Annotated in this window: 62 protein-coding genes, 1 tRNA gene, 1 rRNA gene and 1 pseudogene (2 of these 65 only partly in view); 13 read left to right on the forward strand and 52 right to left on the reverse strand. The window is 38.4% G+C overall.

Annotated features, from left to right (window positions below):
- The 9 genes from IGI71_RS11855 to dnaE all read right to left on the reverse strand — a co-directional run.
- A 16S ribosomal RNA gene (locus IGI71_RS11855) occupies nucleotides 1-863 on the reverse strand; it reaches 696 nt to the left of the window's first position.
- A gap of 616 nt (nucleotides 864-1,479) precedes the next feature.
- Nucleotides 1,480-2,985 (reverse strand): HAMP domain-containing sensor histidine kinase, encoded by a 1,506-nt coding sequence (locus IGI71_RS11860; RefSeq protein WP_034696083.1) that lies wholly within the window; start codon nucleotides 2,983-2,985, stop codon nucleotides 1,480-1,482.
- Between the two features lie 14 nt (nucleotides 2,986-2,999).
- Entirely contained in the window at nucleotides 3,000-3,686 is a 687-nt protein-coding gene (locus IGI71_RS11865) for a response regulator transcription factor (RefSeq protein ID WP_005229193.1), read from the reverse strand.
- Nucleotides 3,687-3,825: 139 nt separating this feature from the next.
- On the reverse strand, nucleotides 3,826-5,247 hold the full coding sequence (gene gndA / locus IGI71_RS11870; protein ID WP_005229192.1) for an NADP-dependent phosphogluconate dehydrogenase: 1,422 nt from the start codon (nucleotides 5,245-5,247) through the stop codon (nucleotides 3,826-3,828).
- 185 nt (nucleotides 5,248-5,432) lie between these two features.
- Nucleotides 5,433-5,612 (reverse strand): 50S ribosomal protein L32, encoded by a 180-nt coding sequence (gene rpmF / locus IGI71_RS11875; protein ID WP_005229191.1) that lies wholly within the window; start codon nucleotides 5,610-5,612, stop codon nucleotides 5,433-5,435.
- Nucleotides 5,613-5,668: 56 nt separating this feature from the next.
- Entirely contained in the window at nucleotides 5,669-6,229 is a 561-nt protein-coding gene (locus IGI71_RS11880; RefSeq protein ID WP_010749661.1) for a YceD family protein, read from the reverse strand.
- 195 nt (nucleotides 6,230-6,424) lie between these two features.
- Nucleotides 6,425-8,209: a pyruvate kinase gene (pyk, locus tag IGI71_RS11885; protein ID WP_005229179.1), complete on the reverse strand. Its 1,785-nt coding sequence runs from the start codon at nucleotides 8,207-8,209 to the stop codon at nucleotides 6,425-6,427.
- Between the two features lie 83 nt (nucleotides 8,210-8,292).
- On the reverse strand, nucleotides 8,293-9,255 hold the full coding sequence (gene pfkA, locus IGI71_RS11890; protein ID WP_005229169.1) for a 6-phosphofructokinase: 963 nt from the start codon (nucleotides 9,253-9,255) through the stop codon (nucleotides 8,293-8,295).
- Nucleotides 9,256-9,416: 161 nt separating this feature from the next.
- On the reverse strand, nucleotides 9,417-12,728 hold the full coding sequence (dnaE, locus tag IGI71_RS11895; RefSeq protein WP_231435415.1) for a DNA polymerase III subunit alpha: 3,312 nt from the start codon (nucleotides 12,726-12,728) through the stop codon (nucleotides 9,417-9,419).
- Between the two features lie 147 nt (nucleotides 12,729-12,875).
- Here dnaE and IGI71_RS11900 point away from each other — a divergent pair, with 147 nt between their 5' ends.
- Complete coding sequence (locus tag IGI71_RS11900; RefSeq protein ID WP_008377814.1) at nucleotides 12,876-13,058, forward strand: YjzD family protein; 183 nt, start codon at nucleotides 12,876-12,878, stop codon at nucleotides 13,056-13,058.
- 48 nt (nucleotides 13,059-13,106) lie between these two features.
- On the opposite strand, the gene IGI71_RS11905 is transcribed toward IGI71_RS11900, so the two are convergent.
- Complete coding sequence (locus IGI71_RS11905; RefSeq protein ID WP_005231893.1) at nucleotides 13,107-14,312, reverse strand: multidrug efflux MFS transporter; 1,206 nt, start codon at nucleotides 14,310-14,312, stop codon at nucleotides 13,107-13,109.
- A gap of 101 nt (nucleotides 14,313-14,413) precedes the next feature.
- A complete protein-coding gene (locus tag IGI71_RS11910; RefSeq protein WP_005237180.1) occupies nucleotides 14,414-15,853 on the reverse strand; it encodes an NCS2 family permease in 1,440 nt (479 codons plus the stop codon).
- Nucleotides 15,854-16,114: 261 nt separating this feature from the next.
- On the opposite strand from IGI71_RS11910, the gene IGI71_RS11915 reads away from it, so the two are divergent.
- A complete protein-coding gene (locus tag IGI71_RS11915) occupies nucleotides 16,115-16,918 on the forward strand; it encodes a Cof-type HAD-IIB family hydrolase (protein WP_005229159.1) in 804 nt (267 codons plus the stop codon).
- A gap of 54 nt (nucleotides 16,919-16,972) precedes the next feature.
- Here IGI71_RS11915 and asnB read toward each other — a convergent pair whose 3' ends face one another.
- A complete protein-coding gene (gene asnB, locus IGI71_RS11920) occupies nucleotides 16,973-18,868 on the reverse strand; it encodes an asparagine synthase (glutamine-hydrolyzing) (RefSeq protein WP_201689897.1) in 1,896 nt (631 codons plus the stop codon).
- Between the two features lie 466 nt (nucleotides 18,869-19,334).
- On the opposite strand from asnB, the gene IGI71_RS11925 reads away from it, so the two are divergent.
- A complete protein-coding gene (locus IGI71_RS11925) occupies nucleotides 19,335-19,484 on the forward strand; it encodes a hypothetical protein (RefSeq protein WP_005229155.1) in 150 nt (49 codons plus the stop codon).
- 59 nt (nucleotides 19,485-19,543) lie between these two features.
- On the opposite strand, the gene IGI71_RS11930 is transcribed toward IGI71_RS11925, so the two are convergent.
- Nucleotides 19,544-19,732: a hypothetical protein gene (locus IGI71_RS11930; protein ID WP_016608598.1), complete on the reverse strand. Its 189-nt coding sequence runs from the start codon at nucleotides 19,730-19,732 to the stop codon at nucleotides 19,544-19,546.
- A gap of 228 nt (nucleotides 19,733-19,960) precedes the next feature.
- On the opposite strand from IGI71_RS11930, the gene IGI71_RS11935 reads away from it, so the two are divergent.
- Nucleotides 19,961-20,620: an Ltp family lipoprotein gene (locus tag IGI71_RS11935; protein ID WP_231435413.1), complete on the forward strand. Its 660-nt coding sequence runs from the start codon at nucleotides 19,961-19,963 to the stop codon at nucleotides 20,618-20,620.
- A gap of 1,000 nt (nucleotides 20,621-21,620) precedes the next feature.
- Here IGI71_RS11935 and IGI71_RS11940 read toward each other — a convergent pair.
- Complete coding sequence (locus IGI71_RS11940; RefSeq protein ID WP_230209404.1) at nucleotides 21,621-23,714, reverse strand: YfhO family protein; 2,094 nt, start codon at nucleotides 23,712-23,714, stop codon at nucleotides 21,621-21,623.
- Nucleotides 23,715-24,135: 421 nt separating this feature from the next.
- Here IGI71_RS11940 and IGI71_RS11945 point away from each other — a divergent pair, with 421 nt between their 5' ends.
- Entirely contained in the window at nucleotides 24,136-25,131 is a 996-nt protein-coding gene (locus IGI71_RS11945; protein WP_154694537.1) for a glycosyltransferase family 2 protein, read from the forward strand.
- A gap of 171 nt (nucleotides 25,132-25,302) precedes the next feature.
- Here the strand turns inward: IGI71_RS11945 and IGI71_RS11950 are convergent, their stop codons facing one another.
- The 23 genes and pseudogenes from IGI71_RS11950 to IGI71_RS12060 form a co-directional block, all read right to left on the reverse strand.
- Nucleotides 25,303-25,980: a peptidoglycan recognition protein family protein gene (locus tag IGI71_RS11950; RefSeq protein WP_430615749.1), complete on the reverse strand. Its 678-nt coding sequence runs from the start codon at nucleotides 25,978-25,980 to the stop codon at nucleotides 25,303-25,305.
- A 167-nt stretch (nucleotides 25,981-26,147) separates the two neighbouring features.
- Nucleotides 26,148-26,516 (reverse strand): annotated as a pseudogene (locus IGI71_RS11955) (phage holin family protein); the annotation flags it as partial.
- Nucleotides 26,517-26,629: 113 nt separating this feature from the next.
- Nucleotides 26,630-26,833, reverse strand: coding sequence for a hypothetical protein (locus IGI71_RS11960; protein WP_154694540.1), 204 nt, complete (start codon nucleotides 26,831-26,833; stop codon nucleotides 26,630-26,632).
- A gap of 13 nt (nucleotides 26,834-26,846) precedes the next feature.
- Nucleotides 26,847-30,947 carry a phage tail protein gene (locus IGI71_RS11965; protein WP_430615750.1) on the reverse strand — a complete coding sequence of 1,367 codons (4,101 nt, stop codon included), beginning with the start codon at nucleotides 30,945-30,947 and terminating at the stop codon, nucleotides 26,847-26,849.
- Nucleotide 30,948: 1 nt separating this feature from the next.
- Entirely contained in the window at nucleotides 30,949-32,454 is a 1,506-nt protein-coding gene (locus tag IGI71_RS11970; protein WP_430615751.1) for a distal tail protein Dit, read from the reverse strand.
- A gap of 3 nt (nucleotides 32,455-32,457) precedes the next feature.
- Entirely contained in the window at nucleotides 32,458-34,827 is a 2,370-nt protein-coding gene (locus IGI71_RS11975; protein WP_413135681.1) for a phage tail protein, read from the reverse strand.
- Nucleotides 34,827-35,210 carry a DUF5361 domain-containing protein gene (locus IGI71_RS11980; RefSeq protein ID WP_118215262.1) on the reverse strand — a complete coding sequence of 128 codons (384 nt, stop codon included), beginning with the start codon at nucleotides 35,208-35,210 and terminating at the stop codon, nucleotides 34,827-34,829. Before IGI71_RS11980 ends, IGI71_RS11975 begins: the two co-directional genes overlap by 1 nt.
- 11 nt (nucleotides 35,211-35,221) lie before the next feature.
- Nucleotides 35,222-35,485, reverse strand: coding sequence for a hypothetical protein (locus IGI71_RS11985; protein ID WP_086295611.1), 264 nt, complete (start codon nucleotides 35,483-35,485; stop codon nucleotides 35,222-35,224).
- A complete protein-coding gene (locus IGI71_RS11990; protein ID WP_413135682.1) occupies nucleotides 35,482-36,063 on the reverse strand; it encodes a phage tail protein in 582 nt (193 codons plus the stop codon). Before IGI71_RS11990 ends, IGI71_RS11985 begins: the two co-directional genes overlap by 4 nt.
- An 11-nt stretch (nucleotides 36,064-36,074) precedes the next feature.
- Nucleotides 36,075-36,410, reverse strand: a complete 336-nt coding sequence (locus IGI71_RS11995; protein WP_118215264.1) for a hypothetical protein — start codon at nucleotides 36,408-36,410, stop codon at nucleotides 36,075-36,077.
- Nucleotides 36,411-36,647, reverse strand: a complete 237-nt coding sequence (locus IGI71_RS12000; protein ID WP_413135683.1) for a hypothetical protein — start codon at nucleotides 36,645-36,647, stop codon at nucleotides 36,411-36,413.
- Entirely contained in the window at nucleotides 36,640-36,978 is a 339-nt protein-coding gene (locus tag IGI71_RS12005; RefSeq protein WP_413135684.1) for a hypothetical protein, read from the reverse strand. The genes IGI71_RS12000 and IGI71_RS12005 overlap by 8 nt, the downstream gene beginning before the upstream one ends.
- On the reverse strand, nucleotides 36,920-37,363 hold the full coding sequence (locus IGI71_RS12010) for a phage Gp19/Gp15/Gp42 family protein (RefSeq protein WP_041120514.1): 444 nt from the start codon (nucleotides 37,361-37,363) through the stop codon (nucleotides 36,920-36,922). The genes IGI71_RS12005 and IGI71_RS12010 overlap by 59 nt, the downstream gene beginning before the upstream one ends.
- A gap of 4 nt (nucleotides 37,364-37,367) precedes the next feature.
- A complete protein-coding gene (locus IGI71_RS12015) occupies nucleotides 37,368-37,694 on the reverse strand; it encodes a hypothetical protein (RefSeq protein WP_413135685.1) in 327 nt (108 codons plus the stop codon).
- Nucleotides 37,694-38,596: a phage major capsid protein gene (locus IGI71_RS12020; protein WP_413135686.1), complete on the reverse strand. Its 903-nt coding sequence runs from the start codon at nucleotides 38,594-38,596 to the stop codon at nucleotides 37,694-37,696. The genes IGI71_RS12015 and IGI71_RS12020 overlap by 1 nt, the downstream gene beginning before the upstream one ends.
- A 4-nt stretch (nucleotides 38,597-38,600) precedes the next feature.
- Nucleotides 38,601-39,062 carry a capsid assembly scaffolding protein Gp46 family protein gene (locus tag IGI71_RS12025; RefSeq protein WP_142964707.1) on the reverse strand — a complete coding sequence of 154 codons (462 nt, stop codon included), beginning with the start codon at nucleotides 39,060-39,062 and terminating at the stop codon, nucleotides 38,601-38,603.
- A gap of 80 nt (nucleotides 39,063-39,142) precedes the next feature.
- On the reverse strand, nucleotides 39,143-40,552 hold the full coding sequence (locus IGI71_RS12030; protein ID WP_413135687.1) for a DEAD/DEAH box helicase family protein: 1,410 nt from the start codon (nucleotides 40,550-40,552) through the stop codon (nucleotides 39,143-39,145).
- A 59-nt stretch (nucleotides 40,553-40,611) separates the two neighbouring features.
- Complete coding sequence (locus IGI71_RS12035) at nucleotides 40,612-41,373, reverse strand: hypothetical protein (RefSeq protein WP_413135688.1); 762 nt, start codon at nucleotides 41,371-41,373, stop codon at nucleotides 40,612-40,614.
- The gene (locus IGI71_RS12040; protein ID WP_430615753.1) at nucleotides 41,366-42,607 is read right to left on the reverse strand and encodes a hypothetical protein; all 1,242 of its coding nucleotides are present in this window, start codon (nucleotides 42,605-42,607) and stop codon (nucleotides 41,366-41,368) included. The genes IGI71_RS12035 and IGI71_RS12040 overlap by 8 nt, the downstream gene beginning before the upstream one ends.
- Nucleotides 42,608-42,757: 150 nt before the next feature.
- Nucleotides 42,758-43,090, reverse strand: a complete 333-nt coding sequence (locus IGI71_RS12045) for an HNH endonuclease (RefSeq protein WP_413135690.1) — start codon at nucleotides 43,088-43,090, stop codon at nucleotides 42,758-42,760.
- A 33-nt stretch (nucleotides 43,091-43,123) separates the two neighbouring features.
- The gene (locus IGI71_RS12050) at nucleotides 43,124-43,471 is read right to left on the reverse strand and encodes a hypothetical protein (protein WP_142964702.1); all 348 of its coding nucleotides are present in this window, start codon (nucleotides 43,469-43,471) and stop codon (nucleotides 43,124-43,126) included.
- Between the two features lie 210 nt (nucleotides 43,472-43,681).
- Nucleotides 43,682-44,170, reverse strand: coding sequence for a hypothetical protein (locus IGI71_RS12055; protein ID WP_413135691.1), 489 nt, complete (start codon nucleotides 44,168-44,170; stop codon nucleotides 43,682-43,684).
- Between the two features lie 165 nt (nucleotides 44,171-44,335).
- Nucleotides 44,336-44,524: a hypothetical protein gene (locus IGI71_RS12060; RefSeq protein ID WP_413135721.1), complete on the reverse strand. Its 189-nt coding sequence runs from the start codon at nucleotides 44,522-44,524 to the stop codon at nucleotides 44,336-44,338.
- Between the two features lie 325 nt (nucleotides 44,525-44,849).
- On the opposite strand from IGI71_RS12060, the gene IGI71_RS12065 reads away from it, so the two are divergent.
- Entirely contained in the window at nucleotides 44,850-45,674 is an 825-nt protein-coding gene (locus IGI71_RS12065) for an Abi-alpha family protein (RefSeq protein WP_413135692.1), read from the forward strand.
- 366 nt (nucleotides 45,675-46,040) lie between these two features.
- On the opposite strand, the gene IGI71_RS12070 is transcribed toward IGI71_RS12065, so the two are convergent.
- From IGI71_RS12070 to IGI71_RS12130, 13 genes are all read right to left on the reverse strand, one after another.
- A complete protein-coding gene (locus tag IGI71_RS12070) occupies nucleotides 46,041-46,328 on the reverse strand; it encodes a hypothetical protein (protein ID WP_242691847.1) in 288 nt (95 codons plus the stop codon).
- A gap of 35 nt (nucleotides 46,329-46,363) precedes the next feature.
- Nucleotides 46,364-46,726: a hypothetical protein gene (locus IGI71_RS12075; protein ID WP_430615755.1), complete on the reverse strand. Its 363-nt coding sequence runs from the start codon at nucleotides 46,724-46,726 to the stop codon at nucleotides 46,364-46,366.
- A gap of 40 nt (nucleotides 46,727-46,766) precedes the next feature.
- A complete protein-coding gene (locus IGI71_RS12080) occupies nucleotides 46,767-47,069 on the reverse strand; it encodes a MazG-like family protein (RefSeq protein WP_413135694.1) in 303 nt (100 codons plus the stop codon).
- 23 nt (nucleotides 47,070-47,092) lie between these two features.
- Nucleotides 47,093-47,473, reverse strand: a complete 381-nt coding sequence (locus tag IGI71_RS12085) for a hypothetical protein (protein WP_413135695.1) — start codon at nucleotides 47,471-47,473, stop codon at nucleotides 47,093-47,095.
- Nucleotides 47,433-47,735 (reverse strand): hypothetical protein, encoded by a 303-nt coding sequence (locus IGI71_RS12090; RefSeq protein WP_413135696.1) that lies wholly within the window; start codon nucleotides 47,733-47,735, stop codon nucleotides 47,433-47,435. The genes IGI71_RS12085 and IGI71_RS12090 overlap by 41 nt, the downstream gene beginning before the upstream one ends.
- Nucleotides 47,736-47,739: 4 nt before the next feature.
- Nucleotides 47,740-48,240: a Holliday junction resolvase RecU gene (locus IGI71_RS12095; protein ID WP_413135697.1), complete on the reverse strand. Its 501-nt coding sequence runs from the start codon at nucleotides 48,238-48,240 to the stop codon at nucleotides 47,740-47,742.
- Nucleotides 48,215-48,622, reverse strand: coding sequence for a hypothetical protein (locus IGI71_RS12100; RefSeq protein ID WP_430615756.1), 408 nt, complete (start codon nucleotides 48,620-48,622; stop codon nucleotides 48,215-48,217). The genes IGI71_RS12095 and IGI71_RS12100 overlap by 26 nt, the downstream gene beginning before the upstream one ends.
- A gap of 14 nt (nucleotides 48,623-48,636) precedes the next feature.
- Nucleotides 48,637-49,461: a rolling circle replication-associated protein gene (locus IGI71_RS12105; RefSeq protein ID WP_228074165.1), complete on the reverse strand. Its 825-nt coding sequence runs from the start codon at nucleotides 49,459-49,461 to the stop codon at nucleotides 48,637-48,639.
- Between the two features lie 408 nt (nucleotides 49,462-49,869).
- Entirely contained in the window at nucleotides 49,870-50,163 is a 294-nt protein-coding gene (locus IGI71_RS12110; protein ID WP_413135700.1) for a hypothetical protein, read from the reverse strand.
- Nucleotides 50,156-50,410, reverse strand: coding sequence for a hypothetical protein (locus IGI71_RS12115; RefSeq protein ID WP_430615759.1), 255 nt, complete (start codon nucleotides 50,408-50,410; stop codon nucleotides 50,156-50,158). The genes IGI71_RS12110 and IGI71_RS12115 overlap by 8 nt, the downstream gene beginning before the upstream one ends.
- A 4-nt stretch (nucleotides 50,411-50,414) precedes the next feature.
- Complete coding sequence (locus tag IGI71_RS12120; RefSeq protein ID WP_179190645.1) at nucleotides 50,415-50,552, reverse strand: hypothetical protein; 138 nt, start codon at nucleotides 50,550-50,552, stop codon at nucleotides 50,415-50,417.
- 13 nt (nucleotides 50,553-50,565) lie between these two features.
- A complete protein-coding gene (locus IGI71_RS12125; protein WP_041120560.1) occupies nucleotides 50,566-50,892 on the reverse strand; it encodes a DUF771 domain-containing protein in 327 nt (108 codons plus the stop codon).
- A 15-nt stretch (nucleotides 50,893-50,907) separates the two neighbouring features.
- A complete protein-coding gene (locus IGI71_RS12130; RefSeq protein WP_142964690.1) occupies nucleotides 50,908-51,171 on the reverse strand; it encodes a helix-turn-helix transcriptional regulator in 264 nt (87 codons plus the stop codon).
- Nucleotides 51,172-51,320: 149 nt separating this feature from the next.
- Between IGI71_RS12130 and IGI71_RS12135 the strand changes: the two genes are divergently transcribed.
- The 4 genes from IGI71_RS12135 to IGI71_RS12150 all read left to right on the forward strand — a co-directional run bounded on the left by IGI71_RS12135 (nucleotide 51,321) and on the right by IGI71_RS12150 (nucleotide 54,290).
- Nucleotides 51,321-51,758, forward strand: coding sequence for a helix-turn-helix domain-containing protein (locus IGI71_RS12135; RefSeq protein WP_413135702.1), 438 nt, complete (start codon nucleotides 51,321-51,323; stop codon nucleotides 51,756-51,758).
- Between the two features lie 8 nt (nucleotides 51,759-51,766).
- Nucleotides 51,767-52,243 (forward strand): ImmA/IrrE family metallo-endopeptidase, encoded by a 477-nt coding sequence (locus IGI71_RS12140; RefSeq protein ID WP_413135703.1) that lies wholly within the window; start codon nucleotides 51,767-51,769, stop codon nucleotides 52,241-52,243.
- Nucleotides 52,244-52,336: 93 nt separating this feature from the next.
- Nucleotides 52,337-53,047 carry an Ltp family lipoprotein gene (locus IGI71_RS12145; RefSeq protein ID WP_154694573.1) on the forward strand — a complete coding sequence of 237 codons (711 nt, stop codon included), beginning with the start codon at nucleotides 52,337-52,339 and terminating at the stop codon, nucleotides 53,045-53,047.
- Nucleotides 53,048-53,156: 109 nt separating this feature from the next.
- Nucleotides 53,157-54,290 (forward strand): tyrosine-type recombinase/integrase, encoded by a 1,134-nt coding sequence (locus IGI71_RS12150; protein ID WP_154694574.1) that lies wholly within the window; start codon nucleotides 53,157-53,159, stop codon nucleotides 54,288-54,290.
- Between the two features lie 142 nt (nucleotides 54,291-54,432).
- On the opposite strand, the gene IGI71_RS12155 is transcribed toward IGI71_RS12150, so the two are convergent.
- Together IGI71_RS12155 and IGI71_RS12160 are read right to left on the reverse strand one after the other, a co-directional pair.
- A tRNA-Ser gene (locus tag IGI71_RS12155) sits at nucleotides 54,433-54,520 on the reverse strand.
- An 84-nt stretch (nucleotides 54,521-54,604) separates the two neighbouring features.
- The gene (locus tag IGI71_RS12160; protein WP_010749693.1) at nucleotides 54,605-55,171 is read right to left on the reverse strand and encodes a TetR/AcrR family transcriptional regulator; all 567 of its coding nucleotides are present in this window, start codon (nucleotides 55,169-55,171) and stop codon (nucleotides 54,605-54,607) included.
- A 278-nt stretch (nucleotides 55,172-55,449) separates the two neighbouring features.
- Here IGI71_RS12160 and IGI71_RS12165 point away from each other — a divergent pair, with 278 nt between their 5' ends.
- From IGI71_RS12165 to IGI71_RS12175, 3 genes are all read left to right on the forward strand, one after another.
- On the forward strand, nucleotides 55,450-56,208 hold the full coding sequence (locus tag IGI71_RS12165; protein ID WP_010749694.1) for a threonine/serine exporter family protein: 759 nt from the start codon (nucleotides 55,450-55,452) through the stop codon (nucleotides 56,206-56,208).
- On the forward strand, nucleotides 56,205-56,675 hold the full coding sequence (locus tag IGI71_RS12170) for a threonine/serine exporter family protein (RefSeq protein ID WP_016608602.1): 471 nt from the start codon (nucleotides 56,205-56,207) through the stop codon (nucleotides 56,673-56,675). The genes IGI71_RS12165 and IGI71_RS12170 overlap by 4 nt, the downstream gene beginning before the upstream one ends.
- A gap of 188 nt (nucleotides 56,676-56,863) precedes the next feature.
- On the forward strand, nucleotides 56,864-57,081 hold the 5' end (the start) of the coding sequence (locus tag IGI71_RS12175; RefSeq protein ID WP_005229140.1) for a TVP38/TMEM64 family protein. Its footprint extends 382 nt past the window's final position; 218 of the gene's 600 nt are visible here — the first part of the coding sequence; it begins with the start codon at nucleotides 56,864-56,866; its stop codon lies beyond the right edge, outside the window.

Consider the following 57,081-nt stretch of genomic DNA (forward strand, 5'->3'; position numbering starts at 1 on the left):
CGGAAACCCTCCAACACTTAGCACTCATCGTTTACGGCGTGGACTACCAGGGTATCTAATCCTGTTCGCTCCCCACGCTTTCGAGCCTCAGCGTCAGTTACAGACCAGAGAGCCGCCTTCGCCACTGGTGTTCCTCCATATATCTACGCATTTCACCGCTACACATGGAATTCCACTCTCCTCTTCTGCACTCAAGTCTCCCAGTTTCCAATGACCCTCCCCGGTTGAGCCGGGGGCTTTCACATCAGACTTAAGAAACCGCCTGCGCTCGCTTTACGCCCAATAAATCCGGACAACGCTTGCCACCTACGTATTACCGCGGCTGCTGGCACGTAGTTAGCCGTGGCTTTCTGGTTAGATACCGTCAAGGGATGAACATTTTACTCTCATCCTTGTTCTTCTCTAACAACAGAGTTTTACGATCCGAAAACCTTCTTCACTCACGCGGCGTTGCTCGGTCAGACTTTCGTCCATTGCCGAAGATTCCCTACTGCTGCCTCCCGTAGGAGTCTGGGCCGTGTCTCAGTCCCAGTGTGGCCGATCACCCTCTCAGGTCGGCTATGCATCGTTGCCTTGGTGAGCCGTTACCTCACCAACTAGCTAATGCACCGCGGGTCCATCCATCAGTGACGCAAAAGCGCCTTTCAACTTTCTTCCATGCGGAAAATAGTGTTATACGGTATTAGCACCTGTTTCCAAGTGTTATCCCCTTCTGATGGGCAGGTTACCCACGTGTTACTCACCCGTTCGCCACTCTTTTTCTTTCGGTGGAGCAAGCTCCGGTGAAAGAAAAAGCGTTCGACTTGCATGTATTAGGCACGCCGCCAGCGTTCGTCCTGAGCCAGGATCAAACTCTCATAATGATTTGTTTGAATGACCATACGGTCATTAAGCTCATAAAAATTAACTTTGCTAGCTATTGCTTGCATGTATTTGTTTCAATAAATTGAAACGTCCTACACATTGGTTCGTTTGCTTGCTTTGTTCAGTTTTCAAAGGTCTACCGTGCTGTGTTAGCAACTTTTATATCATATCAGAGCGACGTTTGTTTGTCAACTCTTTTTTTAAAAGTTTTTTTCAAGAAGTTGTTATTTAACTTCTTTCTTAACCTCAGCGACTTTTTTATCTTACCATCTCAACCGTTATATGTCAAACACTTTTTTGAAAAGTTTTTTTTGATTTATTAGGTTTTTCAGAGATGATATTTTTTCGACCTTGTTATAATAACACTTGTAAAATGTTTCGTCAACAACTAATTTCAAAAAAGATCAATCAGTGTTTGTTACAAATGCCTTAACAAGGACAAGTAATAATATAGCAATTCTTAAAGGAAAAATCAACTAAAAAAATAGGCTTTTTGGCAACTATTTTTATAAGCGAATTATTCATTGTCAAACGATTCGAACGTTCGTTTATAAGAAGTATTTTGCGGCTAAATCTATCATTAATGGATAAAAAAAGAGAACTTAAGCTTTTCGCCTAACGTTCTCTTTTCGTCCGATCTTCTGATTGAACGATCGGTATATAGATTCGAAAGATCGTTCCTTGACCGATGACACTCTCTGCTGAAATTTTTCCTTTATAGCTTTCCAATAACTGTTTCGCAATAGAGAGCCCTAGCCCGTTTCCGCCTTTGGTTCTAGCACGGGCTTTATCTACCCGATAGAAACGATTAAAGATCTTGTCGAGGTCTTCTTTGGAGATTCCCTCACCAAAGTCTTGAATGGCAATTTCAAAGGATTGCCGATCCAACGAAATGGATAGATGAACTTCTTTTCGATCAGTGGAATATTTCACTGCGTTATCCAAGACAATAATAATGATCTGTTCAAAATGATTGCGATAGATTTTCAGCTTCAACTCATGGTATAAGTCATCATCCAATGTAAAAACAAAATCCGGATACAGTATTTTAAAGTTATTGAAGACTTGATAGACAACTTCTTTTGCATTGGTTGTTTCATTTGCATAATGAACATCCACTTGTTCCGCTCTTGAGAGATCCAACATTTCCTGTACTAGCGTCTTCATCCGACTGATCTCTTGCATACTGGCTGCCAGAGACTCATCCAAAATCTCTGGATCGTCTTTTCCCCAACGCTGCAACAGATTCATATGTCCTTCAATGATCGCCACAGGCGTTCGCAACTCATGAGAAACGTCTTCGACGAATCGCTCTTGCTGTTCAATGTATAGGCGCATGCGATCCAGCATTTCGTTAAAGATATCTGCTAAATCAGACAGTTCATCGTTCGTATTTAATTCTGGCATATGCACCGTTGACTGTGGGTTTTTCCGAACGGTTTCCATCGTATCTCGCAAGACCTTTAACGGCTGAAGGAAATACGCTGATAAAAAGAACCCAAGCACACTACTAAGAATCAGAGAAACGACTTCTAAGATAATCAAAGTCAGCAGCAGTTTGCTGCGTATTTCGTAAAAAGAAGTCAATTCATAAAAGGTTTGTGCATAGCCAATCCGCTCTCTGGTGCCTTTTGAATAGATGGGTTGGATCGAGAGAAAGCCTGTGATACCATCCAGCGTTACGATGGTTGGGGCTTTGCGCTGCGTGTCGATCAGTGCTAAATCATTTTCATGGGTTTTAAACACAAGATCCTCATTCAAATTATAAACAAACAAGCTCAACGGCGCTTGGCCTAATTCCGAAATAAAGGAATCGATTTTCATTAAGTTGCCATCGATCGTTGAAGTGCGATCATAAATGCTCGTCGTCCCCGCATCATTTTTGGTTAAATTACGATATGTTCGAACCAATGTTAGTTCTTGATCCGAATTGGCTAAACGAGAAGCGACCTCTGACATCGTTCGCTCCACATTGTTTTCTTCTTTAGCGACGATCAAATTCACCGATGTTTTATAGGTGATCACAGCAAAGATCGTAAATACGACGAATATAAAGAAAGAACTTGCGAAGGCCCACTTTACAGTTAAAGAAGGCCCCTTCAGTTCTTTTAATTTTTTCATTCTTTTTTTAAGGTTCACGACCGCATCACATAACCTGTACCACGAACGGTTTGGATATAGCTTTCCTCCCCTGGTACATCAATTTTATTTCGTAAGTAGCGGATGTAAACATCGACAACGTTGGTTTCAACTTCTGTCTCATAGCCCCAGACTTTGTTTAATAAAACATCTCTGGCTAAAACGACATTGACGTTTTCCATTAAAGTCAACAATAGCTCATATTCGCGTTTTGTTAGTTCAATGACATCTGTTCCACGTCGAACGACACGGTTCTCTTTTTCAATCGTTAGATCGCGGTAAGTGATCGTGGTTTGTTTTGCGACGTTTTTGTCCCCTTCGATATCGATACGGCGAAGCAACGCACGTAAGCGTGCCAGCAATTCTTCAATTGCAAAAGGCTTCACAATATAATCATCAGCACCATGATCCAAACCTGATACTCGATCAATCACAGAATCTCTCGCGGTCATCATGATGATCGGGGTATTCTTCGATTGACGCACACGTCGGCAAACTTCTAACCCATTTAGCTCTGGAAGCATTAGATCCAATAAGATTGCATCCCATTCATTATTCAGCGCAGCATCCAGTCCCGTCCGTCCGTTGTAATGAACTTCGGTATTATACCCTTCATGCTTCAATTCTAATTCCACAAATCGAGCTAAGTTCTTTTCATCTTCAATGATTAGAATATTACTCATTATTGATAGCCCCTTTATTGATTATTCTGCCTTTAAAATAGACATTATCTGTCTTATTTTATCATGTATCTAAAAAATAAAAAAGAGATTGACCGAAAGTTCTCACTTTCGGCCTTTCTCTTTTGGATTCTCTTAAAGCTTACGCTTCGTCATACCATGAATAATGGAAAATTCCCTCTTTATCTGTCCGTTCATACGTATGCGCGCCGAAGTAATCCCGTTGTGCTTGGATCAAGTTCGCTGGCAAACGATCAGAACGATACGAATCAAAGTACGCGATCGCAGAGGAGAACGTCGGCACAGGGACACCCGCTTGGACAGCTAGCGCAACTACTTCACGTACAGAAGATTGATAGCGTTTCGTGATGTCTTTGAAGTAATCATCTAATAATAAGTTTTCGATGTCAGCATTCTTGTCATAAGCATCCGTGATTTTTTGTAAAAATTGCGCACGGATGATACAGCCTGCACGCCAAATTTTGGCAATCTCACCAAAAGGAAGATCCCAATCGTACTCTTTTGATGCTGTACGTAATTGCGCGAAACCTTGTGCATAGCTCATGATTTTACTGAAGTATAAGGCTTCACGGATCTTATTGATAAATTCTTCTTTGTTTCCTTCAAAAGCAACCGCTTCTGGTTTCGGTAATACTTTGCTGGCATTGACCCGTTCTTCTTTGTAAGCTGAGATATAGCGAGCAAAAACAGATTCAGTGATCAATGGCAATGGAACACCTAGGTCTAAGGCACTTTGGCTCGTCCATTTCCCAGTTCCTTTATTGCCTGCAGCATCTAAGATGACATCAACGATCGGTTTGCCTGTTCCTTGATCATCTTTACGTGTCAAGATATCCGCTGTGATCTCAATTAGGTAGCTATCCAATTCACCTTTGTTCCATTCGGCAAAGATATCAGCCATTTCATCAACAGATAGACCTAAAATGTTTTGCATCAAGTCATAAGACTCCGCAATCAGCTGCATGTCGCCATACTCGATCCCATTATGAACCATTTTTACGTAATGGCCTGCACCATTTGGTCCAATATAAGTTACACAAGGTGTACCATCTTCAGCTTTTGCTGAAATTTGTTCTAAGATCGGTGCAACCAATTCATATGCTTCTTTTTGTCCACCAGGCATGATCGAAGGACCTTTCAAGGCGCCTTCTTCCCCACCAGAAACACCCGTACCGATAAAGTTGATTCCTGAGTTTGCCAACTCTTCGTTACGACGAACGGTATCTTTAAAGAAGGTATTTCCGCCATCGATCAAAATATCGCCTTTGTCTAGATGAGGCAATAGTTCTTGGATCGTAGCATCCGTCGCAAATCCTGCTTTTACCATTAATAAAATACGACGTGGTTTTTCAATTGATTGGACAAATTCTTCTATCGTATAAGTTGCTTTAAAATTTTTATCTGGATGTTCTTTTACTACTTCTTCTGTCTTTGAACCAGTACGGTTAAATAAGGCAACTGAATAACCGCGGCTTTCGATGTTCAACGCTAAGTTTTTGCCCATAACAGCCATACCGACAACGCCGATTTGTTGTTTTGTCATCTTTCATCCTCCTAAGATTCAATTATCTTTTTCATTATAGCGCAAATGTACCTGCTTTTGAACTATTCTCTTTCGATGGACAAAAAATATTTCTGAAAAGTTCCGTCTTTTCCAAAAAAAACAAAAAAACCTCAGGCTCCATGGTTAGCCTAAGGTTTTAGAATCCTCTTTCTGAAAAAAAGGAATTATGCTTCTTTTGTTGCTACGTCTTTGCCATCGTAATGACCACAGTTAGAGCAGACATGGTGGCTTTTTTTCATTTCACCACAGTTTGCACATTCGTTCAAACCGTTGATTGTCAATTTGTAATGTGTACGACGTTTTGCTTTCTTCGCTTTCGAAGTTTTTCTAGCTGGTACTGCCATTTTGCTACACCTCCTTGTTAATGAACGCAACCTTGAGGCTGCAATTTATTCCAATCCTACGCGTTATCGTCATCTGATTCATTGAATAATTCGGATAATTTTGCAAGACGAGGATCAACTTGTTGAGCTTGCGCTTCTTTTTGATTTGCAAAGTCTTCTTCTGACAAAACAGCCCAATCGTTGCCAGATGGCATTGCTGAACCTTGTTTTTCTTCTTCTGTCAGGACTTGCAAAGGAATCGCAAGTAATAGGTTATCAGCGACCGATTCATCTAAGCTGATGGTTTGACCTTCAATGATCAAAACTTCTTCTTCGACGATCGTTTCATCGCGACGCTGAAATTGCTCTGGTGTCATGAATTGTTCATCCACTGAAAAATCAAAAGGAATCGCTACAGGTGTCAAAGAACGAGTAGATGGCAATGTCATCGTCGTTTCCACTTGATAGTGCAGCAAGTATCCTTGCTTATCAACACTCATCAGCCCTTTTACTTTTACAGGAGACAAATCAATGATCTGTCCATCGCGTTTTATCAGTTGACTTTTTAGGTCAAGTGTTTCTTCAAACATCAGCGGTGTCTCTTGGTATTTTTTTAATTCCAATAAAGACCATTTCATTTTTATCACCCCTAAGCAACAAAAGCAATTATACAGGGCTTCTGAGGCTTTGTCAATGAAATTTTCTTGACACCTTTTTCATTTTTGATCGTGTCATTTTAATGCCTTTTCTCAAGGGATTTCGACACTCTCAAAAAAACAACAGGAAGCGCACAACGTGCACTTGCCTGTTGCTTGATCAATCGTTAAAAATCATTAGATCGCTGTTGTTTCTCCACGATAAACGATACCGCGACGAGAATCAAGAGTAACCAATTCGCCATCTTTGATGGTTGTTGTTGCGTCTTTGGCACCAACGATCACTGGTAGATCTTTCGCGATTCCGACAACTGCTGCATGAGAAGTCAAGCCGCCATCTTCAACAACTAAAGCTGCTGCTTTTTCGATTGCTGGCATATATTCTTTATCTGTTGTTGGTACAACTAAAATCATGCCATCTTTTGCTTTCGCAATTGCTTCTTCGGCACTGTGAGCGATCACGGCATTGGCAACAACTGATTTTTCACCAATTCCTTGCGCTTCAAGCAATTTTGATCCGATCAATTGGATCTTCATTACGTTGGTTGTTCCGCGTTCACCAACAGGAACACCGGCTGTGATCAAGATTAGATCGCCTTCTTTAGCAAAGCCTAAATCAACTGCTTGTTTTGCTGCTAATTCAAACATTTCATCAGTTGTTGATGGTTTTTCAGCAACGGTTGGGTACACACCCCAGTTAAGCATCAAGCCGCGTTTTGTGCGTTCGTCAAATGTAACAGCTAAAATGTCAGCATCTGGACGATATTTAGAAATCATTTTCGCAGTGTAGCCAGATTCAGTGGCAGCAACGATTGTTTTAACCCCTAAGTTTTTCGCTGCACGCGCAACAGATAAACCGATTGTTTCCGTTACATCTGTTTTATCAAATTGGTTGATTTGGAAAGTGCTGTTTTCTGATAAAGCTTTTTCTGCTTCCACGTCGATACGTGCCATTGTTGCTACTGCTTCAACAGGGTAGTCACCGTTTGCTGACTCACCAGAAAGCATTGTTGCATCAGTACCGTCAAAGACAGCATTGGCAACGTCAGAAGCTTCTGCACGAGTTGGACGTGGGTTTTGTTGCATTGATTCTAACATTTGTGTTGCTGTGATAACTGATTTACCAGCAGCGTTACATTTTTTGATGATGCTCTTTTGAACCATTGGTACTTCTTCAGCAGGGATCTCAACACCCATGTCACCACGGGCAACCATGATACCATCAGAAACTTTGATGATTTCATCGATATTATCGATACCTTCTTGTGATTCGATTTTAGAGAAGATCTGCACATGAGTCATGTCTTTTTCTTCTAAAATTTCACGAATTTCTAAAACGTCTTGCGCTTTACGTACAAATGAAGCGGCAATGAAGTCGATATCGTTATCAAGACCAAAACGGATATCTTCTGCATCTTTTTCAGTAATACCAGGTAAGCTGATTGATACGCCAGGAGCATTGACCCCTTTACGTGATCCTAACATTCCAGCATTTTTAACGACAACCACTAATTCACGGGTTGCTTCGTCTTTTTCTTTGATTTCCATGTCGATCAAGCCATCATCAAACAAGATGTGTCCGCCCACATGAACATCTTCAAATAAACCAGGATAAGTTACAGCAATTTTTTCTTTTGTTCCTTTGTGTTCTGGATCCATTGAAATACGTGTTTCATCGCCAACGTTGAATTGGATGTATCCAGCACGACCAAAGTCTGCTTCTGTCGTATTTTGTACAGTTGTACGGATTTCAGCACCTTTTGTATCTAAAAGGATACCGACATCTTTACCAGTTTTCTTTACGGCTTCACGAACCATTGTCATACGCGCTAATTGTTCTTCATGATCTCCATGAGAGAAGTTAAAGCGGAAGACATTCGCACCGGCTTCAATCAGTTGAGAAATAATTTCCACACTGTTACTTGCTGGTCCTAATGTACTTACGATCTTTGTTTTTTTCATTACTAAACGCTCCTATTCATTTATTTAAAATAGCTAATAAGCTTTTTTTACAAAATTACTGTTGCGTTGCTTTAAAAATCTCTTTAGAATGAGATTTCTTTGTTCAAGTTATACAAGCTAAGATCTGGTTTGTGACGATTGTTTTCAAGGGTATCGATGATATCAGAAGCAATCATTTCATTGTTTTCGATACCGATACATAGACCGCCTTTGCCTTGTTGCAATAATTCAACGGCATATGAACCAAATTTACTTGCTAACACACGGTCACGAGCGCTTGGTGAACCACCACGGACAACATGTCCTAGAATGGATACACGGGTATGGAAATCGCCGTATTCAGAAAGTTTGTCAGCAAAATCATTTCCGCCCATCACACCTTCGGCTAAAACGATCAAGCAATGTTTTTTCCCGCGGTCACGTCCTTCACGGATACGATCAGCAACAACTTGCATGTCAAAATCATGTTCTGGGATGATGATTTCATCCGCACCACCGGCCACACCTGACCATAAAGCGATATCGCCAGCACCACGACCCATTACTTCGATCACGAATGTGCGGACATGTGATGTCGCTGTATCACGGATCCGGTCAATCGATTCCAAGACAGTATTGATCGCTGTATCAAAACCAATCGTGAAATCTGTTCCTGGAATGTCATTATCGATCGTTCCTGGAATCCCGATCGCTGGGAAACCGTGACGAGTAAGTGCCATCGCACCATGGTAAGATCCATCTCCACCAATCACGACTAGCCCTTCGATGCCAAATTTCTTTAATTGTTCGATTCCTTTTAATTGTCCTTCTTGTGTCGCAAATTCTGGATAACGTGCTGAATATAAGAATGTTCCACCACGTTGAATTTTGTCACCAACATCAGCAACATCTAAGCGACGAATGTCACCTGCGACTAGTCCGGCGTAGCCATAGTTGATTCCGTATACTTCAAGTCCGTCAAAAATACCCTTTCTGACAACTGCGCGAATCGCTGCGTTCATTCCTGGTGCATCGCCGCCACTGGTTAGAATTCCAATGCGTTTCATTATTCTTTCACCTCATCAAAAGATTTTGTTTAGGGAAGCCCCTGTTTGCTAGTTTTCAAGTAATAACCACGAGACATATTCTACCATTATTCCATGAAAATGTCTTGAAATAGTGGGAAAAAGTTGAAAAAAGTGTAAGTTGAATTACCGTTTTCGGAAAATTACTTGAAAATTACATTTCCATTTCCTAATAATGCGATCAGTTGTTTGACAAAGTTCGGCTCATCCGTCACCCAGTTTTCTTCTGCTAATAACACTTTTTTGCCACTGCTTTCATAGAACATCACCACTGGAATATTTCCGTGATGCTGCTTCATTTCCTTCGACAATGCTTGCAGGTGCGACGTTTCAGCTTCAGCAGAAATCTTTAAGTAACAAGTTTGTGACGCAATTTTATTTTGAACGTTTTCTGCTAAGTCTATTTTATCAGCAATGAGTTGGATTTCACCATTGTAACGACTTACCTCGACCTTTCCTTCGATGTAGAGAACAGCATTTTCTTCAATCAAGGAACGTACTTGTCGATAAATGATGGGAAAAATCGTTACTGACACTTCTTTGCTGGCATCTGTTCCTTCGACAAACGCCATTTGTTCGCCCTTTTTCGTTCGAATCTCTCGAATCTTGCGCACATATAAAAGGATACGCACCCGTTCATTCGGAACCAGATCGGCAATATCAGTGATTTGTTTTAATTGGTGCAATTTTTGAAACTGTTCCACGGGATGGCCAGACAAATAAACACCTAAGTATTCTTCTTCCAAAGCCAGTTTTTCTTCTAGTTTGTAATCGGCAACGGCTTCTTCTTTTAATGCCATAGTTTCTAAGAGATCCAAACTGCCGCCACTATAAGTAATGTTTTGGATCTTTCCTTCTAGCTGGATCAGTGCTTGTTTTCGATTGGGTGCGATCACATCGAATACGCCGATGCTCAAAAGCGGCAATAAATAATCCAATTTTAACCATTTGCTGTTCCGCTGATTCAAGCGAAGCAAAAATTGATCCATAGACGTGAAATTACCATGCTCTTTTCTTTCTGCCAAAATGTCTTGGATCATGTCGCGTCGGATTCCTTTGATACTGCTGAAACCAAAACGAATTTGTTTTTCATTTTGCAGTTGAAAACTAAACCCACTGGCATTGATCGAAGGCGGCAGTACTTCTACGCCATAACGTGCGGCTTCATTTAAATATTCTTTCATTTTGCTGGCGGTGTTGCGTACCGAGTGTAGGATCGAAGCAAAAAATGGTGCGGGATAGTGTACCTTCAGATAGGCCATTTGAAAGCCGATAAAGGAATAGGCAAACGCATGGGATCGATTAAACCCGTAATTGGCGAACCGCTCGATATAGTCATAGACCAAATTGGCGGTCTTTTCATCGTACTGATTGGCTAAGGCGCCTTGCACAAAATGACGACGTTCCTCATCCAAGACGTCTTTTTTCTTTTTACTGATTGCTCGACGCAAAATATCTGCTTGTCCTAAGCTGAAACCAGCCATTTTGGAAGCTACCTGCATGATCTGCTCTTGGTAGACAATGATTCCGTAAGTGTTTTGCAAAATCGGAATCAAGCTGTCATCTGGATAAGAGACACGCTCTTGTCCTTTTTTCCGCTTAATAAAGGTATCGATATTTTGCATCGGTCCTGGACGATACAAGGCATTGACTGCGGCAATATCCTCGATGCTTTCTGGTCCTAACTTACGCAGCACATTGCGTATCCCCGCTGATTCAAATTGGAAGATCCCTGCGGTCTCGCCTTTTTGAAACAAGCGCAATGTTGCTGGATCATCAAGAGGAATCTCCTTTTGGGTAACGATTTGTTGGCTGATTCGTTTAATGCCTTTCAAGGTATTATCAATGATCGATAAGTTTCTCAAGCCTAAAAAGTCCATCTTCAATAGGCCGATGGCTTCTACGTCATTCATGGTGAATTGGGTCAGCCAGATCCCATCGCTGCCTTCTTGTAAGGGAACCAGATCAAGCAAATTCTTGTCACTGATCACCACACCAGCGGCATGAGTCGATACGTGACGTGGCAAGCCTTCTAAAATTTTGGCGACTTGAAACATTACTTGGTTTCGCTCATTAAACGACACCAATTCTCGCAGCTGATTGGATTGTTCATAAGCAAGATCTAAGGTCATTTTCAAGGCATTGGGGATGGCTTTTGACCAGCGATTGGCTTCACTTTGCGAAAGACCAAAGACACGAGAAACATCTCGCAGAACCATTTTGGCCGCCATGGTGCCAAACGTCGCAATCTGTGCCATATATTCTTGCCCGTATTTTTGGCGCACATACTGTAAAATCTCGTCTCTGCGATTGTCAGGAATGTCTAAATCAATATCAGGCATCGTGTAACGTTCTGGATTCAAGAATCGTTCAAACAAAAGATCGTATTTGATTGGATCTACGTCGGTGATCGATAAAACATATGCCACCAGTGCGCCAGCAGCCGATCCCCGTCCAGCGCCGGTAACGATCTCTTGTTGGTGGGCAAAGTCCATGACGTCCCAAATAATCAAGAAATAGTCATCAAAGCCCATCTTATGGATGACGGACAACTCATAATCCAAACGCTGTTCGTACGCCGATGTAACGTGGGCAACACGCTGAGGCAGACGCTCAAAACAAATTTTCCGCAAATAGTCCGCAGCGCTTTCTTCGGCTGGTAGCGGGTAATGAGGCAACAGCCGCTGATGCAGCGGCAGCTCGACGGCGCATTCAGCTGCAATCCGCTGATTATTCATCAATGCCTGCGACCATTCTTCAAATGCCGCGGTCAGTTGGTCTGCTGGTTGTAGAAAAAGCTGCGCAGCCCCTTGCTCTTTAGCCTGACGAAAGTCTTCAATTTGCGAGCCCTCTTTGATATGCGTCATCACTTTGACTGCAAAGGCTTCTTCTTGTGCTAAAGCCGCGATTGGTTGATAGGCACATGGTGCAATGTTTTGCTCGTTAAACCAAGCGATCGTTTCTGGATCTAACCCTTTGCTAGTAATACCTAAAAACAAGCTCTCAGAATCAAATTTATGGCTGATTGCTCGCAGTGCTTCTTGATTGGCTTCTAGATCATCGTGCTGAGAAGGCAGAAATCCCTCGCCTTCAGGCAGCAAACCAAAGAGGTCCTGCAAAGAATCACAAGCAGCTAAATTCAACTGCTCGGTGATCATTTTTTCACTTGATAAACGCATCAAGGTTTGATAGCCCTTGAGGTTTTTTGCAAATACGTACAACGGAAAGGACATTGATCCCTCTCCGAAGGTACAGTCGAACAAAGCGCCAAAAATCGGCTTGATGCCCTGTGCTAGGCATTGCTGATAAAACTCGACCGCGCCATAGAGAACATTATGATCGGTCAGACCCAACGTCTGATAGCCCATCTTTTTGGCTTGCTCTATATAGTGAGGAATTTTGATCGTACTTTGCAGCAACGAATAGGCGCTTAAGGTGGTGAGCTGTGAATACATTGAAATCCCTCCAAAAATGAAAATTCTCTTTCTTTCTGCTAGTAATTAGATTTGAAAAACAAAATGAAAAAGTGAAAATCTTTACAATAAATATTTTTGTGATAAACTAAAGTCGAAATGGAAGATACGCAGAAAAGAGGTGTCGTCATGCGTTACTTAGTCACTTTATTTTGGACTTTTGTATTAGGTCAAGTCGTTGGCTATCTAGGCAGCTCACTTGCTGGAGCAACTTATGATTTTCAATTAACTTCAATCATCTCTTTGGTCACAGGTGTGGTGATCATTCTTGTTGGTATTATCGCACCAGCGCCTGAAAAGACAAGCCATTAAAAAAAAAACCAGTTACCTTTATTGTAACTGGTTTTTTTTTCTTTTCAACTATTCACTGATGTCCGTTTTACGCAAGCTTTTACGGAAATTAAATCCTGAGATAAAAATATTGATCAGTACAAACCCGCTAGTTACCCAAAAGACGGCGGGATAACCAAAGCCAGCTGCCACCGTTGAGCCGACCATCGGACCTAACACTTGTCCAAAGTTAGAGAACATTTGGTTGTAGCTGTAGATACGGCTGACCCCTTCCATCGGGGTGATCTTGCTGATCAGTGTGTTGATCGACGGCATCAACGCACCTGTCGAAAAACCAAGCAAGAAGCGCAGCACGCCCAACTGAAACGGTGTGGAGACAAAGCCCATCGGAATGAAACAGAAAAATGACAGCAATAAACCGCCTAACAATACCTTGTGATTGCCGTAACGATCACCGATTTTGCCTAAAAATGGCGAAGAGATGATTGCCGAAACACCAGCAACAGAGACGATCAATCCGCTGACAAACAAAATATTGCCACTGTTCCCGCTTAGATCACGAATATACAATGTAAGGATCGGGCTGATACTCGTTACACCTAGCTGTAAAATCAGTGACGTAATAAACAAACCGACAAGCAACTGCATATTTTTGATTTGACCAAAAATTTCTTTGATGGACAGCAAATCGCCCTTTTCAACCGGCTCAAAATCTTCTTGAACGAGAAAAATCGTAAGCAAGAGCGTAATTAGCAGCACAACACCAGTAATGATAAAAACATTTTTCATGCCGAACCATTGCGCCAACGCCCCACCCATCGATGGACCGATCAAATTCCCTGCGATGGCTCCTGTAGCCAATGTCCCAAGCGCCCAACCGCTTTTTTCTCGAGGCGCCTGCGAAGCAATCAATGCAGTCGCATTGGGAATATACCCCGATAAAATTCCGGTAAAGAAACGCATGATCAACAACCAATAGACATTCGGTACAAAAGCCAAAGACCCCATCGTCACTGTCATCCCCGCAGCCGCGCGAATCATCATTAAGCGACGACCTTTTTGATCTGCTAGATTTCCCCATACTGGAGCAATGATAGCCGCCGCAAACGCCGTTACTGAGATTGCTAATCCAGAAAACAACTCAATTTGACTCTCTGGAGCGCCTAACTCTTCTATATATAAGGGAATGAATGGCATGACAAGACTAAAACTGGCACCCGTAAAAAAACAACCTACCCATGAAATCAGTAGATTTCGTTTCCAATCAATCTTCATTTACAAACCTTCTTTCACAAATACTATACCGTATCGTGAGTAATAATCAAATAAAAAAATCTTTCTGCAGGTAACATACAGAAAGATTTTCTTCATTAAACTTAACTGATCAAAGCCAAAATGACAAAGTTTAGGATAAACAACGCATTGACGACCCAGATGATCGGAGACACTTCGTTGGCTTTTCCTTTCACTACTTTCACTAATGCGTAGAAAATGAAACCAACAGCGATCCCATTGGAAATACTGTAAGACAAGCCCATAAAAATAGACGCGAAGAAAGCGGGAACTGCTTCTTCTAGATCGGTCCACTTGATGTCTGCAAACGAAGCCATCATCATTACCCCAACTAAGATCAACGCTGGTGCTGTCGCTTGTGCGGGAACGATTGAGATCAGTGGAGAAAAGATACTGCTGATTGCAAAGAGTGCTGCCACTACAACAGAAGTCAAGCCCGTGCGTCCACCAGCACCGATACCAGCTGCTGATTCCACATAAGTCGTTGTATTTGAGGTCCCTACGATGGCACCTACAGAAGTGGCTACGGCATCTGCAAAAAGGGCTTTATCCATCTTCGTGTTCAATCCGTTACTGTTTTCAACCGCTTCTTCATCTTTTTTCGAAAAGATCCCTGTACGACGTCCAGTCCCGATAAAGGTACCGATCGTATCAAAGACATCTGATAAGCTAAACGCTAAAATCGTCATGATTACTTGAGGGATTTTGGCAGAATCACTGAATAGTGAGCCCATTCCTTCAGAGCCAAACGCAGCGCCAAATGTGATGCCTAGTTCGCTGATGGAACTTCCTAATGAATTCCCGTGCCAATCAATGGCACTTAAATCCACCACACCCATCAAAATACCGATGATCGTCGTTCCTAAAATACCAAAAATAATTGCCCCACGAACATTTTTCACCACTAATAAAGTAGTCACTACTAAACCAATCACTGCTAACAAAACAGGTGCATTATTGAAATTCGCCAAAGCTGGGACGATCCCCCCATTAAAATTGGCACTCACGATCGTCTCACCGTCGACAACTGAACCCGTCACTGCCGCAGTGTCTGCACTGAAGTTTAGCAAGTTGGCATTTTTGATCCCTACATAAGCCACAAAGATCCCGATCCCGCCGCCGATTGCATGCTGCATGCTTTCTGGAATCGCATGGATGATCATTTTTCTGATACGAGTGACCGTGATAAAAATGTTGATCAAGCCGCAGATGAAAACCATCGCTAATGCTTGCTGCCACGTATACCCCAAACCAAAAACGACGGTAAAGGTGAAGAATGCATTAAGGCCCATTCCAGGTGCTTGCGCGTAAGGCACATTTGCAAATAAGCCCATGATCAGGGTACCAATCACTGAAGCGATGATCGTTGCTAAGAAAACAGCTTGAAACGGCATGCCTGCAGCAGATAAAATCGTCGGATTCACAAACAAAATATAACTCATCGCGAAGAAGGTGGTGACCCCAGCCATCACTTCTGTGGAAACCGTCGTTTTATTCTCCTTTAATTTGAAAAACTTTTCCATGTTATGTTTCACTCCTGAACTTTAATCGTTTCTATGAAAAGAAAAAATGAATAATTGCGCTTTTCATCGAACAATTACAAATTATAAGGGAATAATTTTCGCTTTTCAAACCTTTTTCCGAATAAAACGAACCAAAAACGTTTAATGTTCGTGTTTTGCTTTGTAAATATTATGAAAACTTATCGAAAACTTACTTGTATTGTGAAATGACAGAAATATGTTACACTTAAGCCACTACCATAAGAGAATGGAGCGAGTCTTTTGAAACCAAAAATCATCGCCATTGATTTAGATGGCACAACCTTAAATACTGAATCCCAACTTTCCCCTCGCACACGTGAGGTACTGGTTCGCGCCACCAAAGCGGGACACTTTGTTACCATCGCTACAGGAAGACCTTTTCGTATGAGCGATCAATTCTATAAAGAATTGGCGCTCACAACACCAATGGTCAATTTTAACGGTGGGTTAGTCCATAAACCTCGACAAGTCTGGGCAAATGAAATGGAGCACTCGATCTCTCGAGAAATTGCGTTTGAGCTCATGGCGCAAAAAGAGCAGCTGGGGCTGACGTTTGTGGCAGCAGAAAATCGCGAAACCTTTTTCATCGATGACCTAAGCGGATTTGATCAGCACTTTTTCTTTTCGGGCAATGCTTCCGAAAAAAATCTATTAGCAAATTTAAAAACGGACCCCACTTCATTACTGGTGAAAACCGAAAATGAATTAGCAGAATCTGTTTCTTTACGTATCAAGGATCAATTTGACGATGCAGTCGATGTTCGAACCTGGGGTGGACCTCAAGCTATCTTAGAGATCGTACCAAAAGGGGTCCATAAAGCACTTGGTCTTTCGGTGATCGCGGATTCTTTGTCTTTGGATCGACAAGATATCATCGCTTTTGGTGATGAACACAACGATTTGGAGATGCTGGATTATGCGGGCTGGGGCGTTGCCATGGCGAATGGCACGCAACAATTAAAATCGATCGCCAATGATGTTACCGACAAAACCAATGCGGAAGATGGCATGGTCGATTACTTGGAAAAATATTTAGGTCTATAAAAAAAAGCCGATGCGGGATGTCCGCATCAGCTTTTTTTTGCTGCCATATTCAAATCAAAGTGTTTCATAAACGATTTCTTTGGCTTCTGGAATCGATTCATCAATAAAGAATACTTTATACCAGGTCAAGAACGTAAAGATCGTCCAGATTTTTCGCTGAAGATTCGGTTTTCCTTGGCGATGGTCTTCAAGCATTTGTAAAATTGCTGTTTGATCGAAGAAGGTTGCCGCAAAGTCTGACTCAAAAAGGCTCTTGACTGCTTCATACCCTGTTCCTTCTTTCAGCCATGCCTTGATAGGTACAGGAAAGCCGAGTTTTTCACGGTTTGCCCACTCTTTTGGCAAATGACGGTTTGACGCTTGTCGAAACACATCTTTGGTGTTGTTTTGATTGATCAAATATTTCGTCGGGATCGTTTGCGACAACTTCTGCATCTCGATATCCAATAAAGGAACACGTAATTCCAAGGAACTCGCCATGGACATTTTGTCTGCTTTTAACAAGATATCCTTCGGCATCCACTGATGAAGATCTAAATATTGCATCTTATTGACCTCGTCTTTGAGACCATTGACTTTCTCGTAATGAGGCGCAACGATTTCAGCAACAGAGGGTCCTTTTTGATACGTTGGTTTTAAAAGCTGCAGTGCTTCCTCTTCTTCAAAGACCAGTGCTTGCCCGATAAAGAAGTCTTGGGCAGGTGCCGTTGCTTCATAAAGATGGATTCGACCATGGAAGTTTTTCATTTTGCCGATTTGACGTCCCAAACGAAAGCGGATGTTTTGTGGCAATTTTTTCAACCCTTGGGCAAAAACGCGCACCGCTTTAGAGTTTGTGTGGAAGCCATAAGCAGCATAACCGGCAAATAATTCATCTGCCCCTTCCCCAGATTGAACGACTCGCACTTGCTGTGCTGCCAGATTGGCTAAAAAATACAAAGGGACACAGCTTGGGTTAGAATCTGGTTCGTCCAAGTGATACTGAATCAACGGGAATGCCTCAAAGGACATTTCACCATCGATGACCGCTGCTGTGTTGTTCAAACCAAGTTTTTCCGTCAATTTGCGGGCCTCGATCGCTTCGTTGTAGGTTTTGTCATCGAACCCGATTGAAAACGAGCGATCTGGTCGCAAGACAGAAGCTACGAAACTTGAATCGACACCACTGGATAAAAATGAGCCGACTTCAACATCACTGATTTGATGAGCGGCAATTGATTCTTGGACTGCTTGATCGATTTTGTCGACCCATTCTTCTCTTGAATGATTTTCTTTCACTGAAAAATCTGCATCCCAATACTGCTTGATCGTCAATCCCTGTTCATTAAACAAATAATAATGCCCTTCTTGCAAACGATGAACACCTTTAAAGAAGGTTTCTCCGTTCAAAGGCGAGTATTGGAAGGTCAAATAAGGTTTCAACGCCTCTTGGTTCAACTCTTTCTTGAAATCTGGATGAGGCAAAAAGCTCTTGATTTCAGAACCAAACATAAAACTGCCATTCATTTGCGCATAGTAATATGGTTTGATCCCAAAGTGATCCCGCGCGCCGAAAAGCTCTTGTTTTTCTGTGTCCCAGATGGCAAAAGCAAACATTCCTCGCAGGCGCTGCAAAACATCAATGCCCCACTCCTCATAGCCATGTAAGACTACTTCGGTATCCGCATGGGTAGAAAAAACATGACCCGCTTGGATCAATTCTTCCCGCAACACTTGAAAGTTATAGATTTCCCCATTAAAAATAATGACTTTTGTTCGATCCTCGTTAAAAATCGGTTGTGAGCCACCTTCTAAGTCGATGATCGATAAACGACGAAACCCTAACGCTACTTGGTCGTCGGTAAATTTTCCTGAACTGTTTGGTCCGCGATGAACGATCCGGTCCATCATGCGTTCAATAATGATTTCTTTTTGGTCTTTTGAATTGACAAAGCCGACAATTCCGCACATATTTTCACATCCGTTTTCATAATCCATTTTCATTTTTCTAAAGTAAATCATACCATAGAATTCAAGAGATACGATCTCTTTTTCAAAAAAATACAATCAATATATTTTTGCACAAAACATAATTTGGAGACAAACCTTATGATATCAAGGTTTCCAACCATCTCATACTCTCAATCTTACAAATTTGTTATCTAAGAAAATAGCTATCCTCAAAATTCTTAAGAAATTTTTTATGAATTCTATTTTTCTGAAAATATACAAAGATACTTTTCCCGAATTTACTGACTCCAGGAAACTTCTTTTGCTGCCATTCTCAGGCATTGATTTCTTGAAAAGGATCAGTCAGATTCGTTCGTTTGATAGTTTTATTGGACGAATGTGAAAAAAAGTGTTATTCTAACTATGGAATTTCGTTATCAACTAACCGTTGCCTTTCAATGACAAGTTTTAAGAAAGGAGAATGACTATGACATTCTATAACACAGATCTACAATATCGTGTAACTCTGGATACCAAATTGAATTTATTTATCGTTTTCGATAAAAAAGATGCGAATCATTTTGCGACTGGAATTACGATCGAGCAAGCTGTACAAGAATTGAAAAAAACTGCATAAGGAGTTTATCCAAATGAAGGATACCGATTCGTACTGAAAGCACCTCGCTAAGGAAAAAATTAGCTAGGTGCTTTCTTGTTTTTTGGCTCGCTTTTGTCTTTTGCAGTATCCGCTTCTTGCTTCTGTCCACTTTGCTGTTCATCCAGCTGTAAGATTTCATCAACAGATCCTTGCGTAATAAACTTGCTCAATCCCTGTGCCGCAATTTTTGTGTAACGCATGAAGTAATCTTTTTCTTGAAAATCCATCTTCTTCCCTCCTACTGATACAACTGTACTTTCATTTCGTTTACCAGCGATTTCACCAGTAATTCTTGAGCGTCACTTCTTTAATACATATGAATGATCCATTAATGGCATACACGTTACATTTGTCAAATCATTCTTTTCCTCTATTCATGAAAAGACAAATCTGTTTTCTGATTCCAGACATAGTACTATTAACTTTAGGAAACTGTTTTATTAGGAGGGATGCTTATGGCTACATTTTTCGCTGGTTTGTTTTTTATCGGTTTGATCGGTTTCATTTTTGGCATTATCTTATTTTATATTGGGTTGATAACTCAAAAAAACAAACGAGATCGAAATGTTTTTCTCATTGTCGCTTCCGCCTTTATTGTCTTGTTTTCGTATGGTGGCTTGTCCTTCTACCAAGATGTGACGTCTTTCGATAGCATCACTGCGCAATTAAGCCTTTCTTTACGTAACGAATCAGGGAAAAATGAGTCCTTTGGCGATGCCGCTGCTTCCATGGAACAACCACAAGGAGAACAAACAGCTGGCAACAACGAAGCAAGCAGCGCGCAACAAGAAGAACCCGCAAACAACGAGCAACATACACCTCAACTTTCTCGTGAAGAAAGAAATGCACTGAATCGTGCAGAAAGATACTTATCCAGCAATGCGTTTTCTCAGTCGAGCTTGAAACGCCAACTACTCTATGAAGATTTTTCTGAGAGCGCAGCAGACTTTGCCGTAGTCACTGTGGATGCCGATTGGAATGAGCAAGCATTGAAAAAAGCAATTCGCTACTCGCAAAATTTATCCTTATCAGATGAGCGTGTGGCGAGCCAACTTTCCTTTGAAGGCTTTACTTCTGAACAAATTGAATACGCCTTAGCGCGTTTGCCCGATTGATTCTTTTCGTTTGTTGCAGGACCACAAGCAAAAAAGGGTTCGACGAATTAGTGTACATTTCTGTTGATTTCCAGCTCGAGTCTAGGCTGAGGGTTTTTCAGATGGTCATCGAGCAAGCTCGGCAGTCAGTTAGCTTCTCTGCCCATTTTTCTGCCCACAACAAACAAAAAAGCCTATCTCAAAAGATAGGCTAAACGCTCCAAAGCGTTGATATAAGGAGAGTACAAGCCTAAAACCCCCATTATAAACATTGATTTAGAAGCCAATTTTCAGAGTTAATGCAAAATTGATGCAAAATAAATTTTCTTAGTGAGAACTGTTTTTTCACATTTTTATTTGTCACTCTTTCACGGCATATGAGAATATGCTGTGCTTTTTTTACAAAAAATAACCACTCTCGGGGAGGAGTGGCTCAATTAGATAAAAAAGTTTTTTTATATGGTAAACTAATTTTATGAGCAATCTAAAATTTATTCAAACCTTATGCTCAAAAATAACCCACCCTCAAGGAGAGTGGGACTGAAAAAAGATATAAAATGAAATAGCCCCGGTCAAGGCTATGATTCCATTCTACAAGAACATAGTTTTTATTTCAACAAAAAATCCACCCTAGTTATGATAGAGTGGATCTCGAAAGAGTAAACGAAAAATAAACATTTTGGGTATGAGTATAAGATACATCTTTTATTAATCAAACTCAACCAATTTATGACGGTTTTCTAATCAATAATATCTATTACATTGAAATAATGCTAAAATAAAAAAATCGAAGAGTACTAGGCACACTTCCCCAAGCATTACCGCCTAATACTCCTCGTAGAGTATTGCACGTACCTACTAATCTATAGGATAAACTTAGTTACTGCAAGTAAAATGAATAGGATTTATGCAAACGCCCGCGTAGCGGACTATTTTATTTTTCTTCATTATCTACTTTACGATTTATAGATGAATTAAACGTCTCTATTATTAATTTCATAGAAATTTATACGTTAGTTTTTTAGAAACTTCTTTTAAAATAAATATAAAATATAATACACATGATCAAAGCTATAATTGACGATATCAAACCTAATTTGATAAATGGGTTTGAATAAACAAATCGTACACTATTTTCTCCATTATCTAAGATCACATACATGTAATTCATAGGTCCAATTCTGGGATCAACTTTTTTACCATTTACATAAGCATTCCAGTTTTCATGATATGGAACTAGTAGCAAAAGTTTTTCTCCTAAAGAAGCAGATGCTTTTATTTCAAATGTGTTTCCACTATAAACTATATCTTCCACTTTTCCATCTGCGTCATTTCTTGATTTGATGAGTAATTCCCTGTCTTCTGGATTGTTTATTGCAAATCTTCCCTGTTCTCCCTCACTTAAAACAAACGCAATGCTCTGAAAGTTTACATTTTTATAAACAAACCAGTTCTGATTATTAAAAGAAACATTTTCGATAAGTTGGTATCCTGTAGGATCAACTAGAGGTTCTTTTGAAAAATAGTATTTGACGCCACTTAATGTATTCATCGTATTATGGCTGGCAAAACCATAGGAGCGCCACTTTAATGATGATTGACTATATTGATCAACAATTTCTTGCGAACGATTATTAATAACGCTAAACCAATAAGACAATCCATAATAATCGTTAATCATTGCTACATTTTCAGGTCGTCCATTTATACCCGTAAGAATATCATTTGATACTCTATACAACTCAGAATCTTTTTGTACTTTAGTTGAAAAGTTTACGGGTGAGTTGGTATAAACTTCAGAATTTTCATATGCAATAAATTCTTTTGTCCAGTCATAACCGTAGCTACTATAAACACCCCATAAATTGATAATAATATTCACAAATACCATCAATCCTGTTAGAGAAAAAATAATATTTATTTTTTTGCCCTTACTTTTATGTTGAGCAAACGCTTTCTCCAAAATCTTTCTGTATTCGGTCAATACATATGCTAAAATTCCGGACAATAAAAAATGAACAATAAATACCCACCTATCATTTGTCTGACCAAAACCATTAAATAGATACCCAGTAATTGGTAATGAATAAGCGACAAAAGTAATTACAAAGAAAATCAAACATTGTAATTTTCTTCTATTGTTAGGTAAAAACAACAATAATACAACTGCCAATAATTCCAGTATGATAATTCCGGACAAAAAATTTGGTGGTTCTACTGCTTGTAGACTAATTAATTTATCAAATTTTATTGAAACATTAGGAATATAATTATTTGAATTAAAAACTATATTTTGAATTGGCTCGCTTTTTCTTTCACTTAAAAAATAACTTTGAAGAGTTGGAAAGAAAAATGGTGCCGCTAAAAGTATACCAACAGTATAAGCAAAAATAGATTTTACTATTTCTAAAATCATTATTCTAAAACTCTTTTTCTGAAACAAAAGTCTTATAGGGAGGTAAAAAGCTAGAACAACTGAAATCATGAATAAAAAATAAAATCCGCATAGGGCAGCGTACATTACCGATACAATAAAAAGAGTAAACTTTTTATTATAAATAATCTTTTCAACACCTAACAAAATCATCGGAGAAAAAATTAATACGGACAACCACTCAACGTACCTTGTTCCACCCATTACGGAAAAGCCACAAAATACATAAGCCAAAGCACTTATATTAACAGCTACTTTATCAAGATTAAAGTTCGATAGATACTTTATAAGTGATAAACCTGACAACCACATCCTAAATACAATCATAAAAGAAAATAAATATGGGGCATTTCTATCATTTACTAAAATCGCAAATATGTTTAATGGATCACCAAAACCATAGTAGTTTAAGGAACCAATTATGTCTTCTCCCATACCAATTGCAAGATCAAAACTTGGAAACTTTAATTGTCCATTAAAAATCCCTAAAAATATTTCTTGGAGGTATTTTCCAGTATAGATGAAAGCTGGATAATACTGTCCTAAACCATCTATATTCCAAACCAAAGATAAGTTTTGACTCCACAGAGGATAGTAACCTATAAGAATTATCATAACAAACAAAATTGTATACACAATAATATCATGATACCTCATACGTGACTTGTTAATTTTTTTCAATAGTAGTACTCCTTTTATCATATTGGTACATGAATATTCCCTAACACATAATATCAGTAAAATTAACACAGTTCAATTCTATTATTAAACTAAAAATATAAAAAAACTCATACTGATTTAAAGTATGAGAGCATTTTTCAATTTCAGTAAGAATGTTAGTAGCATCTTCCACAATGCTTTTAATTCTTTAACAGTCCCATCAATCTACTCCTTATTTTTTATGATTCTATGTACAAGCCCGCCGAAGTGGGCTATTTTTGTAGATAAAAAAATCCACTCTTTGCATGAGCAATTCTAAAATCAATTAAATTACCTCACCTTTTACCTGATCGTTATGTGACAATTCTGTAAGTTGTATTTTTTTACCCTGAGTGCTATTTTTTATTAAAAGAAACTTATTTCAGAATAAAAGGTGAAAAAAATGTCGACCGTAACCGCACTCACAATTGTTGTCCCTATTTATAATGCTGCAGAACATTTGACTCGATGCATTGATTCAATTACTGCGAATACGTTTAAAAACTTTGAGTTACTATTGATTGATGATGGATCAACTGATAATAGCTTAGAGATCCTAAAAGAAAAAGAAAGAGAAGATTCAAGAATAAGAGTTATTACAAAAATCAATGAAGGTGTATCTAAAACTAGAAATCTTGGAATAAAAGAAGCGACCGGGAAATTCATAATGTTTATAGATAATGACGATTATATTGAGAAGGATTATATTCAGACGTTTATTGATAATTGTATCAAGAACGATGCTGATTTGGTAATCGGTGGTTATAAGCGTGTGAACAAAAGCAAAATCATGTTTTCTGATTTTCCACGGGATTGTGATTGGGGAAAGTATGTTATTCTTGCGCCGTGGGCAAAAATTTATAATCGCCAGATTTTGATAGACAACAATATCTTATTCTTAGATTATCCAATTGGTGAAGATGTTTACTTTAATTTAAAAGTATTCAGCAACACCAAAAAAATAGTGTCAATTGATTATGTCGGATATAATTGGTATTTTAATGGCCACAGTATCTCAAATACTTGTCAAAAAGGTTTTAATAAAGATATTGATATTCTTTTCTTATTAGATAAGTTAATTGAAGCTGCACATGGTCAATCAGATGCCTACTTAAAATACTTTATTAAGCGTTACTATGTTTGGTTCCTTCTATTCTCAGGAAGACAGGCTCATAGAAATGATTTTATAATTGAACATAAACGAATAAAGAAATGGATTTCTGACAGGAAATTTGATAGTACACTCAACCCTTTATCTAATGATCTAAAAGGTGAGGGGATAAAAAACAGGTTAATAATTTTCGCTTTCCGTTTACTCGAAAAATCGTATCTAATTCCTCTTTTTTCTAAGTTTTATTGTAAAGGAACTATCGACTACAAATCAAAACAAATAATTTAATTGAAAACTTTCTTTGTCCTATTAATAATAAAAAAATCGCCCACTCTTTTATTTTGAGTGGGCGATTTTTTATGCTTCTGTTGCTACTTTGCGGAGATACGCAACTTGAACTGGATCTGTGTGAATCCAAGTTTCATAGCCTGCTTTTTCCATCATCGCTTGGATTTTCTTCTAGTCGCCTTCTGTTTTCACATGAGTAAATTTGTTTCCTGTCAAAAAGTAAACTTTCGGATCATTTTGATTTCTAAATAGTAACATGGTTTCTCCTACTTTCTTTGGTTGAATTTGTGGTGTGTTTGCTTGTGTGTTGTTGCTTGTATTGCTGAAAACTGCGTTCTTGAATCGTTCGAACTCGCTTGGTTTTGCCACCCAAGGAGCTGGACAGTTTTTGCCTGTTACGTCAAAGTGGCGCCAAATCTTCTCTCTCGTAATATGAGGATAAATGGCGATCAATTCTTTAACGGCCTTCACAGCATTTTGGAATGTCTTTTCCGTAATGTTTCCATTCTTGTCTAGGCACATTTCAACACCGATCGTTGAATAGTTGGCGTTGCCTATCTTAGAATACAGCGGACGATAGCGTGAACCATCTGCATTGTATTTGCTAATTTCGTTGGCGTGATACGCAACTTCATTCAAGGGAATGATACAGAGTGCTTCAATATCATCTACAAACAGTTGAGCAGAAGCATAGATTCCTTTTAGATTATTAAAATAGTTCTTGTGATTGCGTGCGGTGCCACCATTGTTGGCGGTGTAGTGCATAACGATACCATCAATACCGTTATTCCTGATACCTGGTCTTGAGTACTCATTAATATTGATATACTCGTATTTGATGAAACTCATATCAATCATCCTCTCTAAAAAAAGAAGCAGCCTATCGGCTACTCCTTCTTTTCTGTAAATTCTTGGCCATCGCCATATTCTGGAACATTTTTACTATCCAGAGCTTGGGTTTCAGATTGACCATCACCATAATCGATTTTGATTTCTGTTACTTTAGATTTTGGATTTTCATTACTATCTTGTAATTTAGTTAGTCTTTCTTTTACCCAGTTTGGAATTGGAATCCCCAGTTGTCCAAGATTTTCAATAATTGAGATTCCATAAACTGCGATATAGAAAAAGACGAATGCGGTCGCAAACGTCTCGAGATTCATAATCTTTAGGTACGGATAAGCAATGATCACTAAGCACACAACTAGCATATGCTTAACAATGCCAAGTAATCCTTTTGTACTATTAGCGTCTTTGATAAATACCCCTTTGCAAAGTCCTGTCACGATATCTCCTATCACTACCCACAAGAACAACTGCACATATCCATTTGTCAGCAACCCCCGAAATTCATTCAGTAACACACCATTATCAATAATCACCATATATACCACCTTTTCTATTATTTAAACAAAGTCCGCGTTCCAAAAACTCTTTCATTCTGTTTTCCCCCAACTGAACATATGCCACCTACTTTCCAATAAATTAAAAGAGCAACCTATTCTGGTTGCTCTTTCGTAAATGTTTCTCCGATTTTTTCCTGAACTAGATTCAGAATGAAAGATAGATCCAATTCATCTTTACCAATATTCACTTGACCAGAAAAAGACTGTACATCTCCTGCCTTTCCGTCGACATAAACAGTATATCCCTTTACTTGTTTTTGCGCGTCATAATTAAATGTAATACTTGCAATATTCATCGTTTCACCTCCCCTATATACTAACAAATCTAATCCCTGATAGTGAGATATAAGTCACACCACTGTCTGCGGAAGCTACCATCAAATCACCATTTAATTCTACTTGTATACGACCAGATCGACCAGAATTTGCCCCACATAAAAAAAGTTCAAGCATTGAAGCAGCATAAGGAATCGACCCGATTCTTCGTCCGGTTAAATCGAAATTCCCACTGGACGGTCCCACACGACCTCTCAACTGGACTTCATAACTACCATCTATAAGTCTAATTCTCCGATATTGAGGAGTGGCCCCTTCTATTGTGACAAATCCACTTGCTAATGGAATATTTACCCAAGGTGCCGGATTTAAAGCGGCCGCTGGCAAGTAACCACCGACTCCACTTTCAACCATGTATAACTTCCCTTGTCCTAACTGTGTTGTTCTAGCCGGTGCAGAAGAACTAGCTTTGTAGGTATCAACAAATCCTTGGACACGATCCATTGTGGTCGTCCATGTTGACCCGTCCGAACCGGTTCGTGCAATAGTCACATTCCCATCTTTCATAGTAGTAGTTCCAGTATAAGTTACACCAGAATCTGTATAGGAAAATGTATTTACAATCTCTGCTCCTTCTAACCTTTTGAACACCCCATTCTCAGAAAGAATGTTGGTAGCAAGTAAGTTATCAATAGGCATCCCCCACATACTCCAAACAGTTCCGTTAAACACTTTAATGATTTGAGGAGTGACGCTGCTGTCTTGCCATAAAGTTCCTTTTGTTGGATCGGCAGGTGCTGTATCAGAGATAACAATCGCATCTTTCCCTTGTTGAGCGACAAGATAGAAATAAGCACTGTAGGTATTATCCGTATATTTGAACCTTGTTCTTGTCCACATATACCAGCCCGCTTTAGGTGTGGGTCTTGTCCCTGACCATCCAGACGTTGGCGGAGTTGTTCCATCTTGAGAAATAGCATAGCTGATTTCCTCTGCAGTAACCCCTTTGCCGGGGTTCCCTGTTGCCCCTTGTAAAGATAGAGCGTAAGAAAACTGCTTCGTAAATGTTTTGCCATCAGCTGTGATTGTGATTGGCACGGTACCGCTTTTTGATACTAATGCGGTTGTAGCTGTTAATGTGATTATTGATCCACTCACACTAGAGGAGAGTCCTGTCGGCTTAGTTCCTACAGTAATGCTAGTAGGCGTAATTTTATTGATGCCTTTATATACGATCACTTCTGTTGTTGTTGATCCAGCCAATGCTGCAGTTGTTGATCCCGCAAAGGTGTAGGATTCGTTCGTAAGAAACACAGTATAAGCATCTGATCCAGGAGGTCCTTCTCCACCGTCTTTGATTCTAGAAATGGTGAATACATCGCTCACAGTCGAATCAGCCGCCTTGATGGTGAATGTATCAAATGTCGCAGTAACTGGATTAATCGTAACCGTATTACCTGATCGAGTAACACCAGTCGGCACAGCTGAACCAAAATTCCCACCGTTTAGACTATACGTCCAATTTGAGATAGCGGTGTTCACTGCAGTTCCGGTCACAGCAAAACTAGAAGCTGGAGTGATCTTTCCATCTTTATCAACTGTGATCGCTTGTGTTGTTCCTGATAAAGAAATGAGTGGTGCAGGATCACCTTTATCACCTTTGGAACCTTTCGTCAATGACCACGTATAATCACTTGGCTTTTTACTATCTGCTTCCGTAAAATCAACATACTGCCCAATATAATCCCCACCGTCTTCTCCGCCATTTCCCGTAAAAGTCAATCCGCCATCATTCGAATATTTGATATGCAGATATGACGTCTTTCCGTCTGGTCCTGGTTCTCCGGGAATACCAATACCAGAATCGCCTTTCGTTTGTTGCCACTTATAAACGCTTGGACTAGTAGGTGCAACGTTCGTTTCCGTTGTAGCATAACCAGTATATTTAGCATTTGCTGGATCTGTAGTCATTCCTGATCCATCGGCATTCTGAGAGTATCTTATCCATAGATAAGCACTCTTCCCATTTTGACCGGGTTGTCCGTCAAAATAATCAACATTTTTTACCGGTGTATAACCGTCTTTTCCTTGTGGTCCCATGAATGGTTTCCATGGTTTGTAATCGTCAGGATTGTCTGAGCCTTCTACATTCGTATCTGAATAGAATCCTTCATATTTAGGATAGGCATTTTCGTAGTCTTCGGATGGAGATGGAAGCCAACCTGAATCAACATCGGATATCAAAAATCTGAAATTAGTGATTTTTAGAGTGCCTTTCAAATTATCAGCCCTAAAGCCAAGATTTACAGCTACTGCCGTACTCGCCAACCAAGAAGCTGCAACCGAGGTTATAAAAGATGAAGTTCCTTTTTTATTAGTATTCGTCACAGTAAAAGATTCTCTATTCGCGATAGAGTATGGTGTATTTCCAAATTGAGGAAGGAAGGTGCCTGCAACGTCATCTCCTAGAACTTCCCAATCATAAGCAATAACCACAGCATCTCCCAGTTTGGCAGGAATATTTTTAAGAGCACCGAAAGAAAAGCGATATGGATACATACCTTGATTAGCTGAGTTTGTTCCAACTAGCGATAAAGGTGATATACTACCAACTATTAAATTCTCATTCGGATAAATCTTGGTAAAGGTACCGTCTGCCATCAAATATCCACGATGTGGATAGTAGGTTTCACCGGGTTCCCCTTTTTTACCATCATCAATATTCGTGACTGTCACCTCAGCGCCACCACGCACGTTCCCCGAATCGTCTGCTACTTCAAAACGAAAGACTGCCTTTTCTTCGATATCTGCAGCATTGATCGTCACTGTCTTGGTATTTGAAAACAAAGTGCCATCTTTATACCATTTCAGACTAAAGGTATCTGTTACATCCTTGATACCATCTCTAACACGAGCAGTTAATGTGGTACTGCCGAATCCATTTTTGAAAGTAACTCCATCACTAGTGATGATTTCATTCGTAAAGACTTTATTTGCTTCTATCAATGCTTGAACACGAGTAAGCAGAGTAGTATCCACTTCTGATTGTAGAATCTGAGCATTAGTAAATTTTGTTTGGTTTCTATTCGGCTCATCAAAATAAATATCTTGTTCACTTACTCGAACAGATAAATTCAACGCCGGCTGATACTCTGTATTCAAAGCCCTGACTGTATCGCCGATTCCAAGATATTCATACGACTTTATTGTTACTGTAACTTCCACCTGTGATAGTTTTTTCAACTGTGCTAATGCTTGACCTGCTAAGGTGTTTTGGTTTTTAGTTTCATAGGACCAATTCTTTTTGATATACCCTTCGCCATTCATTTTTGCAATAAAAATATTTCTTGCTTGAACAGCATAAATTATCGCGGAAGCTTTAGGACTGTAAAAAAGTTGATTGCCATCCTTATCTCGTTCATCGATTTCAATACCCGCTATTGTTAAACCATCTGTTCCGATCGGCTTAATGGCAGTTTTTAGGTTATCAATGTTATCTTTCACTTCGATTGTTTCAACATTGTTCCCCCACTCAAGAAGAACATCCTGTCGATTATTTCCTACACCTTGGTTTTTATCATCATTCGCTTTGTACACATTCAAAACAATTTGAGATAGGCCCCAGTGCTGATTCAATTGCGTCACAAACTCAATCTCTGCATCAAACCTCGTTGCTAAACTAAACAAGCGAGCAAGAAGATCATCTTCGCTACTTTCCCATTCTAATTGCAGTTTTTTGTCCGCTACTTCATTGATCCCCATAACCAATGGATTGTCACCAGCAAACAAAAAGACCTTGAGATATTCCTCAAAGGTCATCGCTTTTGCGGCTTTATATTCAGAAGCATCTTCATTTCGCAATTCCAACGTCAGGCTGTCAGCTTGTACGGTAACATACTTCTCATTTTTGACCATATCCGTAATATCAAAATGATAGGCAGTGTTTTTATAAATAAAGGAGATCTTGTTTCCAACTTTAAAAAATGGCGATATAGCAGATTTTTGTAAGATGGAACATCGAAAGAATGCAGCAGTACCTAACAAATAGGTATGTAAATTCCCACCTTCATATTCATCAGTCACACAGAGCAATTGGTCTTTATTATCTAAGATTGCGATTAATGGACGTTCCATTCTAAACAAACCTCTTTTCATACGTCCCGGTTATTGTCGGCGGAACGGTAGTAAATGGAGAATAGGGGAATTCAATATGATTATTACCAGGTACAAGATACGGAAAATTACTACCAGTGATAAAATCTTCAAGTGTTTGGATTCCGTCTCGATAGATCATGTTCATGCCATTTTCTTTGGTGATAATCACATCCGATCCAGCTGAGAATCGATTAGGTAAATTCTCCCAATACTGTGATTTCAAATCTGCAACCAACACATCCCTAAGTCCCATATTAGGAACAGCTTGTTGCGGTGTACGATCTGCATATTGACCAGTATAGAACTGGACTCGTTTCACTTTTTTTCCTTTTAAGAAGGGAACATTGACAGAATGATAGCCGCCATTCCAGAAAAACGTGATCTTCTCGCCTTCTTTTCTCAGATCAAACATATTTCGATTATTATTTCTTGCTTGCGATCCATACGGGTTTGGAGGCAACCAATAAGAAGGAGTCAGTGGGATACTTTTATAAATCTTTGTGCCAGCTCCTTCATTAATCAGAAAATACACAGTAGCACTATTTCCGTTCTTGTCTCCTTTGGAAATTGCCATGCCTGCCACAAAGAGATTATTCTCGTCAACATAGGTTAATGTCCATTGACCAGTTTGCCCCATTTTTCCTGTTTCAAACCATGCCCTTCCCCACAAGTACGCACTTTCAATCGGATTCGGAAGAATCAATTCCTTGGCCGTTCCGTACCATTTTTTTGTACCTGATTTCTTGGCATCCGCTGGGATACCACCCATCCATCCGCCATACGCAGTCGTTACAGGCATCTTGGCAACAATCGCCTTCTCTTGGTTCTCATAGAATGTCGTCGCATCCGTCCAATTGCTAAATACGCCGCCATCCTTTCCGATAATGATCTGCGCTTTTTCTCGAATCTCGCCATCTGCTTCATCAACATAACCAAGTTGTGTTAGAAATGTATTTTCATCATCATGCATGCCAATAGCACCTAAAAATCCAGTTTCGGCATTATTATGGATTGTAAGTGTTAGCGGGGTTTTCTCTGTTCCTTTATAATCAATATCCATCGCAAGAATTCCATTGGAATCAACTTTCGCGACTACACTATCCAGTGAATTATTATGAGCAACTCCATCAGTAATTTGGAAAGTTATAGTTCCTGTTCCATAAGTTTTTTTATCATCAAAACTTTTATCACCTTGAGGTATAGCATAATAAAAGAGATTCGGTTCATCACCAAATACTAATTTCCGAGGTACTTTAGTATTCAAAACACCCGCTAATCCTCTTCTCTTCTCTATCACATTACTTTTTATAAAAAAGGACATCTTGATTAAGGCTTCCTCATTTGTACTGGAAACAAAAGCGTTACCAGCCTCACCAAAAGATTTTGATTCAATTGTGGTTGAAGGTCCAATCCCTCTGTCTAATGAGGTAATCTCGTCTATAAAAGAAGATAGGTCAACCTCACCAAAGAACACCGGTATTTTCATAACTTACCCCCTATTTCTATAAACTTTGTTTTCCATAATTTCTATACGATCATTTTCAATTTTTACCATTGGTGCTAAGATAGTTCCAGTCTTTTGACCATCTAATAACACTGTACCCTCTATAGTGATATACATAGGTTCATTTTTCTTTTGAGCGAGTGCGCCATCAGCAATAACTCTTTTAGCGGTATAGTTTCCATCAGATATAGTTTTAGATACATCCATTTGAAGTGTTTTATTAGAAAATGCATCTATTTCATCAGCAATAAAACTACTAGAAATACCTGCTGCCATACCTTTTACTGTTGCCTGTACATCTTTAAATTTATCTTTTAATGACTCGTTAAACCCTCCCATTATTGCTTTACCAGCTGGTACTAACAATTTTCGGTCATAAGAAATCGGTCCTTTGTGTTCTTTGATCCAATCTGCAATTCCTCCAACGAAGTTCTTTACTCCTTCCCAAGCAGCTTTTAAACCTCCTAGAAAGCCTTCCATTATCGCAGACCCTGCACCACTGATATCTATATTTTTCAGTCCGTTGATAACATTTTTTACATTATCAATAATGCCTGTTACTTTTGATCCAACGCTTGAAAATATGTTCCCCATAGCACTGAATCCAATACCAACTGTCGATAATACAGATTTAATGATATTTCCTGCAGCTGAAATGACTGATCGAATTGCGCCCCATATACTAGACATAACTCCACTTAATACACTCCCAGCACTTCCTAAGCCACTAAATACGACACGAATGCCGCTAATTGCACCTGATATCAAACTTCCTGCTATAGAGATAGCACTTTTTATATTTGACCATGCACTACTAAGAATAGAACTTAATGATCCCCCAGCACTGCCTAAATTTGTAAAGTACCCAATGACAGTTCCAACCCATTCGGCAACAGTTGTTAATGCCGGTACACAGGCTTTGAACGCTTCAACTAGCCACGTAATAACTGGCGTTAAAAATCCGATTGCACTTGTGATCATGTCGAATGTCGCAGAAACACCCATTAGAATTCCTTTGAAAACTCCTCCTAAAAATGCACCTACAACTTGTAAAACAGGCATCAGCGCACTAGCCAACACAGTGACGATAGGCTGAGCTGCATTCCACATTTTTACAAAAGAATTGACGACCATATCAATAGCAGGACTAACAATTGTCATCATTGTGCTGAAAGCATTCGTTATAGCAGGAATGATTGCAGAGATTACTGCTTGAAGCCCACTAAAATCAAGCTTAGTAAAGGCAGTAGCAATTGTGTTAATTATTGGCGTAAGTGTAGATACCACTGTTTGAAATAGCTGTGGAAGTTGACCAAAGGCTGTTTTAAATGCTTGAATTATTGGATCGATTGCGCTTCGAACGTTTCCTAACAACGTTGATAAACCTCCATCGATCCCAATTCCTAACTGTGACAACAATGCTTCCCCACCTTCGAGAAACCTTGGACCAGCTTCTTGAAATAGTGTAGAAAACACTACCGGCAGACCTTTCAATATATTACCGACCATTGGAATGAAGTTGTCGAATAAAAACGTTGAAGTGGTTTGTGCTAATGCTTGAAGAGAAGGAACTATATCACGTCCCAATGAAAGATTTCCAAGCACATTAGAAAACGCTGATTTCATTGAAGTAAAAGACCCGCTGAATGTTTCTGCAGCTTCTTTAGCTGTAGTTCCAGTAATTCCTAATTCTTCTTGAACAGCATGAATCGCAGTGTACACATCACTCAAATTGTTAATATCATATTTAACACCGGTTAATTTTGTAGCATCTGCTAAAAGTCTTTCCATTTCTGTTTTAGTTCCGCCGTAACCAAGTTTTAAGTTGTCAAGCATAGTATAGTTTTGTTTCGCAAATCCCTGATAGGCATTTTGAATATCCCCCATATTTGTGCCCATTTTATTAGCATTGTCGGACATATCAACCATTGCCATGTTCGCTTTATCGGCAGCCTTTTCAGTATCTCCGCCCATAGATTGCAACAAACTTGCACTGAAACTAGTAACATTCTCCATATAATCGTTCGCCGATAATCCAGCCGTTTTATATGCTTCATTGGCGTACTGCTTTACCTTATCAGCACTGCCCTTGAAAAGAGTCTCAATCCCTCCTAATGACTGTTGCAATGCGGCACCCTCTGACAAAGAAGCAGAAATGCCTTTAGTTATAAGTTCGCCAATTTTAGCCGCTGCAATAATTCCACCAATCGCCGTAACTAGCTTACCGCCAATTAAATTTCCAGCACTTGTTCCTGCTGCATCAGCTTCACCAGACAATTGTTTTGTTATGGATCCACTAATTCCCTTGGCAGAGGGCATGATTTGTACAAAAGCTTGTCCTAATTCTGTTGCCATTATTCTTCACCCCCATTCGTTGAATCTCCAATCAGTTGTTTTCTCATACGAGTAAAATCCTCACCAGAATCAAATACAACTTCCTCTCTTTCGTTCATGTTATTTCCGACTAATTTAGAAAGAATCGATTCAGGCTGGTTTTTTCCTTTTTGGCCATCTTTTGTTTTTGCCCAAACCAAAAGCCTTAAGTTATCGTTTATTCCCGCTAATAAAAGAGTATTCAGCGGAATTTTTTGCCCACTAAGCTTTTGCTTTATTCTAGATTCATCTCTAAGTCCACATGAAAAAACAGCTACCTTAGAAGCTGGCAGCTGTTTGTAGTCATATATTTTATAGGTTTCGGCTAGATCGCATATCAATGAACTCTCATCGATATTGATCATTCCGGCGAGGATTAGGAGTTTTTTGTTTGATCTTGATTTTGAAAAATATTTCCAAGTTCTTCAACCATTTTAGCAGCAGGAACAATTCCATCTTCATCTCGAACGTGTTCTTTCAAAGCTGCTGCCTGTTCTTTTCCTAAAAGAAGATTTAAAGCTTTCGGCGCAACCACAGGATTTTCATCTATTTCACCAATAACTTCTAAGAGTTCATAATTATCTAATCGTTTTTCTTCGATAGAATATTTGAATCCTGAATTTGTTTCCCCTTTAATCATTGTCCTGAACCTCCTGTGCTAGCTGCTGGTTTCTGAATATATTCGAAGTGAGTATTTCCTTCATCATCAGACGGAATAGCAGTAATAGTTGTTTCATAACCTACTGCATCAGCATCAGTGTAACTAATTTCTCCGATTTCCGTTACTTTTCCGTTTGGGATAACAATTCTTTTAAGAATCCCGCCTTTTAGAATCATGTCTGCAACTAAGACGTGTTCTTCAAGTTCTTTTGCGTTTGCTTTAATTTCAATTCCAGTATCAATTGTGCCCGTTACGTTTGTCGATCCATAGACTTCTTTCAAGACTTCTGGATTTAACGCTTCAATCAAAGTGTAAGTAAAGGTATCTTCTTTCTCTGTTTGAGGACTTGCAACAGTATCCCCACCCCAGGCTTTAATATTTTCAGAAGAAGGTGTGTTTGAGTTTGTCATACCATCTTCTGAAATATATCCCAAGCTTTTGAATGCAGCATTTAATTCAGTTGTTGCATTTTTTGGCAATGTAGTTCCCAATGGAGCCGAATAGATGGCTCCTCCCACTTTTGGTTTAGCAGTTGATACATTTTTTGCATCTGACATGTTATTACCTCCTAGTAATGAGTGATATCAAATACTGCTTGATATCTGTACTCTTTTGTTGTTGTGTCCGTGTAGTTATAATCACTATTCAGCTTAATCCTGCTGATCTCATCCAGTTTGATCAGATCTTTTAGAACTTCTTTCAACTCAGCATTTAACAATGCGGCTTCATACAATGTAGGTGCATAGCTTTGAAAAGCATATGTTGAAGACGAAATATGATTGTTTGCACCGCTACCAGTCTTTTCGAAAAGAACATAGCTTTCTGGCATTTTCCCTTGTTTTTCTAAAAAAGACGTTACAGATAAATGACTATCAAGAAAATTCTTAATCACAATTTCAATCATTTATCTCACCGCCTTTAAAAGGGTATTATTTTTCATATTGTCTTTTTTTGCTTGGTATGTATCCGCATATACCATTGCATTTGCTCTCGTTTTACCTACATAAATATCTTGTTTGTAACCTTCGCCAGCTCTATTTCTCACACCAGTTGCTTTCTCTTCTAATACATCTTGCATCTGATTAGACTTCATTAGAGATGCTACTCCACTTCGGTTTAACTTGAATTTCATCTTAGCCATAACGTTCCACCATCACTTTCTTATTCCAATCAAGTGGGATTAAGTTTTCGATACCCTCTGTAGGAAAACCAAAGGTGCGCCAGCGTTTACCAAAGAATTTTACTTCTTTGTCTTCCCAATCATTAGTATCTCCTTTCGGAATTGCTAACGTATACACAGCTTTTTTTCCAGTTAAAGTAAGTTGGTTGACAATATCATCAGAGGAAGTAGGAGTGACTAAGACATTTTCAACATCAATATCTGCTTCTTCGTAGATTGGATTCCCGAATGGATCAGTTCCCGTTTTGGTCAAACCCACCAATTGAATTGTTATTCCTTTCAAAAGTGCCATAAGGTTCAATCACTCCCATCCGTTGCCGTCTTAAACCAAGACGGCTCAATTCGCTGTTTTTAATAAATAATCCGCCTCCTGGCACAAGGTACGATCCAGAAACGGAATAACCCAATGCTCCTTCTGCATACTGGGTCATTGGCTCCTGATCAGTTGATGTCATTAGTGTTCTAGCTACAACATCAACAGTTACCGATTTGACAACATTCAAAAAGTAATCAGGCTTCATACTTATCATGTTATCTAAATCTTTTCCCACCTTATCTGCTTCCATTCGCAAAGAATCAGAAACAATATTAAGCAATTCAGTAGCTCGCGTGATTTCTTCTGGCTTAAGGGCACGCCATAGGTTTGACAAATCATCAATAGTTGCAAAGGCTGCCATGATATCACTTCCCTTGCATCATCAAATCGTACAATTCTTGCTTTTTAGAGCTAGGGTTATACTTGATGCCAAATGCATCTAATTCCTGCATGATTTGCTTTTTAGTAATGCCTTCTAATCCAGCCACTTGTTCATCTTTTTCATCGGCTTGTTGTTCTGGAGCAGCAGCTGATGTTTCAGCATCATCAGCAGTATTTTCAGTTTCTTCTTCATTAATCGCTTTTGGTCCTTCATCAGTTTTTGGCTCATCTGCAATTAAGACCCAATCGCCACCAGAAACAACACAAGGGCTACTAAAAGTAACCCCTGTTTTTGTGTTTTTATATTTCATTATTCTCCGCCTCCTGCTGGTTTAATCACACGAGCAAAACTACTAGGATCCATAATTCCCCAACCCAAATATGTCTCAGATCGTAAATATACTTGATTGTACCCTTTCAAATCATTTCCCGAATTATCCGGATCACCATACTCAATAACTTCTAAAGGAATCTCTTTTGCAAATCCCCATTGGAAGTAATTCGCAAAATCTCCAATGATTGCCACATCATTTGAACTGGCTGAAACAGTATTATTGATATCCGCTTTCAATCCATTAATTGATCCTGGATTAGCACCCCAAGCAAGTTCAGGGAATAAGCGGATGTTGGTATCTCCACCTGTTCTCATATTTGCTAAAGCTGCTGAAAATTGAGGGTCTGCAGCAAGCCCTGTAACAATTCCTTCTGAACCTTGAATTAAAGAAACAGCTGCTTCAATATTGGTATCTGGATCAGAAGCATCAAATTCCACCGTTTGAGTTACTTTGCTGTCAAAATGATTTGTACCAATAACTGTTGAAGCTGCTCCTGTTCTTGGGTTGATACCATGGAAAGCCATCAGGTCAACACCACGAGCTAGTTTTTTAGCATAACCTTCATTGAACCCCTTAATAACTTCAATCTTCTTTTCATCAGAAGAATACATGAACTCATCTGAAACACGAGCGCCATATTCGACTTTAATAGGTACCATTTTGATTGGCGCTAAAGAAATACCACCATGTGATTTCTTGCCATTTTCTGCTACAATGTCAATTTCTGAATCCATTGAGAAAACAAATTGCGTTGTACCATCAAACGGGATCGCTTCTTGTTGAGACAAAATAGCCAATGAGCTTTTCCCTTTTACTTTGTTGATTAAATCAGTAACTAGTTCTGGATCAAATAAATTTCCTCTTGATAATGTTGGCATAATATTATTCTCCTTCTTGTGTTAATCCTTGGATTAATTTTTTATATGCACCATCTTTACCTTCTCCTAAATTATTTTCAGTATTTTTCAAAGGTGGCGGTGTTTGTTTCTTACTTACTAAACCAGCTAGCCGTTCTGCATCAGCCTTTATACTTTCTTCATCTGAACCGATTAAACGATCCGCTAAATCAATGGGTAATCCATTTTGTAATGCAATTCTTGTACGCAAATTCACTGTTTCTTTCTCAGCGATTTGTTTATTAAGATCAGCTATTGTTTGCTCATGAGTCTTAGCGGCATTGTTTGTTTCTTCGATTGTTGATTTCAAAGCATCTACTTCTGTTTCTAATGCAGCATTACGTGTTTTGATCTCATCGTAATCAGCAAACTTCCCTTTTTCACGACTCAATCTCTCCTGAATAATACGGTCCAGTTCCTCTTGTGTTTCAATTGCTTTGAATGTCATAATACAAACTTCCTTTCTCCTGCTTGCCCGGCAGTTCGGTAATTTTGCGTATTAAAAAACGACTACCGATAAATAGTCGTCTAATACCTTTTTTGTTGTTTTTTCTTGGGCTTTTTAATACTACAAGCCCAATGTGCTAATAGTGCACTGTCCATTAAACAGATATCTCTATCTTCAAATTGCGATTTATAACCAAATCCACCGTTGCTACCTATATTGCGTTTCTCACTGTTCGTAACTACTGAACTTAGAGATGGCTGATCTTTGTGGCAAATTGTTTGTTGAAATATCCCTTGTTCCCATAATGAATTGGCAGTAATGATTTCTGATACTTTTGGAAGGATTGGCGCTTTAATTTTAAACTCTTCCATTTCTTTAGTTAGGATATTTTGACCTCCAGCACCGTCAATGACCACTGCATTTACGTTAGCTTTTTTCAAGAAATTAATGATCCATTGATTGCCATTTCTTACAGACACACAATCAATTGCTTCAACGAATATTTTTCCGGATAAAGTTTTAACTGCAATACTCATTGCAACATTCTGTCCATCATTCCCATACTTGATACCAACATACAACGGTCCTTTCAATACAGGCAGAGCTACTACTTTCAACCTTGACCAATCACTAGCAGAAATAGCAGATTTTTGATTGTACTTAGGCCAGTATCCTAAACGCTGTACGTTGTGATCGAGTTTGTCATCACCAAGTTCCGCTTCAATCTTTCGTTCCGTCAAATGATATCCCAATGAAGGATTGGAATTATACCAAGCCTCGACATCATGGATATCTTTCATATCCTCAACTGACCATTCGGCCCATCCAGAATATTTCGATTTACCGAATAGCGTAGTATCTCGATAACCTGTAAAAACGGTACCACTAGATACAGGAGTTGGTGGCGTACCACACATAATCGTCATAGGGTTTTGACTGTCTGTCACGGTATACTTCAAAGCTGATTCTTGCTCAGTAGTGTATTCTTGAGCTTCATCGATCACAAGCAAGTCAAATCCTTCCCCAAGCCCACCACTAGATGTTCTTGTTCGGAATTGAATCACGCCGCCAGTTGTGTATAGCTCCAATCGTTCTTGACCTTTAGCTTTGATTGAATTGAAGTCCTCGCCCTCAATATATCCTGTGTCTTCAAGTAATTTTTTTACTTGTTCATATGAAGCGTGAGACGTACTGATTCTGTGAGCCGTATGCAAAATACTTAATCCTTCTTCTAAAGCATCTAACTCAATAATGTAAATAACCTCGGTTTTACCGTTTCTTCGTGGAATTGAGAAACCAAACTTTTGATGAATCCATAAATTATCTTCATCAATAGCCAAGATAGGTTCAAGCATACTAATTTGCCAATCATAACAATTGCGCCCAGTTCTTTGATATCTTTCAATCGCTCTTTGAGATACAGATCTATCATATGGAATAATTACCGATTGAGTAGGATGTTGATTACCAAATTTCACTTTAGTAGTCATAAACTATCCCCTTTCAATCTCGATCATGCATGATAACCCTGTCGCTGGGAGATATTGGATTACGCCTCCTTTCTCAAATTTATATTTTTTCTAGCTTGAATTTTCTGTTCCTTTTGTGGATCAGTCCAAGCTTTTGACCATACATTTTGTTTTCGACCATCACCCGGTTTATATTCAACTATACATTTACACCTTTCATGCCTTCGATAAATATCATCTGGTAAATCATAATAATCAAATGAGCCAGCTAAACTTTTACACCAATCACAAGCATGTCCGACTAAGGTTCTGTTGACTCTTGGCCTTAACCCAGATTTCGCATGAAAATCTACATTTGCTTTAATAACATCATCAACAACACTTTGACTAAAATTTACGATCGGTTCTCCTAATACCCACTTAACAGTATCGAAATCTTCTGCTGCTGATATCTTGTTTACAAGGCCATTCACCCTGTCTTGGTTGAAGTCAGATTTCTGTCCTTTAATTTTAATTGCAGCTTCTTTGTTTAACTGCTCTTGAACATCAACAGCAAAATTTGAAATCAAATCGTAATTATTTTTCAGCGTTTCATTAAGCAACCGATCAGCAATATTAAAATACATTTTCCCGTCAGGAAGAATGTCAATGCTGATATTGCTGCCTAATACATTTGCTAATATTTCTCCAATTTCAATAGCAAACTCATTTACATTTTTGTATGTGGCCTTACGATTTTTGAGCAAAGAAAAAGCAGACTTCAACTTCTGACTATTGATTGTCTGCTCACTAAATTCATTTTTAATTTTTTCAAGTAATGCGGGAACAATGTCGTTATCCATTCCTATCGCCACCTTTTATTCCAGTTAAATCTCTGATTGTTTCACTATTGATATATCCTGGAATCGCTTGATTCAATTTAATCGCACCATCTCCAATTAATGTTAATGAATTGGCATCAGCTTCAAATAATGGTTCCCACTTAGGAATTGTTTTTGCAAACTGATATCTAAAATACGGGTAGTCATCACGTAAACAAGCAGCAATAAATGCTACGTTCAATATTCCAGATCCTAACGATCGTTGTGCTTTACGTCCAGCTAGCCTTAAATTTTCATGACTTGCCCGAATCGCTTCAACCGATGAGGGATTATCGGAAACAAATCCCAAGTCATCCAATGTAAGTCCTGTTTCACCAGCGAATCCAGCAGCTGCAGTTTTTAATTGTTCTGTAAATGGAGTCATACTAGAAGTCGTGAACTGTCCCACTGTTGGAGCATTACCACCTTCTCCAACTGTAAATTCGAGCATCGCTGAAATGGTTGCCTTCCAAGTATCCAATGGTTCTGAATCTTGATCTGTTCCTAAAACATATTTTTGCGGAAATGAGTAAAATTCTGCGGTGATATCTGCACGTTCTAATGTACGTTTTGCGTATGACTGGTAATACATACCTGATCGTGTAATACGAGAACGACCAAATGGCCGAACTGCATCTGGCCGATGAATTACCGGCACTAATAATGGATAATCAAAACTATGTTCGATAGGTTCATCCGGTATATTTTCATCAGCATAATAGTAATGAGTTATACCAGGTAGAAAATATGCTTCAATAGATGGATTTCCATCTTTATCTCTTTCGAGAACTGCATACCCTTCCGTTAGAAGTCCTGTAATTGGATCAATAATCCCCGTTGCATTGCTTGCTTCAATTATTTGCAATCTAGGTATTTCACCTTCACCCTTTGAAATATAGACGAAAGAACAAGAAGCAATCAAAGATGACAAAACCAAGCTATCAAAAAAAACATCCGGGTTATTTGCTTCAAAAATTTCGTTTACCTCAAAGTCATCATGTTCAAATTCACGAAAAACTAAACGATCAGCCAAAGAATCTACTCCTTTGGCACACCATCCTAAAACTGATCGATATCTTTTTCTTATTTCAGGTGGAATTGTGATGCCAAAGCTTGATTCATTTTTTTTCATATCGTATTGTCTATACCTTAAATCAACACGAATTTTATGTGTAGCTAGCTTGTTTCTTAGGTAATCAATGCCATAAATTTCCATTATTTCACTCCTTTCGAAAAGTCGCGCGAGAAAAAATGTACAGTGACGGCGTGAAGCTCGGCCGCCAAGGCGGAGGGGTACCCATCCCCCCTTCTCTTTTCGCTCGTATCAGTTTTGTATTTCTTTTTGATATGATTGTATCTAAATTATTCAACCGCCATAAGAAGCCCAATCAGCGCTTTGTGGAAGGTTTCTGTTTCCCACAACTTTCGGTGCCTCATCTTTAATTGAATATAACTTGTCAGACTTCTGTCGGTTGCATGTCCAATGAGCCAGTTGTAAGTTTTCGATGCTTGATGGATGACCACCTTTATTGATTGGTACAATGTGATCCACTACTGGACTCAAAGGATGCGGTGCCTTTAGTGTTTTATCAATAGGCTTACCGCAAATGCCACAAGTGTTGTGGGTTTTAAGCAATACCTTTTTGTTCTTCTCAAATGCTACCCGGTGGGATCCTTGTCTGTCCGCTCTTAAAGCCATTGTATAAGGGTCCTTTCTTTAGGTGGTGGGGTACTAAAACATTTCAATGTTTATAGATTTAAATGCAGCTAACAACTTAGGGAATTGAATTGCAAGCCAATCTACTAATTCTTCATCTCTTCCCCATTTGCTGTTGTGATCTAAACCCGATTCAAACAAGATTGCATGAATAATCTCATGTCTTATGGTTCTCTTTTCATAATGCTCCATAGCCTGCATGTTATTAGGATCACCATCATCAATGGTAGCAATGAATATTTCTTTAGTAGTGAAGTCAGTGATCCCATCAGCTCCACTAATGAAAGGTTTATCGAGTTCTGTTGTATCTTTGTAAATTGTATACTGCGTTCCTAACACATTCACTTTGCTAAACTCTTTCAAGTGATTTCCTCCTTTAATTTAATTAAATATAAAAAGACAGCACTAGCGAATTTTGATTTGAAGTGATTCACCTCGTTTCAAAATAATGTGCTGCCTTTCTATTTATTCAAAGAAGTTTTGCGATAAGGAGCTTTCCTCCATTCGGTTTATGATTATGTGAGTAGCCATAGACCATCTCTCGTTTCTTCTACGCTATTAATATATTCTATATTAATCAAGTTTAAAACTAGAATTAGTAGTGCAACTTTTGTGCAACTTTTCTCGATGATCTTGCAATGATATCTTCATCTTAAACTTATTTTTGTTTAAAATATACTCATCAACAAAATCAATTGCTTTTCTTAATTCAGTATGTTTCTTTTGAATATGTGATGTACTGTAGTTAAGATTTTCGGCAATTTTTTCTAAAGTCATTCCTTCAACATATTTCAAATACATTATTTGATTGTCTAATCCCTTAAACGATTTTATCAATAGAACCATTTCATTTAGTTGTTCTTCTAGTAATTCAATCTCTTCTTCAATTACTTGAATATTCTCTTCTAAAGAAGCTGACCTTGAGTTTTTTTCAAGACGGACGTTTGCTAAATCACCACTGACCCACCGTTCTAATTCCAACTTACTTTTGTTAAGATTCCATTTCATGAAGAGGATCTGCTCTTCTAAATCTTGATAATTTTTAAGCCATTGAAACCTCACAAACGCCACTCCTTTTATGGTAAAATAATCTTGCGTTGGTCACTTTCCAAAAAGGAAGTGGCTTTTTTTATTTACCTTCCCTCTCGTCCATCTTTTTTCCAACAATTACTGCAACGACCATTATCATTACGAATCCTGTGAAACCTAAAACTGCAACTGTCATAATCATCCTCCACTTTCCATCGCATCTCGCACTAGCGGATCATTTATAATAATCTTGTACTTCAGCTGCTCATACTGCAGTTGCTCTTGAAGTTGTTCAATCTGCTTCTGTTGATCCACAATTGTATAGGATAGCCAACTTAGACCTGCGATCGTCAGCAGTATTATGATGATGGATAGACTATCATTCATTTTCTTATTCCTGTTCTTAATCTTCGTCATCTATATATTGACCTTCTTCCAAAATACTATATGCCGTAGTTCCATCTGCATTGTCAGTTTCTCCGAGGCAGTCATCATCTAAAAAAGCAACATATCCTGTTGGATAGAGAGTTACGCAGTCTTTGTGATAATATTAATCATCCACTTCTATTACTTCATCATCCCATTTGAAATAGTCGGAACATGCTTTACATTTTTCCATAGTTACCTTATCCCTCCATTTATTTATCGCTGACTATAAAATCATTAAATAAAATATTTTGTGATATAATCCATTAAAAAAGGTGTGATAATAATGGTTAAGATAGGTGCAAATGATAATTCATTTAATCTTATCAGTATTAATGTTGATGCTGAATCTATAAATAATTTACCTCTTGCACAAGTTGCAAATGCTTTGTTTAATAAAGTATTCTCTAAACCGATCGAGTATCAAATCGTTCGAAAAGCGGAATTAAAAAAATTAGAAAAAGACGCTAATAAATATTTTAATCAAACTCCTGATCAATACAGAGACAATTCAAAATTAGGACTTACTCTTAAAACTATAGAAGATTCTCAATATCAGCTATCTAGTGATGATTTAAGAGAAATGTTTGCTCGACTAATTGTAAAAACAATGGATAGTAGGTTTAACACTGAAATCCCCCCTGCATTCTCTGATATATTGAAGAACTTATCTATTGATGAAGCTGCTCTTTGTAAAAGTATTTTTTCACTGGAGCACAATGTTTTACCACTTTTCGAGATAAAACTTTCTAATTATGAAAGTTTTTCCCCAATGGATTTGCTTACCGATAATTCTGCTTTTGAAATGCCAATAAATGATACTTATTTGATTTGGAGTAATAAGGTTGAAGAAATAGATAAACTAACTATTTCTTTGCTTGGAAGATCAGGCATTATTGAAGACGCCTTTTATTTTAATGAATCACATGCTCCTGGTCTTTCTCAAGCGGAAAAAATTAAACAAACTGAACATTTTCATTTAATAGCAAGAAACTTTCAAAATTTCGGAGACAGTTTTTCTAAAGATGAACCAAAAATCGTACTAAAAGAAAGATACGTTAGATTTACTCCGCTTGGAAAGAAACTTATGGACCTTTGCCTTAAAAATTAGCTGAAACAGTTTTAATAAAAGGGCGTATCGCTTTAGCAATATTAAAGCTCCTCGTAAAACAATCCTTTAACTATTTATAATGAGATATGTCTGAAACTACATTCCGGATACTAGAATGTAGTTTTTTATTTCGTCGAATAACTGACTTGGTAAAATATAAAATATGTTACAATACCTAAAAGGAGGTATTGCTTTGGGAACTTTTTTAGCTTTTATTTGGTATATTTTTATAGGATTTATGCTTTATGGAATCATCAGATTGGCAGTTAAACACGGAATTTCCGATTCCAAAAAAAATAATTTATGATTCTGTTGCTACTCTTTTAGGGTAGTTTTTTTATTTCCACAATTTTGGTGGATAACTGACTAAACCAGCGATCCGTCAACTGCCAATAATGTCGGTTCATTGTCATTAATACAATCAAAAACTTGCACCTCTGCCTCTTCACTACCGACTGGCTCCCCTGTTTCTTCACTCACTGTATTCGCAACTTTTGTGACCGCATCTGGCTTTTCAAGTTCCTTCATACTAGCCATAAAATCTTCTTTATCTTCTACGTCACACACTACTTCTTCATAAAATCCAATACATTTTTCTTCATTTTCAGCTGCTACAATTGCAAAATACGGGTTATTAATTTCAAAAAATCTCATTTTTTATCTTCCTTTCTAGTTTGCTATTTCTGTCGTTAGTTGACTAACCATTTTCTTTCAGCCGTGCCAAACCATAGCCAATCTGTGTTGATGTTTAGATAGTTGTATACAAGATAAGCTAAATCCAAAGTGCCTGCATTTTCCATACGACAATATTCCAAGAATTCACGCATTGCTGGGGCATAGTGTTCTGGTACTATAGCCCAATGATTCATAAAGCAAAGAAATTCATTTAGCTTCTGAACGTTTTCTGCTGTTTCAGGAATTAGAACATACTCTAATTCTTCTCCGCTGGCTGAACATTCCAAAACTTCAAACTGATTAAGAAATGGGATTACTTGAGCTTCAAGCCTGAACATTTCATCTTTTTGTTTTTGTATTTGGTTTGCATCAATCATTCTCTGTCCTCCTAGTTGGTAATATCTTCCGATTCTGGAATTATTTCAGGTCACTGGACTTAACGAAAACACCATTGACCATCTTTCCAGTCCGTCCTTTGATTTCGTCATAAGTAAAATTCAAACATTCATACAAGTCCATATCATTTTGCATTGCCAAGATGATCAAGGTTACTACTACATCGCCAATACCATCTCTTAGTGAATCTCGATCGTTTCTTGCTAATGCAGCTGCAACTTCACCAGTTTCTTCGACAACTTTCAACATTTGTTTGCTAGAATCTGCTTTATCCAATCCTTTTTCTTTTGACCATTGTTCTACTAATTCAACTAACTCATTCATGAATTTCCCTCCAATTATTTTGATTAATCGTAATCAACCCCATCGTCAATGGTTCCACTCCAATCCTTATAGCGGTAAGTCCTTCCTTGTTTATCTTCATGACCATAACGTAATAAATCGCTCATCGTTCGATTTGCTTTTTTACACTTCCGACATACGTCTTTCCGAGTACCTGTGAAAATCACTTCGCCTTTGTAAAGAACCTCTACAATTCGCAAATGGGATTGCTCACCTCTCCAGAGTTCAACACGTAATGCTTCTCGCTCGTCCTCAATTAATGGATTAATCTCTCGATCATCAAGGTTAGATAGATAAAGTAATCGTTGTAGTTTTAAAGCACGTTCTCTGTGACGCTTCTTTTTTTCATGTTCTTTCTGCTTCATCGCCTGTTGGTTCTGTTTCATGTTGATCATCTCCTGCATCTGCTGGCTTATACACATATTCATAAGGTTCCCACTTCTTATTTCCGAGAAGGCGATAGTACTTCCCTGCAAGTGTAATAATAAAATGATAGGTATCTGCCTTCTCCGGAACGTAACATCTTGCATAGTATTGACGGTAATTCTTGGGATTGTTAGAAAAATACTCAACCGTCCATCCTCGTATCTCGCAAAACATGGTGAATTCGACACGTGCTACTTTGAAACTGGTTATTCTTTCATCCATAGGATCACCAATTCGTTTTATTCAGAAAATCGATGTAGCCCGGCGTAGCAACCTGATATTCTTCCAACTCTTCTTCAAGAATGTACTGTCGTCCATATTTTGCTTTCATGTTCTGCCAATCACTCCATGGGATAAACCCAACGGTCTTTTTGATCATGCAACAAACACCTGCCATCGCTCCTAATTTTTTATGGAGATCCAACAAGGCCGCCTGATTTTGTGTGATCACTGATTTTTTTAATCGATCCGTTGTGGTCATCTTTGCTTCAAAAACAATGGCACGTCCATCCCATAGAGTTCCTTTGTAATCTGGTTGAGCTTTCCCAATCGGATAAACGATCATTCTGCCATCGCCGAGTATCTGCTTCACACGAAACGGTTCAGGTGTTTTTTCAATTAAAGCTATTTCTTTTGTTCTGTAATACCAACATCCTTGATCAATCATTTTTTCAAAGATATCGCCCAAATCATTGTTGACTCTATTTTGGTATTTTCTTGAAGACATCGTTTCTACCTACTTTCTTCATTAGTTCAGTAATAAATCCTTCTTTGTCGTTTTGCCCAAATGTATCTAATATTCTTCGGTAAATGCGCTCATAATGTGCTTTATCTTCAAAACAAACGAATTGTGAATACCGATCACTCTTAACTATTCCTGTGTATGCTGAATAATCATTTAAATTGATTGATGCAGCATCGCAAATTTGCTGATTTTGAAGAAATCGGATTTCCTTTTCTTCTGATTTGATTTCCAATGTTTTAATACATGGAGAAAATTTCCCTTTGTTTTGATCATCAATGTTTAACATCAAAAAGACTTCCTGCATCATGTCGGTACAATCTGATTTATCAAAGCAGGCGACCAGATACGTTTGTTTACTTTCCATTTCTACCTCTTTCTCTATCCATCATCATTTCTGAACAGTTCGATTTTGAAATACCATCCACGATCCTCATCGTAAATTTTCAATATATCTCCTAAAATTCGGTATTGAGGAAACCTCTTAAGAATTTCCTCTGCTCCATCATCGTTGGACATACCTAATTTATTTAGTTTTCTAAATGACCAATAATCATCGTTGGTTGTTTCGTGTGGCTCTTTGAGGTTTCGACTCTTGGACCATCGCTTTTGACCTTTCTTCCACTGGCGATTTTCCCATTTCTCTTGACCTGTTAAATAATTGACCAAGCCTTGCATCCCATCTGAATCGTATTGAATGTTTTGCACTTGTCTTCGACCAAGAGGCTGTTTCTTCTTTCCTCGTCCTTTAGACCAAACACTCTCGATTGCATCCCTTGATGGTCCATTGTTTAAAACAATATGGTGATGGATTCGAGTGATATAGCCTACTTCCTCATCGTATTGATAAGAGGTAAACCACATGTACTTGAGTTCGACCCCTTCTTTCTCATAGAGTCTTTTTAGTTTTTTCAAAGTGTTTTCTTGATCACGCTTGGCATCAGAAGGCTTTTCAGGTAGAAACTGATCGGAATAAGTGAACGTGGCATAGTAATCTTTCTCTCCAAAGTTTGCATATAGGAACAATGCGGCCTTTCTTTTACTTTGGGCTTGATTCCATCTTGCTTGAGATAAGCCAGTAACTTTTTTTCTCCTACCTCGGGGTTCTCTGCATTTTCGTTCCTGCTCGATCGTCCTACTGTAAAGTCGGATTTCTTTATATGGTCCTGCTTCCACTCTGCGTTCTCTAACAAATGATTTCTTCATGACAAACACCCCAGAATTTTCTACGTCCGTTAAGTTAGTATCTAATACAAGGACGATAAAACGCCGAAATAGCAGCGTTTTTTGCAAAAATAGTCTGAGGATGGTATACTTATCTTGTCGGAGATAAGAAATACCATTCTCAGAAGTCGCCAAATTTGGCGGCTTTTTTTATTGTTCTGAAAACTGAAAAAGAACCTTTTCCTCGGTTGGTTTTCCCAGATGAAAAATATGGTGATAGAGAGTCCTTCCACGCAGCTGAAACGTCTCTACTCTCCCTCGCTCAGTTTTCGCTTCAATACTGTATACATAATTCTCTCCACGTTTCCTCATACGAACCTGCATCACAATTGCAGGCATTTTTTCCAAGTAATCGATCGCCTTTGATAACATCTACATCACCTGCAGCTTTCACTCATCTTCGAACAAATTTATCTGTCCAGAATTATTGACATCAATTGGATAAACAACTGGTTCCAATTCTCGTTTCGGTAGTCCATGATTTGATTCTGCATCGATGGTAATTCCTCGATGATCACTAGTGACTTTGATTCCAACCTTTATTGAAATCGTGCGTTTTGCTTCAATGTCCTTTTGAGTATCCTGTAAATCGGCAGTAATTGTTCGAACTTCTGCATCTAGCAAACTGCTGACTTTTGCCATCAACTTATCGGCTAACGTTAGGGCTAACTTGTCATTATTCATATTGAATTCCTCCTTTACTTACTAAATCCGGTAGCAATTTTGGAATGGCCATTTGTAACTTTTGAAACTGATCATCTGAAATAACGAAATAAAAAGCAATCGTAGGTGTCTCATCGCTATCAAATGAACGATCCTCTACTTCGCATGTCGATTCAAATTTATACCAGATAATCGACTTAATTTTTTGAGTGTATGGCTTAACATACATTCGATTAGTTGTGAAAATAATTTCTCTTTCTTTGAACATCTAGTTACCCTCCAATCATTAATAGGAAACAAATAGCTAACAAAATACCGTTTAACAATAAGCTGGCATAAGCAATCCCTTGTAATTGACGTGCTTTATACAATGGATTGTCATGGAGCGTAGCTAACCATTTTTTATTCACAAAATCCCTCCTTTCAATCTGACATGATATTTGCCCAGTTTTCTTGCAAATACTTCGCCATTTCTAAAGCATTGAATTTCCAAGGATTCCCTTTGCCTTTTGAGTAACGAACAAAACCGCCGTTTCTGACATCTAGTATTTCTCTGTTTGGATAAAGAATTTTTTCCTTTATCCAATCTTCGTCAGTAGTTTGCAGCCGTTCCTTAAGATCATCCATTGTCCATGTTTGACCCATCAAATCTTTTTTCTTTAATGATTCATATTCTTCAATCTCCACAACTTTTAAATGTGAAGGTATTAAGATTTGAATCGGTGTATTGATTTCAATGGTTTGAGACATAGTGTTTCTCCCTCCCTAATTTCTTTGTTTGCTTTTGAAGGTCAAAATGATTGATTTCTTTTTATCTTGCTCATGTACGAAATTTTCGTATTCGTTACCTAAAAAAATTTCATCATACTTGACACCGAAAGCATCAATATATTTCCTAAGCAAACTATCTTTTATTTTTGAAGAGTCTTTTTCCATATTTTGAATAGTTCTTGAAGTAACATCAAAAAGTTCAGCTAGCTCTTCCTGAGTCAAACTATGCATCACTCGCAACTCTTTTAGGGTCTTCATCCAACTTCCTCCTCATAGTTCTGTATTTGATGAGTCAAATATAATACGATTTTTTCGTATTGTCAACAAATAAATTCGTAATTTTCGTACTTATATATTTACTTTGATTCGATTTTTTCGTATAATATGAAATATAAAGAGGTGAGAACATGGATGATAAACAAAGGAATATCATTATTGCAGCAAATATAAAAAGTTTTATTAGAAAAAATAATATAACCCAAAAACAGTTAGCTAAAGAAATTGGGATTTCTCCATCAACTATGAGTGACTATATGAATTTGCGCTCTAATCCATCTCATGGAGTTATTCAAAAAATCGCTGATTATTTTGGGATTATGAAAAGTGATATTGACACTACTTACAAAGAAAGCAAGTCTTCAATAGATTCTATTTACAGCCAGTTGAATATGGATCGCCAAAAAAGAGTATATGATTTTGCTCAAAATGAACTCAAAGAACAGAAGAAAGAATTATTCACAATCGCAGCTCACTCTGACGATCCTAATATGAAGTTATCTAAAAAAGAATTTGAAGATCTAAATCTATATTTAGATGAGGCAGATAAAAAATTTGATGATAAGTAGGGTTGCAGATGGATGATTTTGAAAATCTTTTAAACAAGGTTACGACTGAAATTCCAGTTATAGAATTACCTTTAGAACAGGACACTGGATATACAGGTCTTTATAGAAACAATCGGATATACTTAGATAAAAATAAATCAAGTAGAAAAAAGAAGGTTGTTTTGGCTGAAGAATTTGGTCACCATAAAAGAACTATTGGAAATATTCTTAATTATAAAGATCCCGAGGCTTGGAAAGAAGAATGGAAAGCTAGAAGATATGGTATTGAAATTCTGATCACACTTGATGATCTCTTAGACTGTGCTTTGAATGGATGTAACAACATTTATGAATGCAGCGAACACTTGAACGTAACTCCCGATTTTTTTGAAGATACCCTCATTCACTACTTCAATAAATACGGTAAATACCATTTTCATCGCAACTATAAATTTACATTCGACAATGAGTTTATATTCGTGGAACCTATTAAAATTTTTGGATAAACAAAAAATCTTTTGGAAGTTCCCGCTCCCAAAAGATCTACTCATTTCTGAGACTGTACAAATATATTATATCAAAGAAATGAGGAAAGAAAAATGGCAAAAAGAGTTAGAGGCGAAGATGGTAAAATGTACAAGGTTAAGAAACCATTTTACAAAAGGGTTTGGTTTTGGGTATTAGCTATTATCTTTATAGCAATAGTGGGTAACGGTTTATCTGGTGGTAATAATGATTCTGCTGCCGAAAAACCTTCAAACAGCTCTTCTGTCGCAGATAAGTCGACGGATTCATCAATTAAAGAAGAAAGTTCATCTACTGTTGTTGAAAAAGAGTCTAAGCCAGAAGATAATGTTTCTAGCGAATTTAAATCTGCACTGAATCAAGCGAAATCATATTCAGATACAATGCACATGTCCAAACAAGGAATTTATGATCAGCTAGTGTCCGAGTATGGTGGTCAATTTCAACCTGATGCTGCCCAATATGCAATTGATAATATCCAAGCTGATTGGAATGCTAACGCATTGGAACAAGCTGAATCTTATTCTGATTCAATGCATATGTCTAAACAAGGAATTTATGATCAACTAATTTCTGAAAATGGCGGTCAGTTTACTGCTGAAGAGGCACAATACGCTATTGATAACATTAAAGCTGATTGGAATGCTAATGCATTGGAACAAGCGAAAAGTTATCAAGAAAGCATGTCAATGTCTCCTGAAGGTATTAGAGATCAATTAGTTTCTGAACACGGAGGTCAGTTTACACAAGAAGAAGCTGATTACGCTGTTAATAATTTAGATTAATAAGAAAAACACGTCCCTCTTCTTGGCGGTCGAGGACGTGCTGGACACAAATAAACGTAAGGCTTATTTAGTCATGCCTATTGTAGCAAAACTAAGGAGTTGAATCAATATGGCTAGTATTCAAAAGAAAGAAAACGGATGGCAGTATCGTGTCTCTTATAAAGATACTGATGGTAAATATAAAACAAAAACAAAAGGAAAATTTGCAACAAAAAAAGAAGCGCATCTAGCTGCTGCTGCTATTGAAAAGAAACTAACTGAAGGATTTAGAATTTCTGATTCTGACCAGGAGTTTTCTGTTTATTTTCGAGAATGGTATGAAGTTTATAGAAAAGGAAAGTTTTCTAAAGCAAATGATGCCGATATAGAAAAGTCTATAAAATTTGCGGAAGCAAATTTCAAAGGAATAAAACTTAAAGATTTGAATAGGAAAATATACCAACAGAAGTTGAATGAATTCGCTAAAACGCGACGAACCTCCACTGTTTCAAAAATTCACATCTATATGAAAGCAGCGATACAAGATGCACTGCAAGAAGGAATTATTTTCAAGGACCCTACTTATAAGGTTTCATCTCGTGGTGGTGTTTCAGATAAATCAGATAGAGATAAATTCCTAAGCTACAATGAAACCAAAAAACTCACAAATTCTTTAATTGATGGTATCAAACCAACATACGTATCCAGATATATGATTCTTTTAGGTATTGCTACAGGAATGCGATATGCGGAAATACTTGGATTGACTTGGAACTGTATAGATTTTGAAGATAAAACTGTTAGGGTTGAGAAGACATGGGACTATGTATACAAACAAGACTTTTCAAATACTAAGAATTACCAATCAATGCGCCTTATTACTGTTGACGACTTCACTCTTGATCTTCTGAAACAATTAAAGAAACATCAACGTGAATATTACTTTGGCAGAATACTAAAGAATGAGAAAAATCTAGTTTTTTTAAATGACGATATGGAGTTAATATCAAACTCTGCAGTAAACAAAACGTTGAAGAAACATCAAAAGAAAATTGGAATAGATCAACCTATAAACTTTCATGGCCTTCGACATACACATGCATCAATACTTATCTATCAAGGTGTTAATCTAAAATACGTTTCCAGACGTTTGGGCCATAAAAAAATTGAAACGACATTAGGTATTTATCAGCATATTCTTGATGAAATGGAACAAAAAGAATCTCAAATCGTTAGCACGACAATGGGTGAGCTATTTGCATGAATCCTTAATCTCGTGCAAAATCGGTGCAAAATAATCTTATTTTCTCTAGTTTTCTTCCACTTTCTTATATATTAAAAAACACAAGAACCCTTGATATATAAGCATTCCTTATATAATCAGGGGTTCTTCTGGTTTCTTCATAAGGAGAGTACAGGATTTGAACCTGCGCGCCGGGATGAACCGGGTCGGCGGATTTCGAGTCCGCTGCATTACCACTCTGCCAACTCTCCATAACAGTTATTTTCGCTAGTTTTATTAAAAATGTCAAGAAAAATCTGCACCCAATAAGTAATGGGATGCAGATTTTTTGTTCTTTAATCGAAGATGTAGCTATCTTTCTTTTCGATTACGCCTTCAATGGTCTCGTTGATGATTTTGATGATCTGGTCATCGGTGGGTGTGATGATACCCGCCGACATTAAGGAAGCCAAACCAGTCACAACGATCCATGCGCCATTATGTAGTGCATTTACCGCATCTTCTGAAAGATCCGCATATTTTTCTTCTGATTTGATCAAGGATTTGAAATAGGTCGATGAAAAATCATGCATCAATTTCCCCCCGCCATAGTCGTCGATAAAAAGGGCGATGTAGAGATTGTGCTGCTCTTGAGCGAAGCGTATATAATTCAGGCCTAAATCAACAAGTTTGTCTCCTGTTCGAACAACTGGAAAAACATTTTCCGATAAATCTTTGAAAACAGCCTCCACCAAGGTATTTTTTAAGTCCTGCATATTTTCGAACTCAAGATAAATCGGTTGAGTAGAAATTCCCATGTGCTTAGCGATATTCCGGGCCGTAAAATTGCCAAAACCTTCTCTATTGATCAGTTCATAAGCGGCCTTCAAAATGTGTTCTCTTGTATAGACCTTCCTTCGCATCAATAAATCCCCCTTTTTATATTTATTTAATTGTAACCGAGATATTCATTTTTTTAAAATAAAACACTCCATCCGTTATCTTATTTCTATTCACTTTGTTCATTAAAAACGAATGTTTACTAATTAAAAGAAGTGCTTCTCCTTTCATTTATCACAAAAAATCCTACGCATTGGCTGCTAGTTATTTTTCAAATCTACTTTTCTTCCTTGTTGAAAACTCGCTGAAATTGTACACTAAGAATGTAGTGCGCAAATTCGATTGAAAAAGGAGTTTGGAAATGGCTGAATCAAAAGAGCTATTATTGGAGACCTGTTTGTTGGCAGGAAAAATCATGATGGAAAACGGCTCGGAAGTCTATCGAGTGGAAGATACAATGAATCGAATTGCAGCAAATGCCGGGGAGCAAGGCAGCATTAGTTATGTAACAGCAACTGGACTTTTTATGGGCTTACGCAGTAGCCACTATGCACAAGTAGAAAATGTTCATGATCGAGTCATCAATCTCGAAAAAATTGTTGCCGTCAACGGATTGTCCCGTGCCTATGCTGAAAAAAAAATCTCGTTAGTGGAACTGCACGAGGCATTAAAAAAGGTCAATCCAACGACACCAAGTTTTCCTTATTGGCTGCAGGTGTTTAGTGCGGGCGTGGTCAGCAGTACTTTAATGATTATTTTCGGCGGTGCTTGGTTTGATTTTCTAGCAACGTTTGTCATTGGCTGTCTGGGATTTTTATGCGCCTATTGGGTCAAAAAAGTCATCGATATCCGCTTTTTGGATATGTTTTGCGCCTCTTTACTGATCGGTACTTTGTCTCTTCTAGCGGTCTCTCTTCATGTCGCACAAAACGTCGATAATTTGATTATCGGTGCCGTCATGCCCTTAGTTCCTGGTGTAGCGATCACCAATTCCTTTCGGGATATTTTGGCAGGCCATCTCATCAGTGGGACTGCTCGGGGAACTGAAGCTATTTTCACAGCTGCCGCGATCGGTGTTGGCATCGCCACGGTCTTCACCTTATTTGGAGGGATCTCATGACGATTTTTATTCACCTTTCCTTTAGCTTTTTAAGCACCGTGACCTTTGGTATCTTGACCAATATTCCTAAAAGAGCCTTAGTTGCAACAGGCATCGCTGGAACGGTTGGCTGGATGATCTATTGGTCATTGAAAACGATTGGCTACGGTCTAGGCAGCGCCAACTTCTTAGCCGCATTTGCCGTCGGTTGCGTCAGCATCTTTTTTTCCCGCAGAAAAAAAATGCCCATGATCATTTTTAACATTCCTAGCCTCGTTCCTCTCGTACCGGGTGGTCCTGCCTACAAAGCCGTTCGAGAATTCGCTTTGGGCGACAACTTTGTCGGCTTTGAAAATCTGATGATCGTTGTCATCACCGCTGGGGCGATCGCTGGAGGCTTCATGATGACGAGTGTGGTTGAAAAGATCGTTAATCGTTGGCAAATGAAGCGAACGAAAAAACATCCCTCAGATAAAAAAATCTCCTGAAACTATTGGTGCGCAGAAACTATAAATTTTTCTTATTTCAGACTTTAGTACAATGTTTTCTTTTCGGACTTCTTTTATAATAAAGGCATACCTTACAAAACTGTTTGACGTTTGTCATTTGTTTTACTGGATTTTTCTGGTCTCACCCCGTATAGTGGGATTATGAAACATAAAGGAGATGAAGTCCTGTGAGCATAGCAACTTCTCGTCGTATCATTAATACGATTTCTATTATTGGCTTAGGTTTATCTATCGCATTAACGATCTATTTTATCAATCTAGGTGTTTTCAAAGACATTAATGCACTGCGAGGTCTAGTTGGAAATTCCGTTATCTTAGGACCAATCGTCTTTATCCTTTTGCAGATCTTGCAAGTAGTGATCCCGATCATTCCCGGTGGTGTCTC

Origin of the sequence: Enterococcus sp. DIV1279b (assembly GCF_050531515.1) — a bacterium.
GTDB lineage: Bacteria > Bacillota > Bacilli > Lactobacillales > Enterococcaceae > Enterococcus_D > Enterococcus_D casseliflavus.

Excerpts from the sequence above, each read along its gene's own strand:
- IGI71_RS12160 (WP_010749693.1), bottom strand. The coding sequence starts at position 55,171 with ATGCGAAGGAAGGTCTATACAAGAGAACACATTTTGAAGGCCGCTTAT.
- IGI71_RS12070 (WP_242691847.1), bottom strand. The coding sequence starts at position 46,328 with ATGAGATTTTTTGAAATTAATAACCCGTATTTTGCAATTGTAGCAGCT.
- IGI71_RS11970 (WP_430615751.1), bottom strand. The coding sequence starts at position 32,454 with ATGAAAATACCGGTGTTCTTTGGTGAGGTTGACCTATCTTCTTTTATA.
- IGI71_RS12000 (WP_413135683.1), bottom strand. The coding sequence starts at position 36,647 with ATGGCTAAGATGAAATTCAAGTTAAACCGAAGTGGAGTAGCATCTCTA.
- IGI71_RS11910 (WP_005237180.1), bottom strand. The coding sequence starts at position 15,853 with ATGGAAAAGTTTTTCAAATTAAAGGAGAATAAAACGACGGTTTCCACA.
- IGI71_RS12130 (WP_142964690.1), bottom strand. The coding sequence starts at position 51,171 with ATGAAGACCCTAAAAGAGTTGCGAGTGATGCATAGTTTGACTCAGGAA.
- IGI71_RS12170 (WP_016608602.1), top strand. The coding sequence starts at position 56,205 with ATGACGATTTTTATTCACCTTTCCTTTAGCTTTTTAAGCACCGTGACC.
- IGI71_RS11950 (WP_430615749.1), bottom strand. The coding sequence starts at position 25,980 with ATGAGTTTCATCAAATACGAGTATATCAATATTAATGAGTACTCAAGA.
- IGI71_RS11925 (WP_005229155.1), top strand. The coding sequence starts at position 19,335 with ATGACATTCTATAACACAGATCTACAATATCGTGTAACTCTGGATACC.
- IGI71_RS11930 (WP_016608598.1), bottom strand. The coding sequence starts at position 19,732 with ATGGATTTTCAAGAAAAAGATTACTTCATGCGTTACACAAAAATTGCG.
- IGI71_RS12020 (WP_413135686.1), bottom strand. The coding sequence starts at position 38,596 with ATGCCAACATTATCAAGAGGAAATTTATTTGATCCAGAACTAGTTACT.
- IGI71_RS12100 (WP_430615756.1), bottom strand. The coding sequence starts at position 48,622 with ATGGAAAGTAAACAAACGTATCTGGTCGCCTGCTTTGATAAATCAGAT.
- IGI71_RS12065 (WP_413135692.1), top strand. The coding sequence starts at position 44,850 with ATGGTTAAGATAGGTGCAAATGATAATTCATTTAATCTTATCAGTATT.
- IGI71_RS11935 (WP_231435413.1), top strand. The coding sequence starts at position 19,961 with ATGGCTACATTTTTCGCTGGTTTGTTTTTTATCGGTTTGATCGGTTTC.
- rpmF (WP_005229191.1), bottom strand. The coding sequence starts at position 5,612 with ATGGCAGTACCAGCTAGAAAAACTTCGAAAGCGAAGAAAGCAAAACGT.
- IGI71_RS12045 (WP_413135690.1), bottom strand. The coding sequence starts at position 43,090 with ATGGCTTTAAGAGCGGACAGACAAGGATCCCACCGGGTAGCATTTGAG.
- IGI71_RS11945 (WP_154694537.1), top strand. The coding sequence starts at position 24,136 with ATGTCGACCGTAACCGCACTCACAATTGTTGTCCCTATTTATAATGCT.
- IGI71_RS12105 (WP_228074165.1), bottom strand. The coding sequence starts at position 49,461 with ATGAAGAAATCATTTGTTAGAGAACGCAGAGTGGAAGCAGGACCATAT.
- IGI71_RS11985 (WP_086295611.1), bottom strand. The coding sequence starts at position 35,485 with ATGATTAAAGGGGAAACAAATTCAGGATTCAAATATTCTATCGAAGAA.
- IGI71_RS12030 (WP_413135687.1), bottom strand. The coding sequence starts at position 40,552 with ATGACTACTAAAGTGAAATTTGGTAATCAACATCCTACTCAATCGGTA.
- pfkA (WP_005229169.1), bottom strand. The coding sequence starts at position 9,255 with ATGAAACGCATTGGAATTCTAACCAGTGGCGGCGATGCACCAGGAATG.
- IGI71_RS12005 (WP_413135684.1), bottom strand. The coding sequence starts at position 36,978 with ATGGCACTTTTGAAAGGAATAACAATTCAATTGGTGGGTTTGACCAAA.
- IGI71_RS12090 (WP_413135696.1), bottom strand. The coding sequence starts at position 47,735 with ATGGATGAAAGAATAACCAGTTTCAAAGTAGCACGTGTCGAATTCACC.
- IGI71_RS12125 (WP_041120560.1), bottom strand. The coding sequence starts at position 50,892 with ATGTCTCAAACCATTGAAATCAATACACCGATTCAAATCTTAATACCT.
- asnB (WP_201689897.1), bottom strand. The coding sequence starts at position 18,868 with ATGTGCGGAATTGTCGGCTTTGTCAATTCAAAAGACCAAAAAGAAATC.
- IGI71_RS11960 (WP_154694540.1), bottom strand. The coding sequence starts at position 26,833 with ATGAATATTGCAAGTATTACATTTAATTATGACGCGCAAAAACAAGTA.
- IGI71_RS12040 (WP_430615753.1), bottom strand. The coding sequence starts at position 42,607 with ATGGAAATTTATGGCATTGATTACCTAAGAAACAAGCTAGCTACACAT.
- gndA (WP_005229192.1), bottom strand. The coding sequence starts at position 5,247 with ATGACAAAACAACAAATCGGCGTTGTCGGTATGGCTGTTATGGGCAAA.
- IGI71_RS12135 (WP_413135702.1), top strand. The coding sequence starts at position 51,321 with ATGGATGATAAACAAAGGAATATCATTATTGCAGCAAATATAAAAAGT.
- IGI71_RS12115 (WP_430615759.1), bottom strand. The coding sequence starts at position 50,410 with ATGTTCAAAGAAAGAGAAATTATTTTCACAACTAATCGAATGTATGTT.
- IGI71_RS11860 (WP_034696083.1), bottom strand. The coding sequence starts at position 2,985 with ATGAAAAAATTAAAAGAACTGAAGGGGCCTTCTTTAACTGTAAAGTGG.
- IGI71_RS12035 (WP_413135688.1), bottom strand. The coding sequence starts at position 41,373 with ATGGATAACGACATTGTTCCCGCATTACTTGAAAAAATTAAAAATGAA.
- IGI71_RS12110 (WP_413135700.1), bottom strand. The coding sequence starts at position 50,163 with ATGAATAATGACAAGTTAGCCCTAACGTTAGCCGATAAGTTGATGGCA.
- IGI71_RS12085 (WP_413135695.1), bottom strand. The coding sequence starts at position 47,473 with ATGAAACAGAACCAACAGGCGATGAAGCAGAAAGAACATGAAAAAAAG.
- IGI71_RS11965 (WP_430615750.1), bottom strand. The coding sequence starts at position 30,947 with ATGGAACGTCCATTAATCGCAATCTTAGATAATAAAGACCAATTGCTC.
- IGI71_RS12095 (WP_413135697.1), bottom strand. The coding sequence starts at position 48,240 with ATGTCTTCAAGAAAATACCAAAATAGAGTCAACAATGATTTGGGCGAT.
- IGI71_RS12025 (WP_142964707.1), bottom strand. The coding sequence starts at position 39,062 with ATGACATTCAAAGCAATTGAAACACAAGAGGAACTGGACCGTATTATT.
- IGI71_RS12140 (WP_413135703.1), top strand. The coding sequence starts at position 51,767 with ATGGATGATTTTGAAAATCTTTTAAACAAGGTTACGACTGAAATTCCA.
- IGI71_RS11975 (WP_413135681.1), bottom strand. The coding sequence starts at position 34,827 with ATGGCAACAGAATTAGGACAAGCTTTTGTACAAATCATGCCCTCTGCC.
- IGI71_RS12165 (WP_010749694.1), top strand. The coding sequence starts at position 55,450 with ATGGCTGAATCAAAAGAGCTATTATTGGAGACCTGTTTGTTGGCAGGA.
- IGI71_RS12150 (WP_154694574.1), top strand. The coding sequence starts at position 53,157 with ATGGCTAGTATTCAAAAGAAAGAAAACGGATGGCAGTATCGTGTCTCT.
- IGI71_RS11990 (WP_413135682.1), bottom strand. The coding sequence starts at position 36,063 with ATGTCAGATGCAAAAAATGTATCAACTGCTAAACCAAAAGTGGGAGGA.
- IGI71_RS11900 (WP_008377814.1), top strand. The coding sequence starts at position 12,876 with ATGCGTTACTTAGTCACTTTATTTTGGACTTTTGTATTAGGTCAAGTC.
- IGI71_RS11880 (WP_010749661.1), bottom strand. The coding sequence starts at position 6,229 with ATGAAATGGTCTTTATTGGAATTAAAAAAATACCAAGAGACACCGCTG.
- pyk (WP_005229179.1), bottom strand. The coding sequence starts at position 8,209 with ATGAAAAAAACAAAGATCGTAAGTACATTAGGACCAGCAAGTAACAGT.
- IGI71_RS11865 (WP_005229193.1), bottom strand. The coding sequence starts at position 3,686 with ATGAGTAATATTCTAATCATTGAAGATGAAAAGAACTTAGCTCGATTT.
- IGI71_RS12075 (WP_430615755.1), bottom strand. The coding sequence starts at position 46,726 with ATGATTGATGCAAACCAAATACAAAAACAAAAAGATGAAATGTTCAGG.
- IGI71_RS11995 (WP_118215264.1), bottom strand. The coding sequence starts at position 36,410 with ATGATTGAAATTGTGATTAAGAATTTTCTTGATAGTCATTTATCTGTA.
- IGI71_RS12080 (WP_413135694.1), bottom strand. The coding sequence starts at position 47,069 with ATGAATGAGTTAGTTGAATTAGTAGAACAATGGTCAAAAGAAAAAGGA.
- IGI71_RS12010 (WP_041120514.1), bottom strand. The coding sequence starts at position 37,363 with ATGGCAGCCTTTGCAACTATTGATGATTTGTCAAACCTATGGCGTGCC.
- dnaE (WP_231435415.1), bottom strand. The coding sequence starts at position 12,728 with ATGTATTCACAGCTCACCACCTTAAGCGCCTATTCGTTGCTGCAAAGT.
- IGI71_RS11980 (WP_118215262.1), bottom strand. The coding sequence starts at position 35,210 with ATGATCAATATCGATGAGAGTTCATTGATATGCGATCTAGCCGAAACC.
- IGI71_RS12060 (WP_413135721.1), bottom strand. The coding sequence starts at position 44,524 with ATGAATGATAGTCTATCCATCATCATAATACTGCTGACGATCGCAGGT.
- IGI71_RS12015 (WP_413135685.1), bottom strand. The coding sequence starts at position 37,694 with ATGAAATATAAAAACACAAAAACAGGGGTTACTTTTAGTAGCCCTTGT.
- IGI71_RS11905 (WP_005231893.1), bottom strand. The coding sequence starts at position 14,312 with ATGAAGATTGATTGGAAACGAAATCTACTGATTTCATGGGTAGGTTGT.
- IGI71_RS12145 (WP_154694573.1), top strand. The coding sequence starts at position 52,337 with ATGGCAAAAAGAGTTAGAGGCGAAGATGGTAAAATGTACAAGGTTAAG.